This window comes from bacterium Scap17 (assembly GCA_013376735.1).
Lineage (GTDB): Bacteria > Pseudomonadota > Gammaproteobacteria > Pseudomonadales > Halomonadaceae > Cobetia.
Genome location: VINJ01000001.1, coordinates 1,034,270 through 1,091,940 on the forward strand (window position 1 = coordinate 1,034,270; position 57,671 = coordinate 1,091,940).

51 protein-coding genes (2 of these 51 running past the window's edge) are annotated in these 57,671 nt (G+C 64.5%); 43 read left to right on the plus strand and 8 right to left on the minus strand.

Features of this window, described 5'->3' with window-relative positions; genetic code table 11:
* The 3 genes in view from FLM52_04460 to FLM52_04470 are tightly spaced (at most 34 nt apart) and all read left to right on the plus strand, a layout consistent with a single transcriptional unit that may run on beyond the window.
* Positions 1-385, plus strand: partial view of an RluA family pseudouridine synthase gene (locus FLM52_04460; protein NVN55049.1) — the end only. Its footprint begins 575 nt before the window's first position; the window shows 385 of its 960 coding nt (coding positions 576-960); its start codon lies beyond the left edge, outside the window; it ends in the stop codon at positions 383-385.
* Positions 378-1,064, plus strand: coding sequence for an HAD-IA family hydrolase (locus FLM52_04465; protein NVN55050.1), 687 nt, complete (start codon positions 378-380; stop codon positions 1,062-1,064). The genes FLM52_04460 and FLM52_04465 overlap by 8 nt, the downstream gene beginning before the upstream one ends.
* A 34-nt stretch (positions 1,065-1,098) precedes the next feature.
* Positions 1,099-2,169, plus strand: coding sequence for a S49 family peptidase (locus tag FLM52_04470; GenBank protein NVN55051.1), 1,071 nt, complete (start codon positions 1,099-1,101; stop codon positions 2,167-2,169).
* 63 nt (positions 2,170-2,232) lie between these two features.
* On the opposite strand, the gene FLM52_04475 is transcribed toward FLM52_04470, so the two are convergent.
* Positions 2,233-2,829, minus strand: a complete 597-nt coding sequence (locus FLM52_04475; protein ID NVN55052.1) for a septum formation inhibitor Maf — start codon at positions 2,827-2,829, stop codon at positions 2,233-2,235.
* 257 nt (positions 2,830-3,086) lie between these two features.
* Here FLM52_04475 and FLM52_04480 point away from each other — a divergent pair, with 257 nt between their 5' ends.
* From FLM52_04480 to FLM52_04555, 16 genes are all read left to right on the plus strand, one after another.
* Complete coding sequence (locus tag FLM52_04480; GenBank protein ID NVN55053.1) at positions 3,087-3,617, plus strand: hypothetical protein; 531 nt, start codon at positions 3,087-3,089, stop codon at positions 3,615-3,617.
* A 33-nt stretch (positions 3,618-3,650) separates the two neighbouring features.
* Complete coding sequence (rpmF, locus tag FLM52_04485; GenBank protein NVN55054.1) at positions 3,651-3,821, plus strand: 50S ribosomal protein L32; 171 nt, start codon at positions 3,651-3,653, stop codon at positions 3,819-3,821.
* A 29-nt stretch (positions 3,822-3,850) separates the two neighbouring features.
* Positions 3,851-4,873 (plus strand): phosphate acyltransferase PlsX, encoded by a 1,023-nt coding sequence (gene plsX, locus FLM52_04490; GenBank protein ID NVN55055.1) that lies wholly within the window; start codon positions 3,851-3,853, stop codon positions 4,871-4,873.
* Positions 4,874-5,161: 288 nt separating this feature from the next.
* The gene (fabD, locus tag FLM52_04495) at positions 5,162-6,124 is read left to right on the plus strand and encodes an ACP S-malonyltransferase (protein NVN55056.1); all 963 of its coding nucleotides are present in this window, start codon (positions 5,162-5,164) and stop codon (positions 6,122-6,124) included.
* A gap of 60 nt (positions 6,125-6,184) precedes the next feature.
* Positions 6,185-6,928: a 3-oxoacyl-ACP reductase FabG gene (fabG, locus tag FLM52_04500; protein NVN55057.1), complete on the plus strand. Its 744-nt coding sequence runs from the start codon at positions 6,185-6,187 to the stop codon at positions 6,926-6,928.
* 100 nt (positions 6,929-7,028) lie between these two features.
* A complete protein-coding gene (gene acpP / locus FLM52_04505) occupies positions 7,029-7,262 on the plus strand; it encodes an acyl carrier protein (protein ID NVN55058.1) in 234 nt (77 codons plus the stop codon).
* Between the two features lie 339 nt (positions 7,263-7,601).
* Positions 7,602-8,846, plus strand: coding sequence for a beta-ketoacyl-ACP synthase II (gene fabF / locus FLM52_04510; GenBank protein NVN55059.1), 1,245 nt, complete (start codon positions 7,602-7,604; stop codon positions 8,844-8,846).
* Positions 8,847-8,966: 120 nt separating this feature from the next.
* The gene (pabC, locus tag FLM52_04515; protein NVN55060.1) at positions 8,967-9,857 is read left to right on the plus strand and encodes an aminodeoxychorismate lyase; all 891 of its coding nucleotides are present in this window, start codon (positions 8,967-8,969) and stop codon (positions 9,855-9,857) included.
* Positions 9,858-9,923: 66 nt separating this feature from the next.
* Positions 9,924-10,931: an endolytic transglycosylase MltG gene (gene mltG, locus FLM52_04520; GenBank protein NVN55061.1), complete on the plus strand. Its 1,008-nt coding sequence runs from the start codon at positions 9,924-9,926 to the stop codon at positions 10,929-10,931.
* A gap of 99 nt (positions 10,932-11,030) precedes the next feature.
* Positions 11,031-11,807 carry a dTMP kinase gene (locus FLM52_04525; GenBank protein NVN55062.1) on the plus strand — a complete coding sequence of 259 codons (777 nt, stop codon included), beginning with the start codon at positions 11,031-11,033 and terminating at the stop codon, positions 11,805-11,807.
* Positions 11,804-12,829, plus strand: coding sequence for a DNA polymerase III subunit delta' (locus tag FLM52_04530; protein NVN55063.1), 1,026 nt, complete (start codon positions 11,804-11,806; stop codon positions 12,827-12,829). The genes FLM52_04525 and FLM52_04530 overlap by 4 nt, the downstream gene beginning before the upstream one ends.
* A gap of 278 nt (positions 12,830-13,107) precedes the next feature.
* Positions 13,108-13,458: a pilus assembly protein PilZ gene (locus FLM52_04535; protein ID NVN55064.1), complete on the plus strand. Its 351-nt coding sequence runs from the start codon at positions 13,108-13,110 to the stop codon at positions 13,456-13,458.
* A gap of 110 nt (positions 13,459-13,568) precedes the next feature.
* A complete protein-coding gene (locus FLM52_04540; protein ID NVN55065.1) occupies positions 13,569-14,402 on the plus strand; it encodes a TatD family deoxyribonuclease in 834 nt (277 codons plus the stop codon).
* 42 nt (positions 14,403-14,444) lie between these two features.
* The gene (locus tag FLM52_04545; protein ID NVN55066.1) at positions 14,445-15,089 is read left to right on the plus strand and encodes a DUF1285 domain-containing protein; all 645 of its coding nucleotides are present in this window, start codon (positions 14,445-14,447) and stop codon (positions 15,087-15,089) included.
* A gap of 96 nt (positions 15,090-15,185) precedes the next feature.
* Entirely contained in the window at positions 15,186-17,735 is a 2,550-nt protein-coding gene (locus tag FLM52_04550; protein NVN55067.1) for an ATP-dependent helicase, read from the plus strand.
* Between the two features lie 253 nt (positions 17,736-17,988).
* Positions 17,989-18,807 (plus strand): sulfurtransferase, encoded by an 819-nt coding sequence (locus FLM52_04555; protein NVN55068.1) that lies wholly within the window; start codon positions 17,989-17,991, stop codon positions 18,805-18,807.
* 122 nt (positions 18,808-18,929) lie between these two features.
* Here FLM52_04555 and FLM52_04560 read toward each other — a convergent pair whose 3' ends face one another.
* The gene (locus tag FLM52_04560; GenBank protein NVN55069.1) at positions 18,930-20,165 is read right to left on the minus strand and encodes a dicarboxylate/amino acid:cation symporter; all 1,236 of its coding nucleotides are present in this window, start codon (positions 20,163-20,165) and stop codon (positions 18,930-18,932) included.
* A 241-nt stretch (positions 20,166-20,406) separates the two neighbouring features.
* Entirely contained in the window at positions 20,407-22,050 is a 1,644-nt protein-coding gene (locus tag FLM52_04565) for an electron transfer flavoprotein-ubiquinone oxidoreductase (GenBank protein NVN55070.1), read from the minus strand.
* Positions 22,051-22,643: 593 nt separating this feature from the next.
* On the opposite strand from FLM52_04565, the gene FLM52_04570 reads away from it, so the two are divergent.
* The 8 genes from FLM52_04570 to FLM52_04605 all read left to right on the plus strand — a co-directional run bounded on the left by FLM52_04570 (position 22,644) and on the right by FLM52_04605 (position 30,247).
* Complete coding sequence (locus FLM52_04570; protein NVN55071.1) at positions 22,644-23,396, plus strand: electron transfer flavoprotein subunit beta/FixA family protein; 753 nt, start codon at positions 22,644-22,646, stop codon at positions 23,394-23,396.
* Complete coding sequence (locus FLM52_04575) at positions 23,393-24,319, plus strand: electron transfer flavoprotein subunit alpha/FixB family protein (protein NVN55072.1); 927 nt, start codon at positions 23,393-23,395, stop codon at positions 24,317-24,319. The genes FLM52_04570 and FLM52_04575 overlap by 4 nt, the downstream gene beginning before the upstream one ends.
* A gap of 327 nt (positions 24,320-24,646) precedes the next feature.
* Positions 24,647-25,564: a DUF3450 domain-containing protein gene (locus tag FLM52_04580; protein NVN55073.1), complete on the plus strand. Its 918-nt coding sequence runs from the start codon at positions 24,647-24,649 to the stop codon at positions 25,562-25,564.
* Positions 25,564-27,015: a MotA/TolQ/ExbB proton channel family protein gene (locus FLM52_04585; protein ID NVN55074.1), complete on the plus strand. Its 1,452-nt coding sequence runs from the start codon at positions 25,564-25,566 to the stop codon at positions 27,013-27,015. Before FLM52_04580 ends, FLM52_04585 begins: the two co-directional genes overlap by 1 nt.
* Positions 27,008-27,631, plus strand: coding sequence for a MotA/TolQ/ExbB proton channel family protein (locus FLM52_04590; protein ID NVN55075.1), 624 nt, complete (start codon positions 27,008-27,010; stop codon positions 27,629-27,631). The genes FLM52_04585 and FLM52_04590 overlap by 8 nt, the downstream gene beginning before the upstream one ends.
* Positions 27,624-28,022 carry a biopolymer transporter ExbD gene (locus FLM52_04595; protein NVN55076.1) on the plus strand — a complete coding sequence of 133 codons (399 nt, stop codon included), beginning with the start codon at positions 27,624-27,626 and terminating at the stop codon, positions 28,020-28,022. Before FLM52_04590 ends, FLM52_04595 begins: the two co-directional genes overlap by 8 nt.
* A gap of 1 nt (position 28,023) precedes the next feature.
* Entirely contained in the window at positions 28,024-28,818 is a 795-nt protein-coding gene (locus tag FLM52_04600; GenBank protein NVN55077.1) for a TonB family protein, read from the plus strand.
* 133 nt (positions 28,819-28,951) lie between these two features.
* On the plus strand, positions 28,952-30,247 hold the full coding sequence (locus FLM52_04605; protein NVN55078.1) for a hypothetical protein: 1,296 nt from the start codon (positions 28,952-28,954) through the stop codon (positions 30,245-30,247).
* Positions 30,248-30,384: 137 nt separating this feature from the next.
* Here the strand turns inward: FLM52_04605 and xthA are convergent, their stop codons facing one another.
* Together xthA and FLM52_04615 are read right to left on the minus strand one after the other, a co-directional pair.
* Positions 30,385-31,197, minus strand: a complete 813-nt coding sequence (gene xthA, locus FLM52_04610; GenBank protein NVN55079.1) for an exodeoxyribonuclease III — start codon at positions 31,195-31,197, stop codon at positions 30,385-30,387.
* Complete coding sequence (locus tag FLM52_04615; GenBank protein ID NVN55080.1) at positions 31,197-31,463, minus strand: hypothetical protein; 267 nt, start codon at positions 31,461-31,463, stop codon at positions 31,197-31,199. The genes xthA and FLM52_04615 overlap by 1 nt, the downstream gene beginning before the upstream one ends.
* Positions 31,464-32,451: 988 nt before the next feature.
* Between FLM52_04615 and FLM52_04620 the strand changes: the two genes are divergently transcribed.
* On the plus strand, positions 32,452-33,756 hold the full coding sequence (locus tag FLM52_04620; GenBank protein NVN55081.1) for a DEAD/DEAH box helicase: 1,305 nt from the start codon (positions 32,452-32,454) through the stop codon (positions 33,754-33,756).
* Between the two features lie 244 nt (positions 33,757-34,000).
* The gene (dinG, locus tag FLM52_04625) at positions 34,001-36,139 is read left to right on the plus strand and encodes an ATP-dependent DNA helicase DinG (protein ID NVN55082.1); all 2,139 of its coding nucleotides are present in this window, start codon (positions 34,001-34,003) and stop codon (positions 36,137-36,139) included.
* 169 nt (positions 36,140-36,308) lie between these two features.
* Here the strand turns inward: dinG and FLM52_04630 are convergent, their stop codons facing one another.
* A complete protein-coding gene (locus FLM52_04630; protein NVN55083.1) occupies positions 36,309-37,397 on the minus strand; it encodes a 3-deoxy-7-phosphoheptulonate synthase in 1,089 nt (362 codons plus the stop codon).
* A 541-nt stretch (positions 37,398-37,938) separates the two neighbouring features.
* Here FLM52_04630 and rpoE point away from each other — a divergent pair.
* On the plus strand, positions 37,939-38,541 hold the full coding sequence (gene rpoE, locus FLM52_04635) for an RNA polymerase sigma factor RpoE (protein ID NVN55084.1): 603 nt from the start codon (positions 37,939-37,941) through the stop codon (positions 38,539-38,541).
* Positions 38,542-38,907: 366 nt separating this feature from the next.
* Entirely contained in the window at positions 38,908-39,645 is a 738-nt protein-coding gene (locus tag FLM52_04640; GenBank protein ID NVN55085.1) for a hypothetical protein, read from the plus strand.
* Between the two features lie 186 nt (positions 39,646-39,831).
* On the opposite strand, the gene FLM52_04645 is transcribed toward FLM52_04640, so the two are convergent.
* Positions 39,832-40,077, minus strand: a complete 246-nt coding sequence (locus FLM52_04645) for a DUF2132 domain-containing protein (protein NVN55086.1) — start codon at positions 40,075-40,077, stop codon at positions 39,832-39,834.
* A gap of 127 nt (positions 40,078-40,204) precedes the next feature.
* Between FLM52_04645 and FLM52_04650 the strand changes: the two genes are divergently transcribed.
* The 9 genes from FLM52_04650 to FLM52_04690 all read left to right on the plus strand — a co-directional run bounded on the left by FLM52_04650 (position 40,205) and on the right by FLM52_04690 (position 49,735).
* On the plus strand, positions 40,205-40,675 hold the full coding sequence (locus FLM52_04650; GenBank protein ID NVN55087.1) for a SoxR reducing system RseC family protein: 471 nt from the start codon (positions 40,205-40,207) through the stop codon (positions 40,673-40,675).
* A gap of 300 nt (positions 40,676-40,975) precedes the next feature.
* Positions 40,976-42,391, plus strand: coding sequence for a DegQ family serine endoprotease (locus tag FLM52_04655; GenBank protein NVN55088.1), 1,416 nt, complete (start codon positions 40,976-40,978; stop codon positions 42,389-42,391).
* A 324-nt stretch (positions 42,392-42,715) separates the two neighbouring features.
* Positions 42,716-44,536, plus strand: a complete 1,821-nt coding sequence (gene lepA, locus FLM52_04660) for an elongation factor 4 (protein NVN55089.1) — start codon at positions 42,716-42,718, stop codon at positions 44,534-44,536.
* 55 nt (positions 44,537-44,591) lie between these two features.
* Complete coding sequence (lepB, locus tag FLM52_04665; protein ID NVN55090.1) at positions 44,592-45,395, plus strand: signal peptidase I; 804 nt, start codon at positions 44,592-44,594, stop codon at positions 45,393-45,395.
* Between the two features lie 340 nt (positions 45,396-45,735).
* Positions 45,736-46,428 carry a ribonuclease III gene (locus FLM52_04670; GenBank protein ID NVN55091.1) on the plus strand — a complete coding sequence of 231 codons (693 nt, stop codon included), beginning with the start codon at positions 45,736-45,738 and terminating at the stop codon, positions 46,426-46,428.
* Between the two features lie 92 nt (positions 46,429-46,520).
* A complete protein-coding gene (locus tag FLM52_04675) occupies positions 46,521-47,465 on the plus strand; it encodes a GTPase Era (protein ID NVN55092.1) in 945 nt (314 codons plus the stop codon).
* 203 nt (positions 47,466-47,668) lie between these two features.
* Complete coding sequence (recO, locus tag FLM52_04680) at positions 47,669-48,385, plus strand: DNA repair protein RecO (protein NVN55093.1); 717 nt, start codon at positions 47,669-47,671, stop codon at positions 48,383-48,385.
* Between the two features lie 145 nt (positions 48,386-48,530).
* A complete protein-coding gene (gene pdxJ, locus FLM52_04685) occupies positions 48,531-49,361 on the plus strand; it encodes a pyridoxine 5'-phosphate synthase (protein ID NVN55094.1) in 831 nt (276 codons plus the stop codon).
* Positions 49,358-49,735: a holo-ACP synthase gene (locus tag FLM52_04690; GenBank protein NVN55095.1), complete on the plus strand. Its 378-nt coding sequence runs from the start codon at positions 49,358-49,360 to the stop codon at positions 49,733-49,735. The genes pdxJ and FLM52_04690 overlap by 4 nt, the downstream gene beginning before the upstream one ends.
* A gap of 123 nt (positions 49,736-49,858) precedes the next feature.
* Here FLM52_04690 and FLM52_04695 read toward each other — a convergent pair whose 3' ends face one another.
* Positions 49,859-53,059 carry a response regulator gene (locus FLM52_04695; protein NVN55096.1) on the minus strand — a complete coding sequence of 1,067 codons (3,201 nt, stop codon included), beginning with the start codon at positions 53,057-53,059 and terminating at the stop codon, positions 49,859-49,861.
* A gap of 221 nt (positions 53,060-53,280) precedes the next feature.
* On the opposite strand from FLM52_04695, the gene cysM reads away from it, so the two are divergent.
* The 3 genes in view from cysM to relA are tightly spaced (at most 56 nt apart) and all read left to right on the plus strand, a layout consistent with a single transcriptional unit that may run on beyond the window.
* Entirely contained in the window at positions 53,281-54,267 is a 987-nt protein-coding gene (cysM, locus tag FLM52_04700) for a cysteine synthase CysM (protein NVN55097.1), read from the plus strand.
* A complete protein-coding gene (rlmD, locus tag FLM52_04705) occupies positions 54,267-55,670 on the plus strand; it encodes a 23S rRNA (uracil(1939)-C(5))-methyltransferase RlmD (GenBank protein NVN55098.1) in 1,404 nt (467 codons plus the stop codon). The genes cysM and rlmD overlap by 1 nt, the downstream gene beginning before the upstream one ends.
* A gap of 56 nt (positions 55,671-55,726) precedes the next feature.
* Positions 55,727-57,671 carry the 5' portion of a GTP diphosphokinase gene (relA, locus tag FLM52_04710; protein ID NVN55099.1) on the plus strand. 320 nt of this gene lie beyond the right edge of the window, so only the first 1,945 of its 2,265 coding nucleotides appear in the window; it begins with the start codon at positions 55,727-55,729; the stop codon falls past the right edge of the window.

A 57,671-nucleotide genomic window follows, 5' to 3' on the forward strand; every position in this document is an offset into this window, starting at 1 on the left:
ACTGGAGCGCTATGACGGAGGCAATGGTGAGCGGCGAGTGCGTGTCGATGAGGCTGGCAAGACAGCCAGTACCCGCTATGCCGTGCGTGAGGCCTATCCGAGCATGACGCTGGTCGAGGCCGAGCCGATCACCGGGCGCACCCACCAGATCCGCGTGCACTCGGTGCATGCCGGGCATCCGCTGCTCGGCGATACCAAGTACGGTACCGAGCGCGGCAATGCACTGGCGAAGAAGGTCGGGCTGGAGCGCCTCTTCCTGCATGCCGCCCAGTTGAGTTTTCCTGATCCGATCGATGGGCGCACCGTCACCGTGCGCGCGCCGCTGGACAAGCGGATGAAGCGCGTTCTTGCCACCGCCAGGGAGCTGGGAGCTCGTCATGACTGATCTCGCTGCAGGACTGCCGCAACCACGCTATCGGCTGGTCATCTTCGACTGGGATGGCACCTTGATGGACTCCGAGGCACGTATCGTCGACTGCCTGCAGGCGGCGTCGGTGGCTACCGGTATGGGCGAGTTACCGGCCCACGCCGCGCGTGACATCATCGGGCTCGGGTTGCCTGAAGCCATGGAGCGCCTGTTCCCGGGGGCGACGGCCGAGCAGTGCGATGCACTGGTCGAGGCCTACAAGGCGCATTTCGTGGCGGTTGATACCACCCCGCTGGACTTCTTTCCCGGTGTCGAGGCCGGTATCCAGCGTCTGCGGCGTCACCCCGAGCAGCTGCTGGCGGTCGCGACCGGCAAGAGCCGTCGCGGACTGGATCGCATGTTCAAGGCCCATGACTGTGGTGACTGGTTCCACGCCTCGCGCACCGCGGACGTGACGCTGTCCAAGCCGCATCCGCGCATGCTCGAGGAGCTGCTGGTCGAGCTGAACGTTGAGGCGCATGAGGCGCTGATGGTCGGCGATACCGAATATGATCTCGAGATGGCGCGCGCACTGGGGATGCACAGTGTCGGCGTCGACTACGGCGTTCACAGTGTTCCGCGCCTTGAGTCCTGTGCGCCGCAGCGTATCGTCTCGCATTTCGATGAATTGATGGAGTGGCTGTGCGTGGCCGGATAGCGGCCACGATTGCCCGGTACAGGAGCAGCAAGCGATGAGTGACAGGCCGCAGGACCCCTGGCGTGAAGGGCCGCAAGGCAAGGGCGAGAGTGACGTGGGTGGGGCGGGTGTGGGCAGCGCTGCCGGTGACCGAGAGGTGGACTGGCAGGCGCGCGAGCGTACCGTGCAGCTCGAGATGATGGACCGCTGGGTGCAGGGTGTGGTGACCGAGCAGCGGCGTTCGCGGCGCTGGAAGCTGTTCTTCCGCTTCCTGTTCGCGTTGCTGTTCATCGCCTCGATCGCGACCTCGGTGACGCTGTTCACGCTCGGCAGTCAGCCAGCCGCACTGCCCGGCGAGCAGCATCTGGGCGTGGTGCGTGTGAAGGGCGTCATCGAGGCGGATGGCGAAGCCAACGCCGAGCGCATCATCAAGGGCTTGCGCAAGGCATGGGCGTCCCCGGCCTCCGTCGCGGTGGTGCTCGATATCAACTCGCCGGGGGGAAGCCCGGTGCAGTCCCAGCGCGTCTACGACGAGCTGATGCGCCTGCGAGAGCAGGGTGACAAGCCGGTGATCGCGGTGATCGAGGACCTGGGGGCGAGTGGCGCCTATTACATGGCGGCCGGCGCCGGTGAGATCATCGCCGCGCCTTCGAGCCTGGTGGGCTCCATCGGCGTGATCTCCTCAAGCTTCGGTCTCAAGGGGCCGCTGGAGAAGCTGGATATCGAGCGTCGCGTATTCACGGCAGGTGACAACAAGGCGTTCCTTGACCCGTTCTCGGATATTTCACCGGATCAACGTGCCTTCTGGCAGAACGTGCTGGCCACGACGCATCAGCAGTTCATCGCGGCGGTCAAGACCGGGCGCGGCGAGCGCCTCAAGGATAACCCCGAGCTGTTCTCGGGGCTGATCTGGACCGGCGAGCAGGCGCGGAGGCTGGGGTTGGTCGATCGTACCGGTACGCTGGAAGAGCTGGCGGCGGAGCTGACGCCAGAGGCGGAGCTGCACGATTACACGCCGCGTCAGGACCCCTTCGAGCGCTTCACGCGGCGCTTCGCCGGTGTGATGGCCAGTGCGATGGGGCTCGAGACGACGGTGTCGCCGGTCAGTTACCGCCTGCCCTGGTAGGCGAGCCAGAGCCGCAGCCCTCGTTGCTCAAGGCTGCGGTGTCTCTCGGGGGTGCGGTGCCATTCAGGAGCGCGGCGCATCCAGCAGAGGGTTGACGCCTGCCTCGCGCAGCAGTTCGCACAGGCGAATCAGCGGCAGGCCGATCAGGCTGTTGGGATCACGCCCCTCGAGGCGCTCGAAGAGCGTGATGCCCAGGCCTTCCATGCGGAAACTGCCGGCGCTGTCGAGGGGGCGTTCTCGCTCGACGTAGCACTCGATCTCGGCGCTGGTCAGGGAGCGGAAGACGACTTCGTAGTCTTCATGGCAGACCCAGTGGCGCGCGGAGTGCGTGTCGATCAGGGCCAAGCCGGTCACGAAGCGCACGCGACGTCCGGAGAAGCGCGCCAGCTGGGCGCGTGCGGCTGACAGGTCCACCGGCTTGCCCAGTATCTCGCCTTCGAAGACGGCGACCTGGTCGCTGCCGATGATCAGGTGATGGGGGTAGGCATCCGCCACGGCGTCGGCCTTGCCGAGTGCCAGGCGATGGACCAGTGTCTCGGCACTTTCTCCGTGGCGCGGCGTCTCATCGATGCTGGGAGCTGTCCAGGTGAAAGGCAGTCCGAGGCGTTCAAGCAGTTCACGACGCCAGCGTGAGCTGGACGCCAGGACCAGTGGAGTCATCATGGCTCTCCCGTCGGGGCGCGTTGCGAGCATTGGCTGGGCGGCGCGCGGCAAGTATTTGAAAAACAAGGGGGCAGGATGCCGTAAATCCTCTCGGCATTGAAGTGTCAGGCGCGTACAATCGCGCGCTGGACGTGTAGCCCAGTGTCAGTTGCCGCATATCGACGTGAAAGCGTGATGGTGAGGAGGCTGGCAAAAGCAACAAGTTGCTCATGCATTTTGACACCGGGAGGGGGAATCCCTATTATGGCGCGCCTATGTTGACCACAAGACTGCCGACCAAGGTCGAGCCCTACCGGCTGGCGTCAGCGGGTAAACGCCTTGAAGGCGTGATTCCACTGGCGAACATGCCCCGTGTTGTTGAGGCCATCGGTGCTCAGGAAGGGGATGTCAGCGTCTCCATGACCTTTGATATCGACACTCAACGTCGCAGCTTCATCGAAGGCTCCATCGCCTTCGAGGCAAGTCTGCTATGTCAACGTTGTCTGGGACCCACCGAGCCGGAGCCGCTTTCCAGTGAGTTTCTGTTGGGTCTGGTAACCAGCGATGCGCTGGCGGCGCAGCTGCCCGGTGAGTACGAGCCGGTAGTGGTGGAAAACGAACAGCTGGATCTCCTGACAGTGATCGAGGATGAAGTGCTCCTGGTCCTGCCGCAGGTGGTCTACCACGAGGAGGCCGATTGTGCCGTCTCTCGCGACCAGCTGGCCAGCGGTGTGGAACCCGAGGCCTCGGACGCACCCGCTGTGAATCCATTCAGTGTGCTTCGCACCCTGAAGGACAAGCACTGAACTCAATTTGTCGACAAGATTGGAGTAATCCCCATGGCAGTTCAGCAGAACCGCAAAACTCGTTCCAAGCGTGGCATGCGTCGTAGCCACGATGCCCTGACTGCACCGACCCTGTCCCAGGACAAGGAAACCGGTACAGTTCACCTGCGTCACCACGTCTCTGCCGACGGTTTCTACCGTGGCCGCAAAGTCGTTGATGCATAAGGCATTGATGCAGCGCGCGGCGTAACGCCGTGCGTATCGCCATCGATACGATGGGCGGGGACTTCGGTCCCCGCGCTACGTTACGGGGCACGGCCAGTGCGCTGTTGCGAGACTCGCAACTCAGCGCCATCCTGGTCGGCCCGCAGCATCTACTGGATGCCGAGTTAGACTCCCTCCCTGCTTCACTCTCCCGTGTTCGTGATCGCCTTCAGACACTCGCTGTCGACGGCATTGTCGCGCCTGATGCTCGCCCGTCCCGCGTCTTGCGCAGCCGCGAGCCCAGCAGCATGTCTCAGGCCCTGGGTCTGGTGGCGAAGGGCCAGGCGGATGCCTGTGTCAGTGCCGGCAATACCGGCGCCTTGATGGCGCTGGGCATGCGTGAAGTGGGAAGAGTGAAAGGGGTGGAGCGACCTGCCATCTGTGCCGCGGTGCCCACGCGTGGCCCACGCGCCTGCAGCCTGTTGGATCTCGGTGCCAACGTCGATGTCGCACCGCACCACCTGCTGACGTTCGCCCGCATGGGGGCGATGCGCAGTCGCCTCATCGACGCGGTCGAGTGTCCACGAGTGGGGCTGCTCAACGTGGGAGTCGAGTCGGTCAAGGGGACTGCGCAGGTGCAGGAAGCGCACGCCCTGCTGGCTGGCAGTGAGTCGGATTTCGACTACCTTGGCTTTGTCGAGGGCGGCGACCTCTTCTGCGGCGAGGTGGATGTGGTGGTCTGTGACGGCTTCGTCGGCAATGTCGTGCTCAAGAGCAGCGAAGGGCTTGCGCAGATGCTGTCGGCACAGCTGGGGGCGACCCTGGCGGCCAGCTGGCGCACGCGCCTGATGGCCTGGCTGGCGCGTCCGGCGCTGACACGACTCTCGCGTGAGCTGGACCCGGTGCGCTACAACGGCGCCAGCCTGCTGGGCCTGGCGAACGTGGTGGTGAAAAGCCACGGCGGCGCGGCGGCGGAAGGCTTTGCCTTTGCCGTCACGCGCGCGGCCAGCGAGGCTCGCGAGCAGTTGCCCTCCCGCCTGGCGAAGGCCCTGGAAGGCACATACTCACGCTGAATGAGTAAATTGGTCTGATTTGTTCCTGTTGGGGTCGAGCTTCGGCGCACACGGTGCGACAATGCCAGCGCTTCGTGGCAGGGCGGTGAAGACGGACGGGGGTTCGGGGCAGGCAGCCCGCACAGGAAGCCCTCCGCAGGACAGCAGCATGATGTAAATGACAGGAAGCAGGCTTTCCCCTGGCAGAAGCGTGAGACACGACGGTGGCCGTCTCGCTTGCGAGCCAGCGGAAATCGGGTTTCTTGACCCGTGTCAGTCCCACCTGAACAGATGGAAATGGTGACAGCAATGACAGATTCCCTGGCCCTCATCTTCCCGGGACAGGGCTCCCAGCAGGTCGGCATGCTGCGGGAGCTGGCGGAGCGCTATAGCGTGGTCCGCACTACCTTCGAGGAAGCCTCTGACGCACTGGGGCGCGATCTCTGGCACCTGACACAGGAAGGCCCGGCGGAGGAGCTCAATCGTACCGAGCTGACCCAGCCGGCGCTTCTGACCGCCAGTGTCGCCATCTGGCGCGTCTGGCAGGAGCTGGAAGGCCCGCGCCCGGCGCGCATGGCCGGTCACTCCCTGGGTGAATATAGCGCCATGGTCTGCGCTGGCGTGATCGGTTTCGCCGAGGGCGTCAAGCTGGTCAATCTGCGCGGCGAAGCCATGCAGACTGCCGTGCCGCAGGGCCAGGGCGCGATGGCGGCCATTCTCGGTCTCGAGAATGCCCAGGTCGAAGCCGCCTGTGCCAGTGCGGCGCAGGGTGAAGTGGTCGCGGCAGTCAACTACAATGCGCCGGGACAGGTCGTCATCGCCGGTGGCACCGCTGCCGTCGAGCGTGCCATCGCGGCATGTCAGGAAGCGGGGGCCAAGCGCGCCATGCCGCTGCCGGTGTCAGTGCCGTCGCATTGTGATCTGATGCGTCCGGCGGCCGACAAGCTGGCCGAAGCGATGAATGCCATCGATTTCCGTGCGCCGCGCTATACCGTCATCCAGAACGTCGATGCCAAGGCGCATGACGATGTCGAGACACTGCGTCAGCGTCTGATCGAGCAGCTCTATCAGCCTGTGCGCTGGACCGACTGCGTCAATGCCATGTTCGACAGTGGCGCGCGCAGCTTCATCGAATGCGGCCCGGGCAAGGTGTTGACCGGCCTTGGCAAGCGCATTCAGCGTCAGGCACGTGGCCTGGCCGTGAATGATCCGGATAGCCTGGAAGCGGCGCTGGAACTTGCCCGCGAGACCGCTGCCGAACAGAATCAGTAAGCTCGTGGCTGGCCCATCAGGCCGGCCATGTGACTTGGATCAGCCAACTCAGGACTCAAGATGACGAGCGAACGCAGAATCGCACTGGTGACCGGTGCCAGTCGTGGCATCGGCCAAGCCATCTCCCGTGAACTCGGCCGTCAGGGCCGTATCGTGATCGGTACCGCCACCAGCGAGAAAGGGGCAGCGGCCATTGGCGCTGACCTCGAGGCGCACGGTATCGAAGGCGCGGGCATGCTGCTCAACGTCACCGATCAGGCCAGCGTCGACGCCGTGCTCAAGGAAATCGGCGAGCGCTTCGGCGCCCCGACCATTCTGGTCAACAATGCCGGCATCACGCGTGACAACCTGTTGATGCGTTTGAAGGAAGACGATTGGGATGCGGTGCTCGACACCAATCTCAAGTCGGTCTTCCGTGTCAGCAAGAGCTGCCTGCGCGGCATGACCAAGGCGCGCTTCGGCCGCATCGTCAACATCTCGTCCGTGGTCGCGACCATGGGCAATCTCGGTCAGGTCAACTATGCTGCCGCCAAGGCAGGCATGGAGGGCTTTGCCCGCTCGCTGGCGCGCGAAGTCGCGTCACGCAATATTACCGTCAACTCAGTGGCGCCGGGCTTCATTGCCACTGACATGACTGAAGCATTGCCGGAGGCGCAGCACGAAGCGTTGCTCGGCAACATCCCGCTGGCGCGCCTTGGCCAGCCGGAAGAGATTGCTGCGGCAGTCGGCTTCCTGACCAGTGATGCAGCAGGCTACATTACCGGTGAGACGTTGCAGGTGAACGGTGGCATGAACATGCGCTGAACCCCACGCAGGGACGTGGTTGCGTCCTTTTGGGGTGGCCTATAAACTACGCCCAGCTTTTTCGAGCTGCGGATTCCGTACCACTAGGAGTGATTGTTAAATGAGCACCATTGAAGAACGCGTCAAGAAGGTTGTGGCTGAGCGCCTGAACGCCAAAGAAGAAGAAATCCAGAACTCTTCCTCTTTCACTGAAGACCTGGGCGCCGATTCCCTGGACACCGTCGAGCTGGTGATGGCTCTGGAAGAGGAATTCGATACTGAAATTCCTGACGAAGAAGCAGAGAAGATCACCACCGTGCAGGAAGCTATCGATTACATCGTCAACCACCAGTAAGGTGTGTTGAAGCGATCACGGAGCAACCTGTTGCTCATGGTCGTGATGCAATTGTCTGTACGTTCAAGAGCCGCACTGTTCCTCAGTGCGGCTCTTGTCGTTCAGGGGTATGCTGCGCAATACCGCGCCGAAAGAGCGTGAATTGCATGGTGGTAGGCGGTGGGCTTCGTGACAAATGCCCCCTTGTGGCAAGTGTCGGAATTCCTTCGTGAAAGTGGCCAGAAAAGCGCTTGAAAACCGACTGCCCACGCATGGCCAGGTTTCTGTATAATGCGCTCAATTACCGTCCGGGCGTCCATGGCCCTGGCGTGCCAATTCGATAGTTTTGGAGGAGACACGATGCCTCGCAGAAGGGTAGTGGTAACAGGTCTTGGCCTGGTGACCCCGGTCGGGAATACCGTCGAGGAAAGCTGGAGCAACATCAAGGCGGGCAAGAGTGGCATCGCGGCCATCGAGCATTTCGATGTCAGCGGTTTCAATACCCGTTTCGGTGGCTCCATCAAGGACTTCGATGTGAGTCAGTACCTGAACCCGAAAGAGGCCCGCAAGATGGACCTCTTCATCCAATACGGTATCGCGGCGGCCCACCAGGCCATCACCGACTCCGGCATTGAATGTACCGAAGACAACGCCGAGCGTATCGGTGTCGCCATCGGTTCCGGTATCGGCGGCCTGCCGATGATCGAGCACAACCACAAGGCGCTGGAGAAGGGCGGTGCGCGTCGCATCTCGCCGTTCTTCGTGCCGGGCTCCATCATCAACATGATCTCCGGCAATCTGGCGATCCAGTTCGGTTATCGTGGTCCGAACATCGCGATCACCACCGCCTGTACCACCGGGACGCACAACATCGGTTACAGCGCACGCACCATCGCCTATGGTGATGCCGACGTGATGGTGGCCGGTGGTGCCGAGATGGCGACCACGCCGCTGGGCCTGGGTGGCTTCTCCGCGGCGCGTGCGCTGTCGACTCGCAACGATGATCCGCAGGCGGCCAGCCGTCCGTGGGACCGCGACCGCGATGGCTTCGTGCTGTCCGACGGCGCCGGTGTCGTCGTGCTGGAAGAGTACGAGCACGCCAAGGCGCGTGGCGCGACCATCTACGCCGAGGTGCTCGGGTTCGGCATGTCCGACGACGCTCACCACATGACGGCGCCGCCCGAAGACGGCCGTGGTGCGGCCGCGTCGATGCGCAACGCCATCCGTGACGCCAAGCTCGAGCCGAGCCAGATCGACTACATCAATGCCCATGGCACCTCCACCAATGCCGGCGACAAGGCAGAAAGTCTCGCCGTCGAATCGGTGCTGGGTGATGCGGCACGTGATGTGGCGGTCAGCTCCACCAAGTCGATGATCGGTCACCTGCTGGGTGCTGCCGGTGCGGTCGAGGCCGTGTTCTGCGTGCTTGCGATGCGTGACCAGATCGCGCCGCCGACCATCAACCTGGACAACCCGGCCGAGGGCTGCAATCTCGATTACGTGCCGAACGTCGCACGTGACATGAAGATCGAGTACACCCTGTCCAACTCGTTCGGCTTCGGTGGCACCAACGGCTCGCTGGTGTTCGGCAAGCTCAAGGACTGATCACACGCTTTCGTGTTCTCTCTCCTCAGACGCGCTCCCATCCGGGGGCGCGTTTGTCTGTGGGGCGTCACCTCTGCCTTGCGTGTCGTGTCCGCAACCGTTCTCTGGAGGGCTGTATCGATGACGACTGATACCTCTGGCAACGAGAGCCCAGATGACCGGGCCTCTGATGAAAAAAGCGCTGACGACAAGCACTCCCTTGCGGCGCTAGCTGCCGATCTGCCCAGTGATGACCGTGGCCTCGCCTATGGCGAGGGCGTGTTCGAGACGATTCTGGTGCGTGATGGCCAACCGCAGCTGTGGTCCTGGCATGAGGCGCGCCTGACGCGCGGTTGTCAGCGTCTGGGAATTGCGGCGCCTTCGTCAGCTGAGCTGGCGAGCTGCCTGGCGGTCTGTCAGGGCGAGGGGCTGGAAGTGCTCAAGCTGATCGTCACCGGCGGCTCCGGCGGGCGGGGCTACAGGGCACCGGAGTCACCGCAGGCGCGCTTGCGGGCACGCGCGACGCCTTTTGCGGTCAATCAGCAGGCGCGGCGTGGTATCACGGCACGGGTCTGCGAGCTGCGTGTGGCCGAGCAACCGGCACTGGCCGGGCTCAAGCACCTCAACCGGCTCGAGAACGTGCTGGCGCGCCGTGAGTGGAGCGACACGACCATCAGCGAGGGCCTGTTGCTCAATGCGCAGGGCGAGCTGGTTGAAGCCACCAGCATGAATCTGGCCTGGTATCGTGACGGTCGCTGGTTCACGCCATGTCTTGATCGTGCCGGTGTCGAGGGCACGCTGCTGGCGGCGCTTGAGGCCCAGATGACCTTCGAGCGAGTGCGTGAGGGGCTTGAGTCACTCGCGCGGGCCGAGCAGGTCGTCGTCGTGAATTCCGTGCAGGGCGTCTGGCCGCTGCGCACCTTGCTCAAGCCCGATGGCGCGATTCTGGCTGAGTGGAAGGATGAGGCGCATCCGGCGCTGGACGAGTTGAATCACACTGTCGCGCGCTTGCTGGGCGAGCCCGCGAACTGACGGAAGACGACGAGCGTCAGCAGGCATGCCTGTGCGGTCGTCGTCTTCGCCATGAAGACTGGAAACCTGATTATGCGAGTGTTCAAGATCCTCCTGATGCTGGTAGTGCTGGCCGTGGCTGCGGGTGTGGTGGGCTTTCGTTACTGGCAGGCGCAGTTGCTGTCACCGTTGGCGATCGAGAAGGAACAGCTGTTCGAGGTGCCCAAGGGCGCCAGTCTGACCAGGGTCGTGGGCGAGCTCGAGTCACAGGGCATCATCGAAGCGAGCTGGCCGTACAAGGTGTGGTCGCGCCTCGAGCCTGAGGCCGTCAATGGCCTGCGCGCCGGTGAATTCCGTCTCACGCCGGGCTTGAACGGTCGTGAGCTGGTGGCGCTGCTGTCCAGTGACGATGTGGTCAGCTATACCTTGACCGTGCCGGAGGGCTGGACCTTCGCCCAGATGCGCACTGCCATGGATGCCTCGCCCAAGCTTGAGCACACGACTCGCGACATGAGTGATGAAGAGCTGATGGCGGCTGTCGGTGCAGAGGGCGAGAAGCCGGAAGGGCGCTTCTTCCCGGACACCTACCGCTATCACAAGGGCGTCAGCGACCTCTCGCTCTACAAGCAGGCCTATGCCCGCATGAACAGGACGCTGGAGGAAGTCTGGGCCGGGCGAGACGACGACCTGCCGATCACCAGCGCCTACGAGGCGCTGATCATGGCGTCACTGATCGAGCGCGAGACCGGCGCGCCGGAAGAGCGCGGCGAGATCGCCGGCGTCTTCAAGCGTCGCATGGAGCGCGGCATGCGCCTGCAGACCGACCCGACCGTCATCTATGGTCTGGGCAAGGACTATGACGGCTCGTTGTCGCGCGCCGACCTGCGCAAGCCGACGCCCTGGAATACCTATGTGATCACCGGTCTGCCGCCGACGCCGATCGCGATGCCCGGGCGCGCCGCGCTGGAAGCGGCGGTGCATCCCAAGGAGGGCGATACCTACTACTTCGTCGCCAAGGGTGAGGGCAAGCATCATTTCTCGCGCACGCTGCGCGAGCACAACAATGCCGTGCGCCGTTATATTCTCAATCGGTAATGCGTGGCGAATGAGCTGAAACCCGTGTGGCAAACAGGGTCTGCCATGCTGCACGGGACTGTCGTCGCGAGTCATCTGCTGTCTGAATCAGGAAACATCATGTCTTCACGTCCGAGCGCATCAAGCACGACGTTTTCTCGTCACGCCGCCAGCGCGGCGGCCACCCAGTCCGTGTCTGCCGAGGCCGTGCCCAGTGGTCGCTTCATCACGCTGGAAGGCGGTGAAGGCGTCGGCAAGAGCACCAATGTCGCCTTCGTGGTCGCCGAGCTAGAGGCGCATGGCCTCGAGGTCGTGCGCACGCGTGAGCCGGGTGGCAGCGAGCGAGCGGAAGCCATTCGCCAGTTGCTGCTGGACCCGGCGCCGGCCGAGTCGCTGAGTGATGATGCCGAACTGCTGTTGATGTTCGCCGCGCGTGCCCAGCATCTGGCCGCGACCATTCGCCCGGCGTTGGCGCGCGGTGCCTGGGTGGTGTGTGATCGTTTCACCGACGCGACCTTTGCCTACCAGGGCGGTGGCCGCAACCTGCCGCTGGCGGATATCTCGACGTTGGAATCCCTGGTGCAGAAAGGCTTGCAGCCGGACCTGACCCTGCTGCTGGACATGCCGGTCGAGGCGGCACGTGGCCGTCTGGCCGCTCGCCGCGCCGCGACCGGCGAAGACGCTGACCGCATCGAGCAGGAAGCCGAGCAGTTCTTCGAGGCGGTGCGTGTCGGCTATCACATGCGTCGTGACGCCGACCCCGAGCGCTTTGCCACCATCGATGCCGGTCAGTCGCTTGAAGCCGTGCAGGCCGATATCGCGGCGGTGCTGGCGGCTCGCGTGGCGGCCTGGCAGGCGGACATTCCCAAGGGCATTCCCAAGGATGTGCAGCCATGAGTGCTTCAGACGTCAGCAATGGTGTCACGCTTTCGAGCTTCTCGCCGCTGCCGTGGCAGCACTCGCTGTGGCAACACTTCACCGCGGTGCACGACAACGGTCGCCTGCCGCATGCGGTGATGCTCAGCGGGCCGTCGGGGCTTGGCAAGCATGAGCTGGCCGATGCGATGATCGCCCGCGTGCTGTGTCGCACCGCCCAGGGCAAGCCCGGCGCGGCGGCCTGTGGTGAATGTCATGGCTGTCATATGCTGGCGGCGGGGCATCACCCTGATCTGATGGCGGTCGCGCCGCAGGATGTCGGCAAGATGATCCGCATCGACCCGATCCGTGAGGTCAACCGCTTCGTCTCCCAGACGGCCCAACAGGGCGGCTACCGCGTCATTCGTCTGCAACCGGCGGAGTCGATGAACATCGCCTCGGCCAACGCCTTGCTCAAGAGCCTCGAGGAGCCCGGCGCCAATACGCTGTTCATTCTGCTCAGCGACATGCCGTCACGGGTGTTGCCGACCATTCGCTCGCGCTGTCAGCAATGGCCGCTAGTGATTCCGCCGGCCGAAGAGAGCCTGCCGTGGCTCACGCAGCAGCTGGGCGAGGATGCTCAGGCCCTGCTGCGCATGGCAGGCGGTCTGCCGCAGCTGGCGGTGCGTCTTGGCGAGGCGGAGCAGCGTCAGCTGCGTCAGGCCTTGCGTGAGCTGTTCGATGCGCTGGTGCGCGGCGGCGAGCCGGTGGCCGAGGCGTGGCGACTGGAGCGCCAACCGCTGGCGCAGGTGCTGTGGTACGGTATTGCCTGGCTGGAAGACCTGATTCGCATGGGCCTGTCCGGCAATGCCGGCGACCTGCGTGACCCAAGTCTCGAGCCGCTGCTGAGACAGGCGGTCAAGAACGGGCGCACCCAGGACTGGTTCAAGCTGCTGGATTTCGCGCGCGAGCAGCGCCGCCTGCTGGCCGCGGGCGGCAACCCCAACCCTCAGCTGGTGCTGGAGGCCTGGCTGGTGCGTTGGGCCGCCTTGCTGCGCTCCTGAACGCGCAGCTGGCTTTTTCCGGCGTAAAGGCCCGAATGAAGGTCGGAGCGAACAGCCGAGGAAGGGGCTGAGCAAAGGTCCGCGTGGAAAGCCGCGAGGCTGCGCGAGGCAAGGTGGGCAGGCTAGACTGAAGCCAGCCAGGCCGTATGCTCGCCTTGCGTCAGATGGCAACAGGCAATGGCCGAAGAATACGCATTGATTCGCAGCGTGAGCCCTCATGTGAGCGTTGACGCTCGTCACGGGACTGCATGTGCCGGGAGACCGGCCGGAGGTGAAGGATGAATACCGCTCCACAGCAAGGCCAGAAGGCGCTCTCGCTGACCATTCGTGATCAGAAGACCCTGTTGGCCGCCTACATGTCGACCCTCGTGCGCGGCGGCATCTTCGTGCCGACCACCGAGCGCTACACCATGGGCCAGGAAGTCTATCTGCTGCTGACCCTGCCTGAGGAATCCGAGCGCATCCCGGTCACCGGGCGCGTGGTATGGATCTCCCCGCAGGGCGTCAGTGGCCGGCGCACTGCCGGGATCGGCATCCACTTCAGTGAAGAGGACCGCCAGGTGCGCGATCATATCGAGAACCACCTGGCCGGCATGCTCGGCAAGGGGCACGCGACCTATACGCTGTAGCGCGAGCGCAGCGTCGCTTCATCATCTCGACCGGCAGTGCCATGGGCGCCCGCCGGTCGAGCACGTTTTTCGCCGCGCTCCGCGTGGCCATCAGTAGTGAGAGTTTCCGGATGTTTGTCGATTCGCATTGCCACCTTGATCGTCTGAAACTGGAAGAGCACGGCGGGAGCCTCGAGGCCGTGCTGGACGCCGCGCGCGCCCGTCACGTGCACCAGTTTCTCGCCATTGCCGTCACGCTCGACGATGTGCCCGAGATCTCGGCCATCGCCCAGCAGCATGAGGATGTGGTGATTTCCGCCGGTGTGCATCCGCTGCATCAGGTCGACCCGGAACCCACGGTCGAGGACATCAAGAAGTGCGCCGAGCGCTTCGGCGCGGTGGCCATCGGCGAGACCGGCCTCGACTATCACTACGAGAGCGTCAGCCGCGAGCTGCAGTACGAGCGCTTTACGCGCCATCTGATCGCCGCGCGTGAGCTCGAGCTGCCGGTGATCATCCACACCCGTGAGGCGCGCGAAGACACCCTGGCGCTGATCAAGCAGCACACGGACCCCGCTGTCGGTGGCGTGCTGCACTGCTTCACCGAAGATCTCGACATGGCGCGCATCGCGGTGGGCCACGGCTTCATGGTCTCCATCTCCGGTATCGTCACCTTTCGCAACGCCGAACACGTCCGCGAGCTGGCACGCGCCATCCCGCTGGACCGCCTGCTGATCGAGACCGACAGCCCCTATCTGGCGCCGGTGCCGTACCGTGGCACCTCCAATGTGCCGGGCAATGTGGTCGAGGTCGCCGAATGCATCGCCGCCGAGCGCGGCATCACCGTCGATGAGCTGGCGATGCAGACCACCGCCAACTTCTATCGCCTGTTCCGTGCCGCCGCGCCGGAAGCGCCGGACAACGTTCGCGAAGCGCTGGCCAGCAGCGGTATGCTCATCGATTGAGCGTGGTACCCCGCATGATCTGACCACCAGGGAGGGAACGTCATGAATCCAGCCGCCATCCTCACCCAGCTGGGCGACAGGGCCACCAGCGGCAAGGCATTGCCGCCGGTGGATCAATGGCACCCGGCGCATTGTGGCGAGATGGACCTCGTCATCTGCGCCGACGGGCGCTGGATGCACGAGGGCACGCCCATCGGCCGTGCGCGACTGGTGCACATGCTGTCACGTGTCCTGCGCCGCGAGCCCGATGGCAGCTACTGCCTGGTCACGCCAGCGGAGAAGGTCACCATCCGGGTCGAGGACCGCCCCTTTCTGGCGGTGGACTGCTCCCGCGTCGAGGTCGACCCTGCACCGGCTGAGCCCGGACAGACAAGGCCCGGGCTGACAGAGTCAGGAAAGGCCGAGCCTCAGTCGGACGTCTGGCAACTGGTCACCGATCAGGGCGACGTCGTGCGGCTGGAAGGCGAGACCTGCCTGACGCTGAGCGAGACGCCGGACGGCCTGTGGCTACCGGAAGTGCCGGTGCGCTTCGGCCTTGCCGCGCGCCTGCACCGCAATCTCTACTATCGGCTGCTCGAGAGCGCCGAGACGCATGAGCAGGAAGACGGCAGCCTGACACTCGGCTTCATGAGCGGCGGGCGCTTCCAGATTCTGGGACAGCTGGCGGCCGATGAGGTCGAGGTCTGAACTTGTTTGAGCCTGCCGCCTTCCGCTCTCTCTTCCGTATGCCCCTCGCGTTCTGCTTCGCTCCTTTTCTCTCGCCGTCAGCCATTGCAGGTCTTCATGTCGTCACCACTTCCTCCCATCGAGCCCGACAGCACCGCAACCTCCGGGCCAGACGTTGCAGCATCGCCACTGGCGCTGGCCGTCGATCAGCTGACGCAACGGCTGACGGATCAGCAGCGCGCCGTGGTGGCGCATCGTGGGAGGCATGCGCGGGTAGCGGCGGTGGCGGGCTCCGGCAAGACCACCACGCTGGTGGCGCGGGTGCTGAGCCTGCTGGCGGAAGGCATTCCGGCTCAGCGGATTCTGGTGCTGATGTTCAACCGATCGGCGCGCGAGGACTTCGTCGCCAAGCTGGCGCAGTCGGCCCCGCCGGGCACACGGCTGCCCGACATCCGCACCTTCCATTCCATCGGCCATCGCCTGACCACCACCCTGGTGCGCTGGGGCAGCCTCGAGCCGCGTGAACTCATCCAGCAGGACTGGGCGCTGGAGCGTCTGCTCAAGCAGGCCGCCCAGCGTGCGCTGGGCGATGCCGATCGCGCCGATCGTGAGGCAGCGCTGGAAGGCGAGCGCCTCGAAGCGCTCGCCCAGTTCTGTGATCTGGTCAAGGCCGAGATGTGCGAGCCGACGCTGCTGTACGAGCGCATGAACCTCGGCGAGCACACCGGCCACTTCGTCGAGTCCTTTACCCAGCTTGAACAGCTGCTCGAGCAGTACGGCCAGATGACCTACGCCGATCTGCTCTACCGTCCGCTGCGTCAGCTGGAGAGGGAGCCCGAGACCCGCGCGCGCATCCAGGGGCTCCTGCAGCACGTGATCATCGATGAGTATCAGGATATCAATGAGGCGCAGCAGCGCATGCTGGCGCTGCTGGCGGGCGCACCGTCCGGCGAGGCGTCGCCCGACGAAGCTTCCTCGCCCGGCGAAGCGTCGCCCGCAGCCTCCGGCGCCATGGCAGAAGTCATGGCCGTGGGGGATGCCAACCAGTGCATCTACGAGTGGCGTGGCGCGCGGCCTGACTACATGCTGACGCGCTTTGCCGAGAGCTTTGCCGCGCCGCTGGATTTCCCGCTCAGCTACACCTTCCGTCACGGCCACCGTCTGGCGCTGGCGGCCAATCACGCCATCGCCGCCAATGCGCGCCGCCCGGACCAGCTGTGCCTGGCCGCGCCCGGTACGCCGGCGACGCGCTTGTTCGAAGGCCAGGGCGCCGCCAGTCTGGTCGCGGCGCTCACGGCCTGGCGAGAGTCAGGGCGCAGTGGCGCCGAGGCTGCCGTGCTGGTGCGCAGCTGGGCGCTGTCGGTGCCGGTGCAGTTGCAGCTGCTCAAGGCCGGCATTCCCTTCCGGCTGGGGCAGGGGGATCGCTTCGTGTTCCGTCTGCCGCTGGTGCAGGCGTTGGCGGGCTATCTGGAGCTGGCGCGTGATGCCACGCGTCTGCGCGACCCGGCGCACCTGCTGCTGCTGTTCACCCAGCCCACCGCCTTCGTCGCGCGCGAGCGCCTTGAGCGCCTGTGTCAGCAGCTGGCCGACAGCCAGCGCTGGCCACGCAAGGAAGATCCTATCCTCGAGGGGCTCAAGCCGCTGCAACGCCGCAATCTGCACAAGCGCTGGAAGCTGTTGTGTGATCTGCCTTCGCTGGGTGACTGGGCACCCGCGCGGCTGCTGCGTCATGTGGTCGATGAGCTGGAGGCCGACAAGGTGCTGCGCCGCGCCGCGGCTCGGCGTGACAAGGGCGAGGAGGATGTGCGCCTGCTGGATGTGCTGATCGAGCAGGCAGGGGAGCTTGCCAATGATCCCGACGCCTTCATCAATCTTTTGCGCAATCCGGTCGAGGACGCCGCCGATGGCGTGCTGATCACCACGGTGCATGGGGCCAAGGGACTGGAGTGGCCGCTGGTGGGGCTGTGGGGCATGAACGAGGAAGACTTCCCGGCCTACTCGCGTGACAACCCGCTGTCGCCGGAGCGCCTCGAGGAGGAGCGTCGGCTGTGCTACGTCGGGGTGACGCGTGCCCGCGAGCAGCTGCACCTGTGGCGCGACGGTGGCACGCATACGCCAAGCCGCTTCCTCGCGGAGCTGTGCGTGGAGGACTGCACGCGCCTCGGCGACTGGATTCACGGTGCCGGCAAGCGCGCCAGGCTTGCCCGTCTGCAGGCCGAGGACGGCGATGAGGCCGCCCGCGAGTCAGCGGCCGGAAGCGATGAGCGCCTGCGTGTGGCGGCGCCGGCGCTTGGCGAGGCCTATCTGGCGCGGCTGCCTCTGGCACGTCACGGCATCACGCCGCCGACGCTGGAAGCGCTGCCGAAGAAGGTCGCCAGGTCCCCGGGCAGGTCGGCCAGCAAGTCGACTGCGCAAGGCCAGTCCAGCTCGGGCGGCACCCATGCTCGCGGCGCTCGACAGGGCAATCGCTCTCCACGCGGCGAGCCGGCGGTGCTGCGACGCGTCGGTGATTGGGAAGTCGGTCAGCGCTTGCGTCACGAGAGCTTCGGGGAGGGGGTGATCGAAGAGGTCTCCGGCAATGAGGCCAATCCGCTGATCGAGGTGCGCTTCGCCGATGGCAACAAGCGCCGCCTGATCGCCACGCGTGCCCCGCTGACAGCCTTGTGACCCTTGTGTCCCTTGTGACCTTGTGACAATGGACTTGAGACTCGGGCGACAAGGTCGCGCGATTGCCAAGCCTTGCGTCGAGCGCCATCATGCCTCCAGCGCATCCTCGTCTGCCCGAAAAGGAGTTCCCATGGCTCAGTATCCTGATCCTGCCGCATTGGCGGCAGCCTCCGTCTCCGCCTCGTCTCTGCTGGTGCCGGACCAGCGCCAGGCGCCTCTGATCGATGCCAGCCAGCTGGTGACCCAGCTGGCGATGGCGGGCCTCAAGTCGCCCGTGGTGCTGGATTGCCGTGCGCGTCTCGACGATGGGGAAGCCGGCGAGCGGCTGTGGCGTGAAGGCCATCTGCCGGGTGCCATCCATGTCGATATGGACCGTGATCTGTCGGCCGCCGTGCGCGAGGACGGCGTGGGCGGGCGGCATCCGCTGCCGTCACATCAGGCGACGGCCGAGCTGTTCCGCCGCCTCGGCATCACGCCCGAGCAGCAGCTGGTGGTCTATGACGACATGGGCGGACAGATGGCGGCGGCGCGGCTATGGTGGATGCTGACCTGGGCCGGGCACCCGGACGTGCGGGTGCTGGATGGCGGCATCCAAGCCTGGAATCAGGCCATGGGCGAGCTCAAGCGTGCGCCTGCCCAGCCGGTGACTCCTACACCCAGCGACTGGCAGCCGAGCTTTGATGACAGCCTGCTGGTCAGCGCCCAGGAAGTGGCCGCCACGGATGACAGCTTGCTGGATGCCCGCGGCGAAGCGCGTTTTCGAGGTGAGCAGGAGCCGGTCGACCCGGTGGCAGGCCATATCCCCGGGGCATCCTGCCGACCGACCCCCAGCAATCTGGAAGCCAACGGCCGCTTCAAGGACCGCATGAGCCTGATGCGTGAGCTGCGCAGCCTGCTGCCGGCGCAGGGTGAGGTAATCGCCTATTGCGGTTCCGGCATCAGCGCCTGCCAGAACATCCTGGCCTTCGCGATCGCGGGGCTGCCGCTGCCGCGCCTGTATGCCGGTTCCTGGAGTGACTGGATCAGTGATCCCGCGCGCCCGGTAGCCACCGGTGAGGCCAGCGAGAAGTAGCCGCACGCGCCAGTGCGATGATGGCCCCACAAATGACAACGCCCGCCAGAGGTTTCTCTGGCGGGCGTTGTCGTTCGTGGGGCGCTTTGTCCGACTCTTTGCGTGCGTGCGTGCGTGCGTGCTTACGCTTGCGACTTGGGCTCAGCAGCGGGCTTGCGCGAATCGAAGCGTTCCAGCAGGGCGGCGTTGGCGCAGTTGCCCATCACGTTGAGGGCGGTGCGCAGGCCATCGGTGAAGCGGTCCACCCCGGCGACCACGGCCACACCTTCCAGCGGCAGACCTGCCGCGCCCAGCACGGTGGTCATCGCGACCAGCCCCGCACCCGGTACGCCAGCCGTCGAGAAGCTGACCAGCAGGCCGGTGGTGAACACGGTGATCACCAGCGAGGTGGTGACATCGATGCCGAACAGCTGCGCCACGAACAGCGCATTGAAGCCCTGCAGCACAGCGGCGCCGTCACGCTTGAGCGCCGTGCCGAAGGGCAGCGCGAAGCTGGCCAGGGAGTCATTCATGCCGTAGTCGCGGGCATTGCCCAGCGCCAGTGGTAGGGTCGCGCCGGAACTTGCGGTACCGAAGGCGAAGCCCAGGCTCTGGCCGAAGTGGCGCACGAAGGCCAGCGGGCGGGCACCGGTGACGGCCAGCAGCACCAGATAGAGCAGCGCCATCAGCGCCAGCGCGATGATCAGGCCGATCACGTACATGCCCAGGCGCATCAGCAAATCCAGCCCCTGGGTGGCGATCACCGAGGTGATCAGCGCGAAGACCCCCACCGGCGCCAGCTTGAGCACGAAGGACAGCACCTTGAGGCTGACGGTGTAACCGCTCTCGATCACACGATGCAGCGGCGCGCTTTCCTCCGGCAGGGCGCGCATTGCCAGCCCGATCAGGGCGGCCGCGAAGATGACCTGCAGCAGGCCGCCGCCACCCAGTGCGGTGAAGGGATTGTTGGGCACCAGGCCCACCAGCCACTGGGCGATGCTGTCGGCGTTGCGGCCTTCAGGCGCTGAATCCACCAGGCTCTCTGCGCCAACGCCCGGCGTCAGCCAGTGAGCGACCAGCATGCCCAGCGTCAGCGCCACGGCACTGGTGACCACGTAACTGCCCAGCAGGCGCCCGGCGTGGCGACCGACGTCGGCGCCGCCTTCGCGGTTGGTCAGGCTCATGATCAGGGCGCCGAACACCATCGGCACCACCACGAATTGCAGCAGGCGCAGGAAGATCTGGCCCACCGGTGTCAGCAGGTGGCTGTCGAGCCAGGCAACGCTGCCCTCGGGCAGAGTGCCTGCCCCGGCGTTCAGGGCAAGGCCGCTGAGAATGCCCAGCCCCAGGGCGAGCAGTATCTGGCGTGTGACGGACATGGTGGCTCCGAAGCGATGGCATGAATCTGAATTCGAGGGAGGCTAATGTGCTACCGGGAAGCTGTTATATCAACAATCGCTTTGAGATTGTTTTGGAATAAAACAAGAAGCACTTACGGGGCGCAAGGCTTCCGCGCCTGCGGCGCTGAGGAATGAGGAGGGGCAGACACGACAACGCCGCCACGGCAGGGCCGTGGCGGCGTTGTCAGCTGGCGGGCAGCAGGGGCTTGCTTGTTGGGGCTTACATGTTGGGATAGTTGGGGCCACCGCCGCCTTCCGGCGCGACCCAGGTGATGTTCTGCGCCGGGTCCTTGATGTCACAGGTCTTGCAGTGCACGCAGTTCTGGAAGTTGATCTGGAACTGCGGCTCACCGGCCTCCTCGATGATCTCGTAGACACCGGCCGGGCAGTAGCGCTGGGCGGGCTCGGCGTAGCGCGGCAGGTTGTCACGCACCGGAAGCTCCGGGTCGGACAGGCGCAGGTGACACGGCTGGTCTTCCTCGTGATTGGTGTTGGAGAGGAACACCGAGGACAGCTTGTCGAAGGACAGCTTGCCGTCCGGCTTGGGGTACTCGATCTTCGTGCACTCAGCCGCCGGGCGAATGCGCGCGTAGTCCGGCGTGGTGTCATGCAGGGTCGGCAGGCGGCCGCCCGTCAGCTGGTCGAGGAAGTTGTAGGCGCCACCGAGGAAGGTGCCGTACTTGTGCATGGCCGGGCCGAAGCTGCGCGAGGCGTCCAGCTCCTCATAGGCCCAGCTGTCCTTGAAGCGCTTGCCGAAGTCGACCAGGTCTTCACCGCCTTCGTCGCCGCCCTTGATGGCGTCGAACACGCTTTCCGCTGCCAGCATGCCGGACTTCATGGCGGTATGCAGGCCCTTGATCTTGGCGAAGTTGAGCGTGCCGGCGTCGCAACCGATCAGCAGACCGCCGGGGAAGCTCATCTTGGGCAGGCAGTTGAGGCCGCCCTTGGCGATGGCACGCGCCCCGTAGGAGACCCGCTTGCCGCCCTCGAGATGGCGGGCCAGGGTCGGATGCTGCTTCATGCGCTGGAATTCATCGAAGGGCGACAGGTACGGATTGTCGTAGGCGAGATCGACGATCAGGCCCACCACCACCTGCTGGTCATCGGTGTGATAGAGGAAGAAGCCGCCTTCGGCGTTGCCCTTGAGCGGCCAGCCGCTGCCATGCACCACCAGCCCCGGCTGGTGCTGTTCGGCGGGCACATCCCACAGCTCCTTCAAGCCGATGCCGTAGTGCTGGGCATCCGCTTCGCTATCGAGCGAGAAGCGCGAGATCAGCTGCTTGCCCAGGTGGCCACGGCAGCCCTCGGCGAACAGGGTGTACTTGCCGCGCAGTTCCATGCCCGGCATGTGGCCATCCTTCTCGCTGCCATCGGCGGCCACGCCCATGTCACCGACCACGATGCCGCACACCGTGCCATCCTCGCCATGCAGCACTTCCTGGGCGGCGAAGCCCGGGAAGATCTCGACGCCCAGCTCCTCGGCCTGCTCGCCCAGCCAGCGCGTCAGGTTGCCGGCGCTGATGATGTAGTTGCCATCGTTGTGCATGGTCCTGGGGACCAGTGCATTGGGGATGACCTGCGCTTTCTGGTCGTCCTTGAGCAGCACGACCTCGTCACGGGTGACGGCCGTCTTGAGCGGTGCGCCGCGCTCGGCCCAGTCGGGGAACAGCTCGGTCAGTGCACGCGGCTCGAGCACGGCGCCGGACAGGATGTGCGCGCCGACTTCAGAGCCTTTCTCGACCACGCAGACCGTCAGCTCCTTCTCGGCCGCGTTGGCCTGCTGCATCAGTCGGCAGGCCGCCGCCAGGCCGGAAGGGCCGGCACCGACGATGACCACGTCGAAATCCATGAATTCGCGTTCCATGACCCGTCTCCTCAATCTTTGCGCCGTCAGGGCCCCGCGGATCCGGCGGGGCGGGCGTGTCACGAACGGCCATGGCCGTTCGCTGGGCAGTGAACCTCCGACGTGGCGTGCGTCAGGGCACGACTCGTCGGAGTGAAAATAGGGGTGCGACTCACGCTGGCTCGCCATGTCCTGCACGGGCGACTGGCCGCTCGACACAAGGCGCTGGCGCGAAGCAGCCGCATAGCATGCCGCAACAGTAGCATTTAAAACGACCGTTTGTTTATTATGCTTGGGTCTGACGTAATAGCTACCGGGGGTGTTGCAGGAAATCGCCCGATGGGTTTCACGCTCGGGCGTGTTGAGAGTGATTGTCAGGTTTGACCCCGGCAACCAATTCTGCGCAAGATGCCCGCATGAGAATGGCGGCGCCCGGACAGTGAAAACCACGCCGGTCTGGCTGACTTCATCCGTCGGGTGCCAGCGGATATCGTGGCGAGACACTTGTCATCACGGTCATCTTTGGAAGATATTCACCTATCAAACGCTTGCATGAATCGAGCGCTGGCGACCTCACGGTCACTGGTACTCCATGAGAAATCAGCGAGGACACCATGAAAGTACTCGTCGCGGTGAAACGCGTCATCGATTACAACGTCAAGATTCGCGTCAAGGCGGACCAGTCTGACGTCGATCTGACCAACGTCAAGATGGCCATGAACCCCTTCTGCGAGATCGCCGTGGAAGAAGCGGTGCGCCTGAAGGAAAAGGGCGTGGCGACCGAAGTCGTGGCCGTGACCATCGGCCCGAAGGCCGCCCAGGAACAGCTGCGTACCGCGCTGGCGCTGGGCGCCGATCGCGCCGTGCAGGTGATGACCGATGACGCCGTCGACTCGCTGGCCGTGGCCAAGCTGCTGGCCAAGGTGGTCGAGGAAGAACAGCCCGGCCTGGTGATTCTCGGCAAGCAGTCCATCGATGCCGACAACAACCAGACTGGCCAGATGCTGGCGGCACTCACCGGCATGGGGCAGGGTACCTTCGCCTCCGAGGTGGTGGTCGATGGCGAGAGCGTCAACGTCACCCGCGAGATCGATGGCGGCCTGCAGACCGTCAAGCTGAACCTGCCGGCGGTGGTCACCACTGACCTGCGCCTCAACGAGCCGCGCTACGCCAAGCTGCCGGACATCATGAAGGCCAAGAAGAAGCCGCTGGACGTCAAGACGCCGGAAGAACTGGGTGTCTCCACGGCCTCCAAGGTGTCGCTGGTCAAGGTCACGCCGCCGGCCGAGCGTCAGGGCGGCATCAAGGTCGGCTCCGTCGATGAGCTGGTGGACAAACTCAAGAACGAAGCAAAGGTGATCTCATGAGCATTCTCGTCATTGCCGATCATCATGATGGCCAGCTGACCAGCAGCACCGCGAGTGTCGTGGCAGCCGCAACCGCCATCGGTGGCGATATCGACGTGCTGGTCGCCGGTGAGGGCGTAGGCGCCGTCGCCGAGCAGGCCGCCAAGCTTGCCGGCATCGCGCGTGTGCGTGTCGCCGACAATGCCGTCTACGCCCATCAGCTGGCCGAGAACCTGTCGGCACTGGTCGTGGCGCTGGCCGATGACTACAGCCACGTGCTGTCCAGCGCCTCCACCACCGCCAAGAACTTCATGCCGCGTGTCGCGGCACTGAAGGACGTGGCGCAGATCTCCGAGATCACCGCCGTCGAGAGCGCCGATACCTTTCAGCGCCCGATCTACGCCGGCAACGCCGTCGCCACCGTCAAGAGTGACGATGTGCTCAAGGTCATCACCGTGCGTGCCACCGGTTTCGATCCGGTCGCGCTCGACGGTCAGGCAGGCATCGAGGCCGTGGACGTGGTCGAGAATGCAGGTGTCTCGAGCTTCGTCGAGGAAACCCTGGCCGAAAGCGAGCGCCCTGAGCTTGGCTCCGCCAAGGTGGTGATCTCCGGTGGCCGCGGCATGGGCAATGGTGAGAACTTCGCGCTGCTCAACGGTATCGCCGACAAGCTGGGCGCCGCCATCGGTGCCTCACGCGCTGCCGTCGATGCTGGCTTCGTGCCCAACGACATGCAGGTCGGCCAGACCGGCAAGATCGTCGCGCCGGATCTCTACATCGCCGTCGGTATCTCCGGGGCGATCCAGCACCTGGCGGGCATGAAGGACTCCAAGGTCATCGTCGCGATCAACAAGGACGAGGAAGCACCGATCTTCCAGGTCGCGGATTACGGCCTGGTCGGTGATCTGTTCGAGGTGCTGCCGGAGCTGGAAGGCAAGCTCTGAGCCACGCCTCGCAAGGCTGAGGCCGAGACACCGCAAGGTGCCCTGGCCAATCAACGCGACCCGCTTCGGCGGGTCGCGTTTTTTTGTGTCTGCGGGCAAGGGTAGAGGCAAGGGGTGGGGCGAGGGCAGGGGAGAGAGCGTCAGGAGAAAAGTGCAACGCTGCATTGCAGGTTTCAGGGCCTGCTGATGGGGCAGAGCGAGGCAAGATCAATTGATAATTGTTCTTGTTTGTAATACCGTCCACGCCAGTGATTTGCATTTCCACTCGGAAGCCACTAGCGGCCTGGCAGGCGACCGAGGATGCAACCAAGCCTAGTTCTTCAGGAGATGTCCGTGCGGCGTTCGACTTCTTTCCCCTTCCCGTGCGTGCGAGCCCTTGGCGGCCTGCTCCCGGCGCTGGTGCTGCTTGCACCGCTGACAGCCACGGTATTGCCCGCGCATGCCGAGACACTGCGTGACAGTGCCGCCACTCATCAGGAAGCCCAGCGTAAGCTGCAGGCGCGTATCGACGCCGCCGATGACGAGACGCGTGCGCTGCTGGTACGCCTGCGCGAAGCGCGTCAGGAAGCCGCGCGTCTGGAAAGCTATACCGCGGAGCTGACGCCGCTGAATGCTGATCGCGCGGCGCGTATCGAGCGCCAGCGCACGGCGCTGGAGAATCTCGAGGCCACGCGTGAGTCGCTGCCGGGCCTGCTGCGTCAGCAGGTCGAGGAGCTTGAGGACTTCATCGAGCAGGATCTGCCGTTTCTCAAGGACGAGCGCCTCGCGCGCGTCCAGCGTCTGCGTGACAACCTCTCCAATGCCAGCTTGAGCAATGACGAGCGCCTCGATCAGCTGCTCAATGCCTGGCAGCAGGAGCTGAGCTACGGTCAGGGCTTCGATACCTGGCGCGCAGGGCTTGTCGGTGGGGAAGACACCGAGGTGCAGTATCTGCGTGTCGGCCGCGTCGGCCTCTATTACCTGACGCTGGATGGTCAGCATGGTGGCGCCTGGCAGGCCAGAAATAGCAGCTGGCAGGTACTGGATGACAGCGGCCTGGAAGCGCTGCGCAAGGGCATCAGCATGGCGCGTGACCAGCAGGCACCGTCACTGGTGACCCTGCCGCTGTCGGTGCCGGTCGAGGACGTCGAGCTGGCTCCGAAGGGGCGCCTGTCGCAGTCCGCGCTCGAGAGCGCCGATCAGGCTGCCGCGGCAGTCACCAGCACACGCACCACCGCACCCCGTACCGCGCAGGAGTCCAGCTGATGGCGACGAATTCACAAGCGCCACGTGCGTCTCTGTCACGCCTGCTGCTGACGGCCGGCACCCTGGGGCTGCTGACGTTGTCGTCTCCTGCCGTGTTGGCGGCGACCGGCAGTGCCGAGCAGTCATTGAGCGTCGAGCAGTTCGAACAGGCCGCCAGTCAGGCCGAAGGCCGCGATCAGGCGCGTCTCGACACCCTGTTGTCGGATCGCGAGGCACTGCAAGCGGCGGTCAGCGAGGCCGAGGCGCGGCGTGACAGCCTGCGCGAGACGCGCGCGACCCTCGAGGCCGAAGCGCAGGAGCAACAGGCGACTCTCAGCGGTCTGGACGAAGAGCGCCAGACCCAGCAGGGCGATCTCGGCCAGGTGTTCGAGGTGACGCGCAAGCATGCCCGCGAGACGCGTGAAGCGCTGGCGGGCAACTGGCTGCTGGTCGGCGGCCAGGCGCGTCTGCCGGACTTGGGGCCGCGCGATGAGGTGCCGGGCCGCGAGCGACTCGCCGCCTTGACCGCGGACATCCGCAGCATCGCCACCGAAAGCGGTCGCGCACTGCGCTTCCAGGCACCGCTGGCCGGGCCGGATGGCAGCATCAAGCCGCGTGAGATCGTGCGCGTCGGCGAGCAGATGGCTTTCAGCGGTCGTCACCTGCTGGCGCCGCTGTCGGAAGACAAGGCCGTGGATGGCCCCTCGGCGCTGGACACCCTCGGCCTTGCGGGTACCACGCCACTGCGCATTCGCAAGCAGCTGGCGGCCTTCGATGCCGGCGACAGTGATCGTCTGAGCTTCGACCCCACCGGTGGCGATGTCACCCAGGCACTGGCGCGGGCGCCGCGTCTCGGTGAGCGCCTCAAGCAGGGCGGCGCCGTCGGTTATGTCATCGTCGGCCTGGGCGTGCTGGGCCTGATCATCGCGCTGATCCAGCTGGTGCGTCTGTCGCTGACCCGTCGGGCGGTCAAGCGTCAGGAAGCCGACCTGAGCCAGCTCAGTGACGACAATCCGCTGGGTCGTGTGCTGCATCGCTTTGAAGGCATGCGCCACGATCACGAGCCGGAAGCGCTCGAAGCCCGTCTCGACGAGGCGTTGCTGGCCGAGCAGCCCAGGCTCGAACGTGGCCAGGCGCTGGTCAAGCTGCTGGCTGCCATCGCGCCGCTGCTGGGTCTGCTGGGTACCGTGACCGGCATGATCGGCACCTTCCAGTCGATCACCGTCTTCGGTACCGGCGACCCGAAATTGATGGCCGGCGGTATCTCCCAGGCGCTGGTGACCACCGTGCTGGGTCTGGTGACCGCCGTGCCGCTGCTGTTCGCCCAGACCGGGCTTTCCAGCCTGTCCAAGGGCCTGATGGGCCGCCTCGAGGGCCGCGCCAGTGCCCGTCTGGCCGACCACCTCGAGAAGCGCGCTCCGAGCAAGGCTGCCAGCGCGGCGGCGCGTCAGCGGGATATCGTGCATGCCTGATTCGTTGTCCGCCTTTTCCTTGCTGAGCGGTGGCTTCGCGCCAGTGATGCGGCTGGTGGAAAGCGGTGGCCCGCTGATCGTGGTGATCTGCCTGATCGCCATGGTGCTGTTCGGGCTGGCGCTGGAGCGCGGCCTCTACTGGCGGCTCGTGCATCGTCCGGCGCGTCAGCAGTTGATCCACGACTGGGTGGCGCGCAGCGAACACCACAGCTGGTCGGCGCTCACCCATCGCGAAGTGCTGACCCGTGAGCTGCTGTCACGTCTGCGCGCGCCGCTGCCGTGGCTCAAGCTGCTGGTGCTGATCTGCCCGCTGGCCGGCCTGTTGGGCACCGTGACCGGCATGATCCATGTCTTCGATTCGTTGGCGATCGCCGGCACCGGCCAGGCGCGTGCCATGGCCGATGGTGTGGCACGTGCCACGCTGCCGACGCTGGCCGGCATGGCGGTCGCGGTGGTGGGCCTGATGTTCGTCACGCGCTTCGAGCGCGTGGTGCGTCGTGAAGACCAGCGTCTGCACGACCGTCTGGCGCGCGCCGTCGACGATGCACGTTCCGGCATGTCCGCTGCGAACGGCTTTGATTCCTCCTCTGATACAAGCGAGACACCACATGCGTAGACGTCGCATGGAGGCCGCGGAAGACAGCGGCGAGATCAATCTGACGCCGATGCTGGATGTCGTCTTCATCATGTTGATCTTCTTCATCGTCACCACCAGCTTCGTCAAGGAGTCCGGAGTCGAGATCCAGCGTCCGGAAGCCTCCAATGCTACGGCGCGCCCCGATGCGGCGGTCATGGTCGCCATTACCGCCGAGGGCGCGGTGTGGGTCGACGGCAAGCCGGTGGATGCCCATCGCGTCGGCGACGCCGTGGCCGATCTTGCCGATGGTCAGCCGGTGGTGATCCAGGCCGACAGCCGCTCACAGACCGGTCTGCTGGTCGAGACGATGGATGCACTGCGCAACGCGGGTGTGCAGGACATCGCGGTCGCCGCCTCGAAGGGCGAATGACATGACGCGACGCCTGTATGCCAATCGACTCGTCGGGCTTTTCGGCGGCGCCCTGCTGGCGCTGGTGCTGTTCTATGCGCTGGCGCTGCTGGTCGCGCCGCCGGTGAACGACACGCCGCCACCGGAGCCGCTGTCGGTCTCCACCGTTCAGGCGCCTGAAGAGGCACCGGAGCCCGCGCCGGCGGCGAGTGAAAGTCTGCCCACGCCGCCGGCCGAGCCACCGCCGCCACCCAAGGCAGCCCCGATGCCGGCACCCAAGGCGACAAGCCCGGTGGCGATTCCCGAGGTCAAGACGCCATTGCCGCCGACGCCGGAGCTGACCATGGATGACAGCCTGCCGCCGCTGGAAGTCGAGCGTCCGCCCAAACCGACCCCCAAGCCGAAACCGACGCCCAAGCCAGCACCCAAGGCCAAGCCGGAACCCAAGGCGGTCGCCAGGCAGGCCGAGGCCGCATCATCGGCGCAGTCGGCGTCTGACGCGTCATCACAGGCCGCGGCGAAGCCGTCAAAGCCCAAGGCAGCCCCGGCGGCGCAGGGTGGTTCACCGCGGCCCACCGTGCGTACTGCTCCCGAATATCCGAGTCGTGCGCGTCGCCGCGGCATCGAGGGCTTCGTCGAGGTGGCCTTCGTGATTCGTCCGGACGGCAATGTCGATGGCGGCTCGCTGCGGGTGGTGCGTGCCGAGCCGTCGGGCGTGTTTGACAGGGCGGCGATGAAGGCGATCGCGCGCTGGGAATTCCCGGCCGCGGGCAATGCGCGCCAAGCGCGCCAGCGGCTCGAGTTCCAGTTGCGTTGAGGCAACCCATGACCCCATGGCGCGGGCTTTCATCGGGTGTCTGATGTGTGTCATATGTCGTCATCTCTGATGCCGTGGACTTGTCGGCAATGCGCCGAGTCATGGCAGCGGATGAACGCAAGAGGAAAGACTCATGGTAGCGAAATCCACACCGCCGCAGGACGCCGACAGTGCTGAGCGATCACGGGGCCTGATGGCGCGGGCGCGCCAGCTGCTGACACGCGGCGGGCGCCGACTCACCCGCGTGACGCTGGTCTCGACCTGCCTGATGCTGATGATGGAAGTCGGTGGCATCAGTGCGGCCCATGCGGCGACGCGCGTTTCCGCCGAAGTGGCGGGGCAGTTGCGCACGCTGCAGTCACGGCTGGATGAAGGCGATTATGACGCGGTCGGTGAGCGCGCCGAGCGTGAGGCCAAGCGCCAGCGTGGTGAAGTGCGTGCGCTGTATCTGTCATTGGCGGCCAGTGCGCGAGCGCGCCAGGGCGATCAGGCCCAGGCGGCACGTCTGTATGCCGAGGCGCGTCGCCTGCCGGGCGTCAATGCCTCCCAAGCTCGCGAGTGGCTGCGTCGTGAAGCGATGCTGCGCCTGCGCGCCGGTGAGCGCGACAGCGGTATCGCTCGCCTGGCGGAATATCTGCACGGCGGCTCGGCAAGTGCCGATGACCTGTGGCTGGCGGTCAGTCTGGAAGCCAATCGAGGTGACTGGGCGCGCGCCGAGGACTGGCTTGAGCGTGCCAGCAAGGCGAGTGCGCCGAGCGGCGATCGCCTGAAACTGGCCGTCAGCGTCTATCAGCAGACCGGCCGCCATGGCGCGGCGGTGGCGCTGGTCGAGCAGGGATTGGGCGAGTCACGCGACCCGCAGGACTGGCAGCGTGCCGTGGCGCTCTATCAGCGCCTCAACCAGAACACCCGCGCCGCCAGTACCTGGGAAGCGGCGTGGGCAGCGGGGGTCGTCAGCGGCAGTGATGCCTACCAGCAGCGAGTCGACCTGCAGCTGGCGGCCGGTGCGCCGGCGCGGGCGGCGGAGCTGATCGAGGCGGGGCTCTCGAAATCCGCGACACCTGAGGGGCAGCCGCTGCTTGACGATACCTCGGCGCTGCGTCGCCAGCTGGCGCAGGCCTGGACGGCGGCGCGCGATGTCGAGCATGCGCTCAAGGCATGGGCAGTCGTCTCGCAGCAGAGTCAGTCACTCGAGGATGCCCGGCAGTATGCCGAGCTTGCCTATGACTGGGGCCGCTGGGAAACGGCGCAGCAGGCGCTGGCCGCGGCCGGTGAGCGTGGCGATGACTCGGCGCGTCATTGGCTGCTCTCCGGCGTGGTCGCCAGTCAGCTGGAGCAGTTCGACCCTGCGCGTGAAGCCTTCAAGAAGGCTCAGGCGCGTGGCGCCGAAGGAGCCGATGCCTGGCTGAAGTCCGTCGCGCAGCGCTGATGACGTGAGACGCTGGCGATCCAGCGCTGTCTGAGCATCACTGCAACGCAAACGCCGCCTTTCCTGATCGTCCTGAGACGGGAAAGGCGGCATTTGCGTGTCTGGCGATCGTGTTCGCGCTGGTGCTGCTCAGCGTATCAGCCGATATCGGTCCACACCGGGGCGTGATCCGACGGCTTTTCCATGCCGCGCAGCGCGTAGTCGATACCGGAATCCTTGATCAGCGGAGTCAGGCCGGGGCTGGTCATGATCAGGTCGATGCGCAGGCCTCGCCTGGGCTCACGCTCGAAGCCGCGTGAGCGGTAGTCGAACCAGCTGAACTGATCATCGACTTCCGGGTGCACGTGGCGGAAGCTGTCGGTCAGCCCCCAGGCGTAGAGGCGCTCCATCCACTCGCGCTCGATGGGCTGGAAGCTGGTCTTGCCTTCGCGCAGCCAGCGCTTGCGGTTGGGCTCGCCGATGCCGATATCGCGGTCGGTGGCCGAGATGTTGTAGTCGCCCATCACCACCACATGCTGCTCTGGCTGGTGGTCTTCTTCCAGCAGGCGGAACAGCTGCTGATAGAAGCGCGTCTTGTAGGGGAACTTCACCGGGTGCTCGATATTCTCGCCCTGGGGGAAGTAGCCGTTGTAGACGATCAGCGGCTCGCCGTTCGGGCCGTCGATCTCGACGCCGATCATGCGCTTCTGGGCATCCTCGTCGTCATCCGGCATGCCATAGTGCACCCTCTTCGGCACCTGACGGGTCAGCATCGCGACGCCGTAGTGACCCTTCTGGCCGTGCCACACCACGTGATAGCCCAGCGCCTCGATGTGCGCGTGGGGGAATTCACTGTCCTGCACCTTGGTTTCCTGCAGGCCAATGACTTCCGGCTGATGCGTCTCGATCAGCGCTTCCAGCTGATGCGGGCGGGCACGGATGCCGTTGATGTTGAAGGAAATCAGGCGCATCACGCTTGGCCTCCACCATCATCCTTGGAGGAGTTGTCTTCCTTTGCTAGTGCCTCAGGGTGCAGCGGCAACAGCGGCGCGGCGTTCATGCGCTCCAGCTTGGCGGCCGCCTGGGACTTGCGCTGGTCCTTCTTCTTGGCCACGTAACGCGGGCCGGAATGCACCTGGTCCGGGTTCTCGGCGCGCCACTTCTTGAAGTCCTTGCGGCGGCCGGTACGAATCTGCACCTTGTCGGCGATGGAGCGGCTCTTCTTTCTACGTGTCATCTTCGGGCTTTCCTGTTCGGTGTCGGCAGTCGCCAGCCTTGAGTCGCACGGCAAGGCCGCGGCACGCGGGCAACCGCATCAGTTGACGGTCATTCTACCAGCCTGCGTGGGGCGGGTGCCATGAGGGGCGTCGTGGTGAGAAGCATCGCGTGTCGTGCACACGAGGTTGTCTCGTATCGAGTGCGTCATGATGCAGGGGCGCGAAGACGCCGGCGGGCTGGTACAATATGTCGGCGTTATCGTCGCTGCCCGCAGGTGAGGTGCGTGACGGGTCGCTTGAACCGGCGCCTTGCGTCTCACGCACGATGGCGAGTCGCCTGCCCCTCTGGGCACGCTTCCCCTCACGCACGTCAGAGACAACGGCTTGCCGGACGCGCCAGTCTTGCTGCCATTGCCCGTGCCAGCGACAAGCAATATGTGAGTGTTACCTGAATGACCCCGACAGGGGCGCTGCCCGATCCACGACGATGAGCGGCGGCGCACTGTCAGCTGGCGAGGAGAAGGTTGCCCTGCAGCCTGTTCCTCGCCCGAAGAAGAAGCCCTTTCGACCGACATGCAGTATCGGCCGTCCTTGTGGCGACCCATGAGCCTGTCCGCTACGTGAGCCCGGCGATGACATGACCGTTGCCACGTGAGTGAACCCTCATGGCAGACGTCCGCTCCAGTCCCTTGCCGAACATTCGGGCAAGGGCGCGCTGGATGCGTGAATCCGTCAAGAACAGGTGAGAGCATTCGTGTCCTTACTGCACCCGAGGCCTGCGCGGCCCCGGAGACGCACACCCAGGGGGTGTTGCCGCACAAGGGCAGGGGATGGCTCCCAATCCGGTAAAGGCGCATGCAGCCCGAGACTACCGCGCATCAGGCGCGAGTCAGGCGAACCAGGTGAGACGACTGGGCATGACGAACCAGCCGGATGTGGCCTGTCACGGCGAGATTCCGAGAACGACCCGCGCCTGTCGCATATGAACCCTTGAAAAGAACGGATTACATGAGCGAGACGGATCAGACCCAGCCAGCCGCTGAGCAGACTCAGCAAGAGCCGCAGGACCCGAACCAGAAGCCGAGAAAACCCAAGCGTCGTCGTCGCAAGCCGCGTCGCTCCCAGTCCAAGTGGAACCTCGATCAGTTCCCGGTCGCGCCGGTCGCCGGCCAGTGGCGCTTCCATGATTTCGATCTGCCGCTGCCGCTGATGCGTGCCATCCAGAAGGCCGGCTTTGAATACTGCACCCCGATCCAGGCCCAGACCTTCGAGAAGGCGCTGCTGGGTGGTGACGTGGTCGGCCGTGCCCAGACCGGCAGCGGCAAGACCGCCGCCTTCCTGATCGCCACCCTGGCCTACTTCCTGGAAGAGAAAGCGCCGGAAGGCCAGAAGCCTGGCGCGCCGCGTGCCGTCATCATCGCGCCGACCCGTGAGCTTGCGCTGCAGATCGAGAAGGACGCCAAGGCGTTCTCCGAATTCGCGCGCATCTCGGTGGCCTGCGTGGTGGGCGGCATGGACTACCAGAAGCAGCGTGAACGCCTCGAGCGCAAGGTCGACCTGCTGGTCGCCACGCCAGGCCGCCTGCTCGATTTCCACACCAAGCGCGATGTCGATCTCTCCGAGACCGAGGTGCTGGTGGTCGACGAAGCGGACCGCATGCTGTCGATGGGCTTCATTCCTGACGTCAAGCGCATCATCCGCGCCACGCCACGTCCCGAAGAGCGCCAGACGCTGCTGTTCTCCGCCGAACTGTCTTCCGACGTGCTGGGGCTGGCCGAGCAGTGGACGCATGAGGCAACTCAGGTCGCGGTCGAGCACGAAGCGACGGCTGCCATCGCGGCGGACAACGACGCCGTGCAGAGCTACACCGTGAGCGATGATGACAAGCTGCGTCTGTTGATCAATCTGGTGAAGCAGGGCGAGATGGAGCGCTCCGTGGTCTTCGGCAACAGCCGTGGGCTGGTGCGCAGGATCAACGCCGCTCTCAAGGAAGCCGGTATCGAGTCGGCGGTGATGTCCGGCGCCGAGACCCAGACCGAGCGCCTGGAAGCCCATGAGGCCTTCCGCAACGGCAAGCTCAAGGTGCTGGTGGTCAGCGATGTCGCCGGGCGCGGCTTCGCACTCGAAGACGCGACCCATGCGATCAACTTCACGCTGCCGGAAGTGCCGGAAGACTACGTCCACCGTGCAAGCTTCAGCGATGTGACCTTGATCAGCTTCGTCGGTGAGGAAGATGTCTTCTCACTGCCGGAGATCGAGGACTACCTGCAGGAAACGCTGCCGCGTCAGCAGCCGCCCCAGGGCCTGTTGTAACGCCTGCTTGCCTCCGACCAGCCAAAGAAAGGTGGCCGGCCGCGCGGGGCAGTCGAGGTAGATGGCAGTAGCACGCAAAGACGGCGGACAGCTCAGGCTGTTCGCCGTCTTGCGCTCCATGATCCGCTGGCTTGACGACGAGTGGCCAGTCGCCAGTCGCCAGTCGCCAGTCGCCAATTGTTGTTGACCGTAACCGGCTGTCGTGGGGTAGGGGTGGATGGCCAGTTGAGGAGAGAGACACGCAATGCTGGAAGATAGCCTCAAGGGCGAGATTCAGGGCGCCTATCGCAAGTTGCTCGAGGGTCTTGAGCTGACGCCGCGCTATGGGCAGCGGCTGATGATCGCCGAGATCGCGCGCACCCTGGGCAACATCGAGCAGAATCCGGAAGGCTATCGCCTCGGCAACGAGCATGTCTGCGTGCTGGAGGCCGGTACCGGTACCGGCAAGACGCTGGCCTATCTGCTCTCCGCGCTGCCGGTGGCCAAGGCGCGCGGCAAGCGGCTGGTGGTCTCGACCGCGACCATCGCGCTGCAGGAACAGGTCATGCATCAAGACCTGCCGGCGCTCAAGAAGCATTCGGGGCTGAGCTTCGACTATGCGCTGGCCAAGGGTCGTCGCCGTTACCTGTGCGTGCAGAAGCTCGACCAGGCGCTGGAAGGGGTCGAGGACAACCCGACCATGGCGCTGTTCGAGCGCGACATGATCGCCAGCGACGGCGGCGGCTTCGTGGAGCTGGCCGGCAAGATGGCCGAGGACTATGCCAGCGGCGAGTGGGCAGGGGATCGCGACAGCTGGCCGTTGCAGATCGAGGACCGCGACTGGGCGCGTCTGACCACCGACCATCGTCAGTGTACCAATCGCCGCTGCAGCCACTTCTCGGCCTGCGCCTTCTTCCGGGCCCGTCGTCAGCTGGAGCAGGCCGACATCATCGTCGCCAACCATGACCTGGTGCTGGCGGATCTCTCGCTGGGTGGCGGGCTGGTGCTGCCATCGCCCAGTGACTGCATCTATGTCTTCGACGAGGCGCACCATCTGCCCGACAAGGCGCTGGATCACTTCCATCACCGTACGCCGATCAATCAGACGCTGCGCTGGCTGGGCAACCTCAAGAAGTCGCTCACCGAGCTGAATGCGGCGCTGGGCAGTCAGCCGACCATCGGCCGTCTGCTGGCGCGCATGCCCGAGTTGCTGGCGGATATCGAGCCGCGTCTGGGCGAGGTGTTCGGGCTGGGGCATCAGCTGGCGGATCTGCCCAATGGGGCCGGCGAGGACGTCACCAATCATCGCTTCGAGCGCGGTCAGGCACCGGAGGCGCTCAAGGAGCTGGGCCACAATCTGCTCAAGGGCTTCGCGGAGCTGTCACGGGCGCTGGAGCAGATCGCCGATATCCTGCGCGAGAGTCTGGACCCGGAGAAGGCCACCGGGCTGCCCAAGGAGAATGCCGAGGACTGGTTGCCGCTGGTGGCCCTGCTGCACGGGCGTGCGCTGGAAGCCCAAGCGCTGTGGGAGGCCATCGGCCTGAGCGATCCCGCGGATGGGCCGCCGCATGCGCGCTGGCTGACCTTCGAGCGCTTCAATGGCGAGCCGGAGATGACTGTCTCGGCAAGCCCGGTGTCGGCCGCGGAAACGCTGGCGCGTCACCTGTGGGGCGCCTGTTTCGGCGCAGTGCTGACGTCCGCGACCCTGACGGCGCTCAATCGCTTCGAGCGCCTGCAGGAGCGCGCGGGCCTGGCCAATCGCTATCGCTATCAGCGTCTACCCAGCCCGTTCGATTATGGCAAGGCGGTGCTGGCCATTCCGCGCGAGGCGGTGGAGCCGTCGCCGCCCGGCCCGCATGAGCAGGCGATCGTCGACTTCGTCAATGCGCTGGATGTGCGCGAGGCGGTGCTGGTGCTGTTCAGCTCGCGCAAGCAGCTGGCGGCGGTCAACAAGGCGCTGGATGGCGAGACCCGCAAGCGGGTGCTGGCGCAGAGTCGTCTGCCCAAGCATGAGCTGCTGAGTCAGCACCGCAAGGCGGTGGATGGCGGGCGCGGCAGCATCATCTTCGGGCTGGCGAGCTTCGCCGAGGGCATCGACCTGCCCGGCAAGTATCTGACCCACGTGGTGATCACGCGGCTGCCGTTCGCGGTGCCGGATGACCCAGTCGGTGCGACGCTGGCGGAGTGGATCGAGTCGCGGGGTGGCAATCCGTTCATGCGCATCGCGGTGCCGGATGTCTCCATAAAGCTGGTGCAGGCCTGCGGGCGCCTGATTCGCAAGGAGGCCGATGAAGGGCGTATCACGATTCTGGATCGACGTATCCTCACCAAGCGTTATGGCCAGCAGCTGATCGAGGCCTTGCCGCCCTTCGTGCGCGAGATCGATGGCGTGCGTCAGAACTGATGGGCCAGAACTGATGGATCAGGACTGATGGTTCAGGGCTGGACGGTTAGAGCTGGCCCGTCAGCTGCCGACCCAGCGGCCACAAAAAAGCCCCGCCAATCGGCGGGGCTTTTTCAGGACGAGACACCCAATGCTGCCGGCCTGAAGCCAGTGGTCTCAGGTTTCTGGCTCAGGCTTCGGCAGGCTGCTCGAGGCGAGCGCGCAGCGCGTCCTTGAGCTTGGCGTCCATGGTCTTGAAGGTGTCTTCGGTGGTGGCCCAGTCGATGCAGGCATCGGTGATGGAAACGCCGTATTCCATCTTGCTGCGGTCGGCATTGATCTTCTGCGCGCCCCAGTTGATGTGCGACTCGACCATCAGGCCCATGATGGAGCGATTGCCCTCGAGGATCTGCTGGGTGACGTTCTCCAGTACCAGCGGCTGCAGGCCCGGGTCCTTGTTGGAGTTGGCGTGGGAACAGTCGACCATCAGGTTGGCGGTGACGCCGGCCTTGGCCAGTTCCTGCTCGGCCAGCGCGACGCTGACGCTGTCGTAGTTCGGCTTGCCGTTGCCGCCACGCAGCACGACGTGACCGTAGGCGTTGCCGCGCGTGCGGATGATCGCGACCTGGCCTGCCTGGTTGATGCCCAGGAAGTTATGGCCGTGGGACACGGACTGCAGGGCGTTGACGGCGACATCCAGCGAGCCGTCGGTGCCGTTCTTGAAGCCGACCGGGCACGACAGGCCGGAGGCCATCTCGCGGTGGGTCTGGGATTCGGTGGTACGTGCACCGATGGCGGACCAGCTGATGCAGTCCTGCAGGTACTGCGGGGAGATCGGGTCGAGGGCTTCGGTGGCCAGCGGCAGCCCCATCTCGGCCAGTTCGACCAGCAGGCCGCGCGCGATGTGCAGGCCTTCCTCGATCTCGAAGGTGTCATTGAGGTGCGGGTCGTTGATCAGGCCTTTCCAGCCGACGGTGGTGCGCGGCTTCTCGAAGTAGACGCGCATCACGATATAGAGGCTGTCCTTCACTTCTTCGGCCAGCACCTTCAGGCGGCGCGCGTAATCACGGGCGGCGTCCAGGTCATGGATGGAGCAGGGGCCGACCACGACCAGCAGGCGCGGGTCTTCACCGTCCAGAATGCGCTGGATGGTGCGGCGGCCTTCGATGACGGTCTCTTCGGCCTTGGCGGTCAGCGGGATGTCCTGCTTGAGCGCTTCGGGGGTGATCAGCACGTCCTGGGACAGGACGTTGAGGTTGTTGACGTGTTGTTCTGACATGACAGTGTCCTGAGCGGTGTGCGGTGTGCGGTCTGCATGGCGGCTGGCAGAGTCAGACGGGCGTCTTTGCGCCCGCCATCCGTGTTGTGCGTACTGAATGATGCCCATGGTATCTGCTGCATGCCGGCTTGTCAGCGTCCTTGGGTCAAATTTAATCAACTGTCAAGTTGACTTGCGCTGACTTGAGGCTCGTATGAATCAAGATGAGCGTAAATCGTAAAGAAATCGTTACGCTTTGACGTGTCAGCGTCGCCAAACGCTGTCATGACGGGAGTGAACACGCGAAACCTGAGGCTTTGACGGCATGGCGTCTTGCCGTACAAATGATAAACAGGAACACTGTGCGTTGATTTTGGTCGCGTCAGCGGGCCGCCGGGCGCTTTATTCGCCCCGCGCCAGGCATCGCATCCATCACAACGAATATCAAAGGGGCCGGATAACGCATGCGCGAGTCGCAATTCCTGTCAGGTGCTGATGCCCCGGGGATTCCTGATGTGGAGTCCGCAAGCGGTGCCTCCACTCCCGCGGAGGGAGCGAGTGAATGAGTGTCAATGAAACGGACCAGCAGTTGGTCGAGCGCGCCCAGAAAGGGGATAACCGCGCCTTCGATCTGCTGGTCAGGAAATATCAGCACAAGATTCTCGGCCTGATCAGCCGTTACGTACACGATCATTCAGAAGTTCAGGATGTCGCCCAGGAAGCCTTCATCAAGGCCTATCGTGCGTTGCCCAATTTCCGGGCCGAGAGCGCCTTCTACACCTGGATGTACCGGATCGCCATCAATACGGCCAAGAATCATCTGGTCTCGCGTGGCCGTCGTCCGCCCGGTACCGACATGGATGTCGGCGATGCCGAGGTGGTTGATCAATCCGGTCGCCTGTCGGACATCGAGACGCCGGAAGCCGCCATGGCGCGTGATGAGCTGGAGAGGGTCGTGTTCGAGGCCATCGAGAAGCTGCCCGAAGATCTGCGCACTGCCATCACGCTGCGCGAGTTCGATGGTCTGTCCTATGAGGATATCGCCGAAGTGATGCAGTGCCCGGTGGGCACGGTACGTTCGCGTATCTTCCGGGCACGTGAAGCGGTCGACAAGGCGATTCAGGGGCTGGTCAGTCCCGCCACGGTGGTGTCTGGCGTCGAGTGACGTCGCTGTTCTGCGTCGCCTCTGTGAGAGAAAAGCCACAAGAATCTTGTTGGTTAAATTCAATCAACTCAATAGCTTGGCGAAATCTTGCATCTAAAGTGAATGTTTTCTGAATGAATGGCGGAACAATCCGTGCAGCGCGTGTTCTTACTGTTCAGTAGTCATGTAGCTCAGCGACTGCGTGCATGAGCGCTGGAAGGCGAGTGGCGAGGGGCAGGGCACGAAACCCCCTCTTCCACGGCGCAGTAACGCTGTCTGCCGTTGGTCTGCTCGGGCCATCAGCCGCCATGGTGAATGACGCCATTTGTTGCCAGGAGAGCAGATTGAAGTCGTCGTTCAATCTGACGAGTGTGAGGGTATTTACGCATGAATCTGAAGACCACCGAATCCGTGAAGGAGTCGCTGTCCGCGCTGATGGATGCGGAGGGGGACGAGCTGGATCTGCGTCGTGTCCTCAAGGGGCTCGATGAGTCTCCTGAGGCTGCAGACACCTGGCGCCGCTATCACCTGGCGCGCAGCGCCATGCATCGTGAGCGGGAAAGCACCTTCACTCTGGATATCGCATCGGCGGTCAGCGCCGAGGTCGAGCTGATCTCCCGCGAGGCTCCCGCGAGCGCACCGCCCGCGGCCGAGCGTCGCAGCCTGTTCTCCTTTGCCGGCTCCGCGGCCATCGCGGCAGGCGTGGCGGTGATGGTGATCACCGGCGTGCAGGTCTTCAATGGCGGTGACAATGGGGTGCCCGGCGGCGTGAACAGCGGTGCAGAGCTTGCCAGTGGTTCTTCCGCCAATCAGGGCGGTTCAGCCATCCAGGGTGGTACCGTACGTCAGGTCAGCCAGCCGTCGGTGAATGCCGAGGCGTCTCAGTGGGTACAGCCCGGCACCAACAGCGGCTTGATGCAGGTCGGCGTGACGCCCTCCAGCTCGCGCCCGATGTTCATGGCGCCGCAGAATGGCAGCTACGATTCCGGCATGTCGTCCAGCAATGTCGCCGCGGCGGATCTCGCCCAGCGCCGTCTGCTCGAGGCCTACTTGAGCCAGCATTCTTCGCGTGGCCCGGTGCCGGAGCGCAGCGAGTGGATCAGCCTGCAGGATGTTGCCCAGTAACGTTCGCTGGGTGACCGGCTTGCGTTGGCGTCGTAGCCAAGCCAGAGGAAAGCAGCAGGGATGGACAAGAAAAGAGGGGCAGCCATTGGCTGCCCCTCTTTTCTTGTCTGTATATCCTGGTTGCGCCCACATGAGCTGGTCGCGTCCGGCCAGCGCCGTCACTTGCCGGTGTGACCACGCTCGGCCTCAGTCATGCAGATAGCGATCTGCCGTCTGGATGTAGAGCGCCTCGACCTTGGCGCGTGCCCAGGGCGTGCGGCGCAGGAACTTGAGGCTCGAGTTGATGCTCGGGTCGCTGAGGAAGCAGTTGATGGGAATCAGCTCGCCCAGGGTCTCGAAGCCGTAGTGGTCCACCAGCCAGGTCAGCAGTGCCTTGAGCGTGACGCCGTGCAGCGGGTCCAGGCGGGAAGTGGATGGGGGTGCGTCGCTCATGCGGGCTCCTGTTGATGGTATCGTGGGCGCTTGTCGGGCCTGAGGCGCGTGAAGTGCCGCCGTGAATGACGCTATTCTACGCGTATGTGTCGCCAGTGCGCGGCGAGTTTTTGCAGGAGTCAGCAAGATGATGCAAGAAGAGGGGCAGGTCACGGGGCATGGCAAGGAAGGCGTCTGGGTCGAGACCCAGCGTCGCTCCACCTGTGGTGCCTGCAATGCACGCAGTAGCTGTGGCAGCGGCCTGTTGAGCCAGTTTTCCCGTCGCAAGCCGCATCGCGTGCTGATCCATGTGCCGGCAGGCGAGGACTTGCCGATGGTAGGCGAGCGGGTGGTGATCAGCATCGATGAGTCGGCGTTTCTGCGCAGTGCGGGCCTGCTGTATGGCCTGCCGCTGGTCAGCGGCATGCTGGGGGGCATCGTTGCCGAGCAGCTGGCGGGCGCCGGCACCCTGGCGGTGCCGTTGGGCTTCGCGCTCTCATTGGCGGCGGGCCTGATGGCCGTGCGCTGGCATGCCGCGCGCCCTGAGCGCCAGGCGCTCTATCGACCGCGCTTGATGCGTCGTCTCGGCATGGATGCGATGGCAATCAAGGCGCTGTAGTCGTCGTGCTCAAGTGATGACGTGCTCAAGTGATAGCGGTAGTCGACTCTCCCGGTAGATAGGGGAATGACTTGCGTAGTCAGCAGGTGGCGTCGTCAGTCTGCATCGGGCTGGCATCGGCACCTGTCGGATGTTGGCGACGCATGGTTGCGTCCAGCGCGGCACCAATCGCTGAACTTCAACGACGCTTCGACGTCAATGAGAAGGACGCCGCCAGCGATGTGACGCTGCCATCGTCAGTAGTTGCGTGATTGCACGCCTGATAACAAGTGATGACAGGACGTACCAGGAGCCGCACTGATGAAATCCCTTTCCCGCCTGATGGTACCTGCTCTGGCCATGGCTGCCCTGATGGGCTCCCAGCTGGTCCAGGCTCGTGAATTGCCCGACTTCACCCAGCTGGTCAAGGATTCGGCACCCGCGGTGGTCAATATCGCGACCACCACCGAGATCCAGCGCAGCTCGGGGCCGGTGTTCCGAGGGCCCAATGGCGAAGAGATGCCCGAATTCTTCAAGCGCTTCTTCGGTGATCAGCTGCCCGGCCCGGGTCGTGGGGGTATCGAGAAGCGGTCCAGCCTCGGGTCTGGCTTCATCATCTCCGATGATGGCTACATCATGACCAATGCCCATGTCATCGACGGTGCCGATGAGGTGATGGTGCGCCTCAATGACCGTCGCGAACTCAGGGCGCAGGTGGTCGGTGAGGACAAGAAGACCGATATCGCGCTGCTCAAGGTCAAGGCGGAAGACCTGCCGACCTTGCCGATGGGCGACAGTGATGCGCTGGAAGTCGGCGAATGGGTGGCCGCGATCGGCTCACCGTTCGGCTTCGACCATTCCGTCACCGCCGGCATCGTCAGCGCCATCGATCGTACCCTGCCGTCGGACGCCTATGTGCCGTTCATCCAGACCGATGTGGCGATCAATCCGGGCAACTCCGGTGGGCCGCTGTTCGATCTCGATGGCGATGTGGTGGGCATCAATTCCCAGATCTATACCCGCTCCGGCGGCTTCATGGGCGTGAGCTTCGCGATCCCGATCAATGTGGCGATGGATGTCGCCGACAAGCTCAAGACCGATGGGCGCGTGGACCGCGGCTGGCTGGGCGTCGTCATTCAGCCGGTCTCCAAGGATCTGGCCGAATCCTTCGGGCTCGACCGTGCGCGTGGTGCGCTGATCGCCGATCTTGATCCGGATGGCCCTGCCGCCGCCGCTGGCCTCAAGAGTGGTGACATCATCACCGACGTCGATGGCAAGGCGGTCGAGAGTTCGGCTTACCTGCCACGCATGGTCGGTGCCAGCTCGCCGGGCGATTCGCTCAAGCTCTCCATCCTGCGCGATGGCAGGAGTCAGACGTTGACTGCCAAGGTCGGCCATTGGCCGGGCAGTGAGCAGGCGCATGCCGGCAAGGCCAGTGATGACAAGCAGGGGCTGGGTGTTGCGGTGGCAGAGCTCGACAAGGCCAGCCTGAACGAGCTCAATCTCGATCACGGGGTGCGCGTGATGGAAGTCGACCCGCAGGGCGTGGCTGCCGAGGCAGGCATCAGCGCTGGCGATGTGCTGGTGGAACTCAATCAGCAGCCGTTGACCAGCGTGCAGGCGCTGCGCGATGTGGTCGCCAAGCTGCCGACCAACCGTCCGGTCTCGCTGCGCCTGGTGCGCAACGGTCGCCCGCTGTACATCGCACTGCGCATGCGTGCCGACAGCGACAAGTGATCCAGCCAGCGCCTGAGAAATAGTGACGAGGACTGGATTGACGAGCGCGCAGGCAACAGAAGGTGACCGCCACCAGCAGGACGGCGGTCACTCCGGTAGCAGACGGGGCGCACGGGCGACTGTGCGCCCCGTCTGCTACCGAGCGGCCCTGCGGCTCACCCGAGTTCAGGCGGGGCGTGACAGGGCCCGGACGGGCGCAAAAGGCAACGCCTTCTATCATCGCTGCAAGTCGGACTGTACAATGCGTGCAATCCGATTTCCGTCGTCTCCCGTGCTGGCCGTGTGATTTTCACGGAGACGGGCACAAATACAGAGCAGTGATCCATGACCGAACGCGTAACGCCGCCGTCCTTGAAGCATATTCGCAACTTCTCAATCATCGCCCATATCGACCACGGCAAGTCCACGCTGGCTGACCGCATCATCCAGCTGTGCGAAGGCTTGAGCGACCGTGAGCTCAAGGAGCAGGTGCTTGACTCGATGGACATCGAGCGTGAGCGCGGCATCACCATCAAGGCGCAGTCGGTGACCCTCGACTACCACGCTGACGATGGCAATACCTATCAGCTGAACTTCATCGATACACCAGGGCACGTCGACTTCTCCTATGAAGTCTCGCGCTCGCTGTATGCCTGTGAAGGGGCGTTGCTGGTGGTCGATGCCGGCCAGGGTGTCGAAGCCCAGTCGGTGGCCAACTGCTACACCGCCATCGAGCAGGGCCTCGAGGTGCTGCCGGTCCTCAACAAGATGGATCTGCCGCAGGCGGACCCGGACAAGGTCTCCCAGGAGATCGAGGAGATCATCGGTCTGGACGCGACGGATGCCTGTCAGGTGTCGGCCAAGTCCGGCATGGGCATGGAAGTGCTGCTCGAGCGTCTGGTGCGTGACATTCCGCCGCCCAAGGGCGATCCGGAAGCACCGCTGCAGGCGCTGATCATCGATTCCTGGTTCGACAACTACCTCGGCGTCGTCTCGTTGGTGCGTATCTTCGATGGCACCCTGAAGAAGGGCGAGAAGATTCGTCTGAAGTCCACCGGACGCGACTGGGAAACCGGCGCCATCGGTATCTTCACGCCCAAGCGCAAGGAAACCGGCGTGCTGCGTGCCGGTGAAGTGGGCTTCATCGTCGCCGGTATCAAGGACATCATGGGAGCGCCGGTGGGTGACACCATCGTGCACACCAAGACCGCTGATCAGGTCGAGCGCCTGCCGGGCTTCCAGAAGGTCAAGCCGCAGGTCTATGCCGGCATGTTCCCGATCAGCTCCGATGACTACGAGGACTTCCGTGACGCGCTGCAGAAGCTGGCGCTCAACGATGCCTCGCTGGACTACGAGCCGGAGAACTCCGACGCGCTGGGCTTCGGTTTCCGTGTCGGCTTCCTCGGCACCCTGCACATGGAGATCATCCAGGAGCGCCTGGAGCGTGAGTACAATCTCGATCTGCTGACCACCGCACCGACGGTGATCTATGAGGTGCTGATGGACAACGGCGATGTGCTGCCGGTGTCCAACCCGTCCAAGCTTCCGGACATGGCCAACGTCGATGAGCTGCGCGAGCCGATCTGCCGCGCTACCATCCTCGTGCCGCAGGAATATGTCGGCAACGTCATCACCGAGTGCGTCAATCGCCGTGGTGTTCAGCTCGACATGCAGTTCCTGGGCAGCCAGATCCAGCTGATCTATGAACTGCCGATGGCGGAAGTGGTGATGGACTTCTTCGATCGTCTCAAGTCCATTTCCAAGGGCTATGCGTCACTGGATTACAGCTTCGAGCGCTTCGAGGCGGCCAAGCTGGTGCGTCTCGACGTACTGATCAACGGTGATCGCGTCGATGCACTGGCGGCGATCATCCACCGTGATCATGCACATGGCCGCGGCCGTCTGCTGGTCGAGAAGATGAAAGAGCTGATTCCGCGTCAGATGTTCGATGTGGCGATCCAGGCTGCCGTCGGTGGTCAGGTCGTGGCACGCTCCACCGTCAAGGCGCTGCGCAAGAACGTGACCGCCAAATGTTACGGCGGCGACGTCAGCCGCAAGAAGAAACTGCTCGAGAAGCAGAAAGCGGGCAAGAAGCGCATGAAGCAGGTCGGCCGGGTGGAAATCCCCCAGGACGCCTTCCTTGCCGTGCTCAAGATGAACGACTGAGGCAGGCCGCCGTCTGGCGGCTTGCCACCAAGACCCAGGGCAGACAGGGACAACGATGGATTTCTCGCTAGTATTGGTGATTGCCGTAGCGGTAGCCGGCATGGTGTGGTTGATAGACCTGGTTGCCCTGCGCAGTGCGCGCAAGGCGCGTGTGGCCAAGGCCGAGGCCTCCGTTGAAGGAGAACTGGACGCTGGCACGCGTGAGAATCTGGCGCGTGATCCGTGGCCGGTGGACTATGCCAAGTCCTTCTTCCCGGTACTGCTGCTGGTGCTGGTGGTGCGCTCCTTCGCGTTCGAGCCGTTCCAGATCCCGTCCGGCTCGATGCTCCCGACGCTCAAGATCGGCGACTTCATTCTGGTCAACAAGTATGACTATGGCCTGCGCCTGCCGGTGGTCGACACCAAGGTGCTGGAAGTCGGCGAGCCGGAGCGTGGCGATGTGATGGTGTTCCGTTTCCCGGAAGATCCGTCCACCAACTTCATCAAGCGCGTCGTCGGTCTGCCGGGCGACACCATTCGCTACGAAGGCAAGCAGCTCTACGTGAATGGTGAGGCCATCGACAAGACATTGAATGCGCGCAGCTCCAGTGAGCAGTCCGGTGAAGATCTGCTGGATGAGACACTGGGGAAACACGCGCATCAAATCTACAATAACCCTCAGGACCCCGGCCCGCAGATGCGCGAGCTACGAGTGCCGGAAGGCATGTACTTCGTGATGGGTGACAATCGTGATCACTCCAACGACAGCCGCTACTGGGGCTTCGTGCCGGAAGAGAACATCGTCGGCAAGGCGGTGGCGGTGTGGATGCACTGGAAAGAAGGGTTCCCGGACTTTTCCTCGGTACGCCTGATTCATTGATCAGTGCATTGACCGGGCCGCCGAGAGGCGGCCCGGTCGTGTCTGGCAGGGCCACATTGGCCCGCCGGCCTCATCAGTGCGGATTTTCGACATGGGACGATGCGTCGTGCCTGCCATGTCAACCTGCTGTTCATCATGTCGGACCCGTGGCCACAAGCCTGCGGGCAGCGCGGCTGACGAATATCGGATTGGGATGGTGGCAATCGGCAACTCCTCAAGCCGCGTAGGCTTCGGGCATCGCGAGACATGTCGAAGACGACAGGCATCAGCCAGCATGACTGATGCACCATTCGACAGGACGCCTGCGGGCGTCAGCGACAAAAAGAGAGTAGGGAGACCTGTGAGTAGCCCGCTGAATGCCTTTGTAAAGCGTATCGGCCACACATTCGAGGATACGAGCCTGCTGGAACTGGCTCTGACCCATCGAAGCTATGGTGGCCAGAACAATGAGCGTCTCGAATTCCTTGGCGATTCCATCGTCAACTTCGTGATCGCCGAAGCGCTGTTCCTGCGCTTCCCCCAGGCCCGTGAAGGCCAGCTGTCACGCTTGCGTGCGCGTCTGGTCAAGGGCCAGACTCTCGCGGAGCTGGCGCGTGAATTCAATCTCGGCGAGAACCTGCGTCTGGGCTCCGGCGAGATGAAAAGCGGCGGTCACCGTCGCGAGTCCATTCTGGCCGATGCCGTGGAAGCCGTGATCGGTGCGATCTATCTGGACGCCGGCATGCAGGCGGCACGTGAACACGTGCTGCGCTGGTACGCCACCCGTCTTGAAGCGCTGAATCTTCAGGACACCCAGAAAGACCCCAAGACGCGTCTGCAGGAATTCCTGCAATCGCGTCAGGCGGCACTGCCGCGTTATGAGGTGACCAGCGTCGAGGGCGAAGCGCATTCGCAGACCTTCAGCGTCGATTGCCACGTCGAGATGCTCGACACCAAGACCACAGGCGTCGGCTCCAGCCGTCGTCATGCAGAACAGCAGGCGGCCGAGTTCGCGCTGCAACTGCTCGAACCTGCCCGCGGAGGCCGCTCATGAGCCATACCCCAGAAGACAACGTCACCCCGAGCGGCGACGCCTCTGATCACTCCACTGACAACGGCGCCGGCAATGCCGATGCGCTGAACAGCATGTTGGCGGCCGCCGGTGTCAGCGATCAGCCGCTGCCGGACACCCGCTGTGGCTTCGTCGCCATCGTCGGTCGCCCAAATGTCGGCAAGTCGACGCTGATGAACCACATCCTGGGCCAGAAGATCTCGATCACCTCGCGTCGCCCGCAGACCACGCGTCACCAGGTGATGGGTATCCACACCGAAGAGGGCACCCAGTGCGTCTTCGTCGATACCCCGGGGATCCATATCATGCAGCGCGATCGCAACAAGGCGATCAACCGCTTCATGAATCAGACCGCCACCCAGGCACTGCGCGATGTCGATGCCGTCGTGTTCATCGTCGATCGCACTCGCTGGATGGAAGAAGACCAGATCGTGCTCGACAAGCTGGCTCATGTGAAGGCGCCGGTGATTCTGGTGGTCAACAAGATCGATTGGCTCAAGGACAAGACCACCCTCGCGCCTTGGCTGCAGAGCCTGCAGGAGCGTCGTGACTTCGCGGCCATCATTCCGATGTCGGCCAAGAACGGCACCAACATCGACGTGCTGCTCGAGAACGTAATGCAGCGTCTGCCGCAGGGCGAGCACATGTTCGCGGATGACCAGATCACCAACAAGAGCTCTCGCTTCCTGGCCTCCGAGCTGGTGCGCGAGAAGGTGATGCGTCAGCTGGGCGACGAACTGCCCTACCAGATGACCGTAGAGATCGAGGAATTCAAGACCGATCAGCGCGGCACCCTGCACATCAGCGCGCTGATGATGGTCGAGCGTCAGGGCCAGAAGAAGATCCTGATCGGCGAGAACGGTGAGCGCATCAAGAACATCGGGCGTGAAGCGCGCCTCGAGATGGAGCGTGCCTTCGATGCCAAGGTCATGCTGAACCTGTGGGTCAAGGTCAAGCGTGGCTGGTCGGATGACGAGCGTGCCCTGAAGAGTCTGGGTTACACCCACGACAAGGACTGACGATGCCGCGCGAGCGGTACGGGGTGGTGGCGATCCAGAAGGTTCGCGACTGCCGTGTGCCGCCTGTCGCTGATCCGATGTCCTCGCGGTCTCTGCCGCGCACCGCCTGGCCTTTCCCGGGCGGTCTCGTTTCTTGCCAGGCCCTCTGCCAGTCCTTCTGCCAGCTTTTTTTGCCAAGCCACCGTCTGACGTGAGCCTGTCTGATGACGCCGCAACCGGCCTTCCTGCTGCATCGCAAGCCCTACCGTGAAACCAGTGCCATCATCGAATTGCTGACCCTCGAACACGGACGGGTGCGCGCGGTGGCGCGTGGCGTTCAGCGCCCGGGCAGCAAGGCGCGCGCACGACTGCAGCCGTTCACGCCCTTGCATGTCACCTGGCGTGGCGAGAGCGATCTCAAGACTCTCAACCTGATGGAGAGCGGCGGCAGCGCCAGCCTGCTGGCGGGCGAGGGGTTGCTGTGCGGGTTCTACGCCAATGAGCTTTTGACCCGCACCCTGCCGGTGGAAATGCCGGTGCCGGAGCTGTTCGCACTCTACTCGCTGACGTTGGACGAGGTGGCACTGCCCGCCAGGCGCGCCCCCGCACTCAGACGACTGGAATACAGTCTGCTGGAAGCGCTGGAGCAACTGCCGCAGTTTCGTGCTTTGGATGACAGCCCGCTGATGCCGGACGTGCGCTATGACTATGTGGTCAGTGAGCGACGCTTTCAGGCACAGCCGCCAGGCGCGGCGGGCATCGAAGGGCGCGCCCTGAAGTTGCTGGCCAGCGAAGACTGGGGCCATCAAGGGCTTGCCCGCGAGAGCCTGTGGCTGGCGCGGCGTGCGCTGGCGCCGCTGCTGGGAGAGCGTCCGCTGCGCTCGCGCGAATTGATGATGCAGCTGACGGCCAGGCGGCGTCAGAGCCGCGAGTCCGACTGATGCCATCAGGCGTGCCGTCACTGTCCGGCTGCGGCGTCGGTTCCCGCTCCGGCTCGGGCGTGACGCGTGATAGTATGGCGCGACATGTCTTCGGCATGGCCTTCGTCACCATGCCTGTTCTCTTGTTCATCGTTAGGAGCTGATCATGCATCCGCTGCGCATTCTGCTCGGGGTCAACATCGACCACATCGCCACACTGCGTCAGGCGCGTGGTACCCGCTATCCGGACCCGGTCCAGGCCGCGCTGGTCGCGGAAGAGGCGGGTGCCGACGGCATCACCGTGCACCTGCGTGAAGACCGTCGCCACATCCAGGAGCGCGACGTGCGCATTCTGGCCGAGGTGCTCAACACGCGCATGAACCTCGAGATGGCCGTCAGCGAAGAGATGCTGGCGCTGGCCGAGGAAGTCCAGCCGGCCAACGTGTGTCTGGTGCCGGAAAAGCGCGAAGAGCTGACCACCGAAGGCGGACTGGATGTCGCCGGTGATCTGGCGCGCATCACTGCCGCCTGCGAGCGTCTGGCAGAGGCGGGCTGTGAAGTCTCGCTGTTCATCGACCCGGAGCCTGCGCAGATTCGTGCCGCCTTCGAGGCCGGTGCGCCAGTCATCGAGCTGCATACCGGGGCCTATGCCGATGCCACGGGCGAGACGGCGCGTGTCGAGTTCGAGCGTATCGCGGCCGCCGCGGAGCTGGCCAACGAGCTGGGGCTGGTGGTCAATGCCGGTCATGGCCTCAATTATCACAACGTCGAGGCGATCGCGGGTATCTCGGGACTCAACGAGCTGAACATCGGCCACGCGATCATCGCGCGCGCCATGTTCGTCGGTCTGAAGGAGGCCGTCATCGAGATGAAGCGTCTATGTATCGCAGGCCAGGAAGCGGGCCTGATGGCCGCGCTGGATGCGCACGATCATGACCATGGCCACGAACACGGTGATGATCATGAGCATGTGCAGGGCTCAGGCTGCTGCGGATGATCGTCGGCATAGGCACGGACATCGCGCGTATCGAGCGCTTCGAGGCAGGCATGGCACGCCATGGCGAGCGTTTTGCACGCCGATTGCTGGGGGAAGAGGAGCTGGCGCGCTTTGTCGATCACCCTCAGCCGGCGGCCTTTCTGGCCAAGCGTTTCGCGGCCAAGGAAGCCTTCGTCAAGGCGCTGGGCACCGGCCTGCGCCAGGGCATGCGCTTCACCCAGATTCAGGTGGTCAACGACGCCCTGGGCAAGCCCTCGCTCAAGCTGTCCGACGAGGCGGAGGCTCTGACCGCGCGGGCGGGTATTCGCCATCTGCACCTGTCGATCAGTGATGAGCGTGATCAGGCCATCGCCTTCGTGGTGCTGGAGCGTTAGCCCTCTTCGATCTGGCGCTGTATCGCGCCTCTGAACACGGCGCTCGAAACGACAATGCCACCCCTGCCCTGCGGCAGCGGGTGGCATTGTCGTCTGTGCAGGGCTGGTGAAGGGCTGGTTTTTTTAGGGCTGGTTTTTGGACTGAGGCTCGCTCGTCTGTGGCTCGCTTGTCTGTGGATTGCTTACCGATGACGAGCCTGTCGCGGAGGGCTCAGCGGGGGCATCCGAGAGCGCGGGGGCGGGCGGGGATGAAGGCGAGGTCTCGACAGAGGGCGCTGTCGGCGTCTCAGGCGTTTCACCCGCGGGGCTGGCCGGCTCAAGTGGTGCGGCGAGCAGGGCCTTGGCTTCATCGCTGTGTGACCACTGGATCAGGCTATCGATGGCCGCGAACAGGGCGTCGACATCCTCTTCCAGCCGCGAAAGGCCGCTGACGCGGATGCGGGTCTCCAGCGCTTCCACCAGCAGTGCCAGACGCGGCACGCCACAGTAGCGGCAGGCGCCGTTGAGATAATGTACGCCATCGATCATCGCCTCGTTGTCACGCGCCTGCCAGGCACGACGGATCCTGGCCTCGCTCTCCGGCAGACTCTCGATCAACAGCCTCAGCATCTCCAGCGCCAGGGCCTCGCGGCCACCAGCCATCTCCACGCCCAGTGCCATGTCGACCACCGGCAGGTCGGCGTCCTGTTCCAGGCTAAGCCGGTTCTTTGCGGCAGAGTGGGGCAGCGGCGCTGCCGGCGGCGAGAACCCGGTCTGGCTGGCAGCGTCTTTCACTCCCGGTGGCAAGGCAGAAGTCGCCGGACTGCGAGCGGGGCTGCGCGTTTGGCTGCGGGCAGGGCTATGCGATTGGCTGGACGTGCGCGCTGCCTGCGGTGGCGGGTTCAGTGAAATGCCCAGGTGACGACTGAGCAGGTTGGCCAGCAGACCCTCGTCGATGGGCTTGATCAGGTAGTCATCCATGCCTTCCGCCAGCAGTTCTCGCCGCTCGTGCGCCAATGCATGGGCGGTGAGGGCGATCACCGGCAGGTGACGGTTGCCCTCGCGCTGTTGATGACGCAGCGCCTTGGTGGCTTCCAGTCCGTTCATGCCCGGCATCTGGATATCCATCAGGACGGCATCCACGACCTGCTCCTGAGCCAGGGCCAGCGCCTCCTCGCCACTCTGGGCCGCCAGGGTGTCCAGCCCCATGTCGGTCAACAGCTCCTCGGCCAACAGTCGGTTGGAGGGGTTGTCATCGACCACCATCACGCACTTGCGAGGCTGTGCGGAGGTTTCCTGACTCGCGGGCTGTGCGGTGAGCTCAGGTCGCGGGCCGGCCGGTGGCGTCTTGACAGACGTGGCGCTCGCATCAGTCTTGTCGGTCGGCTTGGCGGCTGGCGCCGTGCTTGAGTTCTGCTCGCGTGTGGTCGGCTCGAAGGAGGTAAAGGTGTCGCTGCGCGGCGCCTGAGTCGGGTCGCGGTGAGGTGAATGCAGCAGATTGGCCAGCTTGTGGCGCATCTGCAGGCGTGTGACCGGCTTGCTGACCACCTCGTCGATGCCGTACTGCTGCAGGTTCTCGGCGTCGGCGGGCAGAGGGGCGTTCAGCAGGCCCAGCACGCGACACGGCAGATGCTTGAGGCGTGCACCCCATTCATCCAGCCGCTTGAGATCACGGCTCTCCAGCGCGACCACCACCAGATCCGGCTGCTCTTCGATGCCGACCAGCGTCAGTGACCAGCGGGTCAGCAGGTAACTCAGGGCGCGACGGGTGGCCGAGTGTGGCTCGATCAGGCAGATGCGTTGATGATCGAACACGACTTCGCGCGGGCGCTCCTCGATGCTGCTGACCGCTACGGGGACGCTGAACAGGAAGGTGGAGCCGTGGCCGGGCAGGCTGTCGACCTGGATCTCGCCGCCCATCTGCTCGATCAGTCGCTTGGAGATCATCAGCCCAAGGCCAGTGCCGCCGAACTGGCGTGCCCGCGATGGATCTCCCTGCGAGAAGGCCTGGAAAAGACGATTGCGCTGGGCGCTGTCCATGCCGATGCCGGTGTCTGCCACCGCGATCTTGAGGCGGGTGTTGCTGCCGTTCAGGTCATCCACCATCACGCGCACGATGACTTCGCCGCGTTCGGTGAACTTGACGGCATTGGCGACCAGATTCGTCACCACCTGCTTGATGCGCATCGGATCGCCCTCGAAGCGCTGGGGCACGTCGTCATACACCAGTCCCAGCAGATGCAGATGCTTGCGATGGGCCTCCGGAGCATGCATGGCGAGCACTTCCTCGATCAGTGGCTCGATGTCCATCTGGACCTTCTCGAGCTCGAGCTTGCCGGCTTCGATCTTTGAGAAGTCGAGAATGTCATTGATCAATGACATCAGGCTCGAGGAGGCATTCTGCATGTGTCCCAGCCAGTCGCGCTGGCGGTTGTCCAGATCACTGCGCCCCAGCAGGTTGCTGAAGCCGATGATGCCGTTGAGCGGCGTGCGGATCTCATGGCTCATGTTGGCCAGGAATTCCGACTTGATGCGGTTGGCTTCCAACGCCTTGCGGCGCGCCATGTCGAGCTCGATGTTCTTGATCTCGACGGTTTCCATTGATTCGTGCAGGTCCTGGGTGGTCTGTTCGATCTGGTCCTGCATGTCCTCGCGGGCGCGCTTGAGCTGCTCGACGCTGCGATTGTAGTTCTCGGCCAGCTCGCTGAGGTCGTCATTGCCTGCCACCGGCAGCTGGCGGTGAGTCTCGCCGCGCGCCAGACAGGTCATGGCCTCGCTCAGCTCATGCAGCGGCTGCAGCATGCGGCGCGAGCCATGGAAAGCCAGCAGCAGCAGCGCCAGTCCGAAGACCAGATTGGCCAGCCCGTAGCCGACCAGCAGCTGGTAGCGGTGCAGCACCAGGCGGGTGTCGGAGGCCTCCAGCACCAGCCACGACATCTGCTCGCCGCGTTGTGTCTCGCGCCACGGGTCGATGACCGGCATCACCATCACCAGCGAGCCCGGGTCCGAGGGGTAGGCCTGACTCTCGACCAGCGTGCTGGTTTCCGGGCGCTGGCTGGGGCCGAGATGCAACAGGGCGCCGCCGTTGGCGGTGCGCAGCGTCAGGGCGCGCACGTCGCGCTGGTCGATCAGCATCTGGGCCTGCTCATGCAGACGCTGGTCGTCAGCGGCGAGGGCGGCGTTGGCCATGCCCGGCATGATGGCCTGCATGCTGGCCTGCAGGCGCTCCATCATGGCCAGGCGCTCACCGCTGATCTCGCGGTCCACCGCATACAGGCTGAACATCAGGCTGGTGGCGAGGGGCAGCAGCAAGAGGGCAAGCTGGAATCGGGTACGAAGCAGCATGGCAATCCATCGTCAAAGGGCGAACGAGCATCAGCGGCAAGCATACCTCGCGCTCATGAGCGAAGCGATGGCGAGCGCCCTGACAGGGCTGGGCGGGAGCGATATACTGCGCGCATCATCTACACCCCGACGCGGCCCCCCGTTCGTCCTTGGTCCCGATGCCAGCGCCTGACCGCTGTCATTCGGCTGTCCGGGCGCGGCGTCTCTGGAGTCTGCCTCTCATGTCTCATCTCAGCGAAACCCCCGGTGACGCCATCCCTGGCGCGTCCGATTATCCCAGTCTTGCAGATGTCGTCGGCAATACGCCGCTGGTGCGCCTGACGCGCATCACCGCGGGCCGCAACAATGTGCTGCTGGCCAAGCTGGAGGGTCACAACCCCGCCGGCTCGGTCAAGGATCGTCCGGCGCTTTCCATGTTCGAGGAGGCGGAAGCGCGCGGCGAGATCGCACCCGGCGACACCCTGATCGAAGCGACCTCCGGCAATACCGGCATCGCGCTGGCCATGACGGCGGCCATCAAGGGGTATCGCATGGTACTGGTGATGCCGGCCAGTGCCTCCAGCGAGCGCAAGCAGGCGATGGGTGCCTACGGGGCCACGCTGATCGAAGCCGATGGCATGGAGCATGCGCGGGACCTGGCCGAGGCGATGATCGCGCGTGGCGAGGGCAAGGCGTTGGATCAGTTCGCCAACCAGGACAATCCGCTGGCGCATTACCGCACCACCGGGCCGGAACTCTGGCAGCAGACCCACGGACGCATCACGCACTTCGTGTCCTCGATGGGCACCACCGGCACCATCATGGGCACCTCGCGCTATCTGAAGGAGCAGAATCCGGCCATCGAGATCGTCGGCCTGCAACCTGCCGAAGGCGCCAGCATCGCGGGTATCCGTCGCTGGCCTGCCGAGTATCTGCCGCGGATCTTCGATGCCTCACGCATCGACCGCACGCTGGATATCGGCCAGCACGAGGCCGAAGTCTGCATGCGTCGTCTGGCGCGTGAAGAAGGCATTCTGGCCGGTGTCTCCTCCGGTGGTGCGCTGGCAGGCGCGCTCAAGCTCGCCGAGCAGGTCGAGAATGCGGTCATCGTGTTCATCGTCTGTGATCGGGGAGACCGCTACCTCTCGACAGGCCTCTATACCCAGGGCGATGACATGACTCAGCAGGACACGCCCCACAATGAAGCCGTTACTGGGGAGTGTTCCTGATGGCCCTGCTCGGACAGAAGCGACCGGCGCGCAAGCCGACCCGTCGCGAGAAGGAAGTGGCCAGCCGTGGCAACCGCAACGCCAGCGATGCCGACAGCCAGTGGCTGACGGTGGAACGCCTGGCCCACGACGGACGAGGCATCGCCCATGACGAGAGCGGCAAGACCCAGTTCATCGATCAGGCGCTGCCCGGCGAACGTGTGACCCTGGCCATCCACCGCACCCACAAGCGCTTCAACGAGGCGCATGTGCGTACACGCGACAATGCCGCCGACAGCCGCGTGACCCCGCCCTGTGCCTATTTCGGCAGCTGTGGCGGCTGTGATCTCCAGCACATGGCGCTGGATGCACAACGCACCCACAAGGTGCAGGTGCTGAGCGAACATGCGACACGCAATGGCGTGACCCTGCCCGAGATTCAGCCGCTGGGCGATGACGAAAGCCGTTATCGCCGCCGGGCCCGTATCGGGGTGCGCGTGAGTGATGCTGGCGAGTTGCAGTTAGGCTTCCGCGGACGCGGCAGCAACCAGCTGGTCGATATCACCACCTGCAGCGTGCTGGTACCGGAGCTGGACCGCCTGCTCGCGCCGCTGCGTGAGCTGATCGAAAGCCTCGAGGCGCCCAAGCGTCTGGGCCATCTGGAGCTGACCGCTGCTGAAGGGCAGGTCATCGTGGTGGTGCGCCAGCTCAAGGCGGTGCCGCGTGATGCGCAGCGCTGGCAGGCCTTCGCCGAGCAGCACGGCCTGGTGGTCGGCTGGCGGGTCGGGCGTGATCCGGTGGTGCTGGAGTGGCTGTCGGGTACGCCGAATGCCGTGTATTCACTGAGTGTCGGCGCAACGACGCTGCGCCTTGCCTTCTCGCCGGGCGACTTCGTGCAGGTCAACGCGGCGCTCAATCAGCGTCTGATCGACACCGCCTTGGAATGGCTGGGCGATGTCAGTGGTCTCAAGGTGATGGATCTCTACGCCGGTGTCGGCAACCTGACCCTGGCGGCCGCCGCGGCCGGCGCCAGTGAGGTGACAGGCATCGAGGGCAGTCAGGGCATGGTCGATCAGCTGAGGGTCAATGCCGAAGCCAACGGACTGGCTCAGGTGAGCGCACGTCGGGCGGACCTGAGCAAGGCCCTGCCATCACTCGAGGGTATCGACCTTCTAGTACTAGACCCGCCGCGTGATGGCGCTCAGCCTCTCTGCGAGGAGCTGGCACGTGATCTGCATGCCGGGAGGGTCAGCCGAGTGCCGCTGCGCGTGCTGTACATCGCCTGTGACCCGACCACGTTGATGCGTGATGCACGGCTGTTGCAGGACGCCGGTTATCGCGTCACGCGTGCCCTGATGGCGGACATGTTCGTTCACACGGCACATCTGGAGTCGATGTTGCTGCTGGAACGGGCGGAAGACTGAGGCGGTGCCTTCGGGTGCTGCCATCAAGATGGCAAGTAATTCAAGGACATAGGGTCATGGTCAAGGTGCGCGAAGATCAGCCGCTGACCGATAGCGGTGGTGTGGACATCCCGGTGTGGGTCGCGCGACTGCGCGAGGAAGTCCCGTCGGTGAATGCCGAGGTCATGGTGCAGGCCTGTGAAGTGGCGCTCAAGGTGGCACGCGAGGCGGACGCCCGCGGTGACAAGCCGTGGCGCGAGCCGCTGCGCAGTTTCCGTTTCAGTCTCGAGATGGCCGACATCCTGTCGGAACTCAAGCTTGACCAACCGGCACTGGTCGCGGCCGTGCTCTATCGCGCGGTACGTGAAGGGCATCTGGGGCTTGAGGCCATCGAGAAGCATTTCGGCAAGGAAGTGGCCCGCCTGATCGATGGCGTGCTCAACATGGCCGCCATCAGTCAGCTGCAGGCGCCGAGTCATGGCATGGCGCAGCATGACCAGCAGGACAACCTGCGCAAGATGCTGGTGTCGATGATTGATGACGTGCGCATCGCGTTGATCAAGATCGCCGAACGTACCGTTGCCCTGCGTCACGTCAAGGATGCTCCGCGCGAGAAGCGCATGCGCGTGGCCAGAGAAGTCTTCGACATCTACGGGCCGCTGGCGCACCGCCTGGGCATCGGTCAGCTCAAGTGGGAGCTGGAGGATCTGTCCTTCCGCTACCGCGAGGAGGATGAATACAAGACCATCGCCAGGCAGCTGTCCGAGAAACGCCTGGAGCGTGAGCACTACATCGCCGATCTGCTGGTCGAGTTGCGCACTCTGATGAGCGAGCAGGGCATCAAGCACTTCGATGTCGCGGGCCGCGCCAAGCACATCTACTCCATCTGGCGGAAGATGAAGATCAAGCGCATCGCCTTCTCTCAGGTGTATGACGTGCGCGCGGTACGGATTCTGGTCGGCACAGTCAGCGATTGCTACACGGCGCTGGGGATCGTCCACTCGCGTTGGCACCACGTGCCGCATGAGTTTGACGACTATATCGCCAACCCCAAGAAGAATGGCTACCAGTCGCTGCACACTGCGGTGGTGGGACCGAGCAACAAGGTCATCGAGATCCAGATCCGTACCTTCGACATGCACGAGGAGGCGGAGCTGGGCGTATGCGCCCACTGGCGTTACAAGGGCCACGATGTCGGTCACAAGAGTCGCAGTTACGAAGACAAGATCGCCTGGTTGCGTCAGGTGCTCGAATGGCAGGACGAAGTCGGCGAGAACGGCGGCCAGGAGGCGATCCGTCAGGGGCTGAGCTCCGACGTCGCGCCGGACCGCATCTACGTCTTCACACCGGAGGGGCATGTCATCGACCTGCCCAAGATCGCGACGCCGATCGACTTCGCCTACCGCGTGCATACCGAGGTCGGCCATCGCTGCCGGGGGGCCAAGGTCGACGGTCGCATCGTGCCGCTGACCTACAAGCTCAAGACCGGCCAGCAGGTCGAGATCCTGACCGCCACCAAGGGGGGGCCGAGCCGCGACTGGCTCAACCCGAATCTGGGCTACGTGCGCACCTCGCGGGCCCGCGCCAAGATCCAGACCTGGTTCAAGCTGCAGGCACGCGACCAGAACGTCGATGAGGGCAAGGCGCTGCTCGAGAAGGAATTCTCGCGGCTGGCGCTGGAGAATCTCGACCGTGACAAGCTGGCCAACGCCGTCAATTACCCGACGCGTGATGACATGTATGCCGCCATCGGTGCAGGCGATCTGCGCGTCGGCCAGGTGCTGCATCAGGCCCAGCAGCTGTTCGGCGATACCGATGATCAGGAGCAGCTCGAGCGTCTGCTGCGCCAGCGCAAGCCGCAGGGCAAGGAAAAGCCTGACGCCGTCATGGTGCTGGGGGTCGGCAATCTGAAGACCACCATGGCCAACTGCTGTCACCCGGTACCGGGCGATCAGATCGCCGGTTTCATCACCCAGGGGCGCGGCGTGACCGTGCACCGTCAGGACTGCCCGAACCTGATCC

Coding starts and splice junctions, on each gene's coding strand:
- FLM52_04615 (NVN55080.1), bottom strand. CDS start 31,463: ATGACACGTAGAAAGAAGAGCCGCTCCATCGCCGACAAGGTGCAGATT.
- FLM52_04540 (NVN55065.1), top strand. CDS start 13,569: ATGTTTGTCGATTCGCATTGCCACCTTGATCGTCTGAAACTGGAAGAG.
- FLM52_04570 (NVN55071.1), top strand. CDS start 22,644: ATGAAAGTACTCGTCGCGGTGAAACGCGTCATCGATTACAACGTCAAG.
- FLM52_04575 (NVN55072.1), top strand. CDS start 23,393: ATGAGCATTCTCGTCATTGCCGATCATCATGATGGCCAGCTGACCAGC.
- FLM52_04645 (NVN55086.1), bottom strand. CDS start 40,077: ATGAGCGACGCACCCCCATCCACTTCCCGCCTGGACCCGCTGCACGGC.
- FLM52_04535 (NVN55064.1), top strand. CDS start 13,108: ATGAATACCGCTCCACAGCAAGGCCAGAAGGCGCTCTCGCTGACCATT.
- rpmF (NVN55054.1), top strand. CDS start 3,651: ATGGCAGTTCAGCAGAACCGCAAAACTCGTTCCAAGCGTGGCATGCGT.
- lepA (NVN55089.1), top strand. CDS start 42,716: ATGACCGAACGCGTAACGCCGCCGTCCTTGAAGCATATTCGCAACTTC.
- FLM52_04550 (NVN55067.1), top strand. CDS start 15,186: ATGTCGTCACCACTTCCTCCCATCGAGCCCGACAGCACCGCAACCTCC.
- dinG (NVN55082.1), top strand. CDS start 34,001: ATGCTGGAAGATAGCCTCAAGGGCGAGATTCAGGGCGCCTATCGCAAG.
- FLM52_04640 (NVN55085.1), top strand. CDS start 38,908: ATGAATCTGAAGACCACCGAATCCGTGAAGGAGTCGCTGTCCGCGCTG.
- FLM52_04580 (NVN55073.1), top strand. CDS start 24,647: ATGTCCGTGCGGCGTTCGACTTCTTTCCCCTTCCCGTGCGTGCGAGCC.
- lepB (NVN55090.1), top strand. CDS start 44,592: ATGGATTTCTCGCTAGTATTGGTGATTGCCGTAGCGGTAGCCGGCATG.
- FLM52_04655 (NVN55088.1), top strand. CDS start 40,976: ATGAAATCCCTTTCCCGCCTGATGGTACCTGCTCTGGCCATGGCTGCC.
- xthA (NVN55079.1), bottom strand. CDS start 31,197: ATGCGCCTGATTTCCTTCAACATCAACGGCATCCGTGCCCGCCCGCAT.
- FLM52_04620 (NVN55081.1), top strand. CDS start 32,452: ATGAGCGAGACGGATCAGACCCAGCCAGCCGCTGAGCAGACTCAGCAA.
- FLM52_04605 (NVN55078.1), top strand. CDS start 28,952: ATGGTAGCGAAATCCACACCGCCGCAGGACGCCGACAGTGCTGAGCGA.
- FLM52_04470 (NVN55051.1), top strand. CDS start 1,099: ATGAGTGACAGGCCGCAGGACCCCTGGCGTGAAGGGCCGCAAGGCAAG.
- FLM52_04590 (NVN55075.1), top strand. CDS start 27,008: ATGCCTGATTCGTTGTCCGCCTTTTCCTTGCTGAGCGGTGGCTTCGCG.
- FLM52_04560 (NVN55069.1), bottom strand. CDS start 20,165: ATGTCCGTCACACGCCAGATACTGCTCGCCCTGGGGCTGGGCATTCTC.
- FLM52_04650 (NVN55087.1), top strand. CDS start 40,205: ATGATGCAAGAAGAGGGGCAGGTCACGGGGCATGGCAAGGAAGGCGTC.
- FLM52_04465 (NVN55050.1), top strand. CDS start 378: ATGACTGATCTCGCTGCAGGACTGCCGCAACCACGCTATCGGCTGGTC.
- FLM52_04695 (NVN55096.1), bottom strand. CDS start 53,059: ATGCTGCTTCGTACCCGATTCCAGCTTGCCCTCTTGCTGCTGCCCCTC.
- cysM (NVN55097.1), top strand. CDS start 53,281: ATGTCTCATCTCAGCGAAACCCCCGGTGACGCCATCCCTGGCGCGTCC.
- FLM52_04475 (NVN55052.1), bottom strand. CDS start 2,829: ATGACTCCACTGGTCCTGGCGTCCAGCTCACGCTGGCGTCGTGAACTG.
- fabD (NVN55056.1), top strand. CDS start 5,162: ATGACAGATTCCCTGGCCCTCATCTTCCCGGGACAGGGCTCCCAGCAG.
- FLM52_04565 (NVN55070.1), bottom strand. CDS start 22,050: ATGGAACGCGAATTCATGGATTTCGACGTGGTCATCGTCGGTGCCGGC.
- FLM52_04555 (NVN55068.1), top strand. CDS start 17,989: ATGGCGGGCCTCAAGTCGCCCGTGGTGCTGGATTGCCGTGCGCGTCTC.
- pabC (NVN55060.1), top strand. CDS start 8,967: ATGACGACTGATACCTCTGGCAACGAGAGCCCAGATGACCGGGCCTCT.
- FLM52_04480 (NVN55053.1), top strand. CDS start 3,087: ATGTTGACCACAAGACTGCCGACCAAGGTCGAGCCCTACCGGCTGGCG.
- rlmD (NVN55098.1), top strand. CDS start 54,267: ATGGCCCTGCTCGGACAGAAGCGACCGGCGCGCAAGCCGACCCGTCGC.
- FLM52_04585 (NVN55074.1), top strand. CDS start 25,564: ATGGCGACGAATTCACAAGCGCCACGTGCGTCTCTGTCACGCCTGCTG.
- acpP (NVN55058.1), top strand. CDS start 7,029: ATGAGCACCATTGAAGAACGCGTCAAGAAGGTTGTGGCTGAGCGCCTG.
- fabG (NVN55057.1), top strand. CDS start 6,185: ATGACGAGCGAACGCAGAATCGCACTGGTGACCGGTGCCAGTCGTGGC.
- FLM52_04600 (NVN55077.1), top strand. CDS start 28,024: ATGACGCGACGCCTGTATGCCAATCGACTCGTCGGGCTTTTCGGCGGC.
- FLM52_04675 (NVN55092.1), top strand. CDS start 46,521: ATGTTGGCGGCCGCCGGTGTCAGCGATCAGCCGCTGCCGGACACCCGC.
- FLM52_04530 (NVN55063.1), top strand. CDS start 11,804: ATGAGTGCTTCAGACGTCAGCAATGGTGTCACGCTTTCGAGCTTCTCG.
- fabF (NVN55059.1), top strand. CDS start 7,602: ATGCCTCGCAGAAGGGTAGTGGTAACAGGTCTTGGCCTGGTGACCCCG.
- rpoE (NVN55084.1), top strand. CDS start 37,939: ATGAGTGTCAATGAAACGGACCAGCAGTTGGTCGAGCGCGCCCAGAAA.
- FLM52_04525 (NVN55062.1), top strand. CDS start 11,031: ATGTCTTCACGTCCGAGCGCATCAAGCACGACGTTTTCTCGTCACGCC.
- pdxJ (NVN55094.1), top strand. CDS start 48,531: ATGCATCCGCTGCGCATTCTGCTCGGGGTCAACATCGACCACATCGCC.
- FLM52_04545 (NVN55066.1), top strand. CDS start 14,445: ATGAATCCAGCCGCCATCCTCACCCAGCTGGGCGACAGGGCCACCAGC.
- FLM52_04595 (NVN55076.1), top strand. CDS start 27,624: ATGCGTAGACGTCGCATGGAGGCCGCGGAAGACAGCGGCGAGATCAAT.
- recO (NVN55093.1), top strand. CDS start 47,669: ATGACGCCGCAACCGGCCTTCCTGCTGCATCGCAAGCCCTACCGTGAA.
- FLM52_04690 (NVN55095.1), top strand. CDS start 49,358: ATGATCGTCGGCATAGGCACGGACATCGCGCGTATCGAGCGCTTCGAG.
- FLM52_04630 (NVN55083.1), bottom strand. CDS start 37,397: ATGTCAGAACAACACGTCAACAACCTCAACGTCCTGTCCCAGGACGTG.